Genomic DNA, 55,322 nt, shown 5'->3' with positions numbered 1-55,322 from the left:
GAGCCGACCAACGGCCTCGACCCTTCCGGCACCAGGGAGATCCGCCGGATCATCGCCGAACTGCACGCCGACGGCGTCACCGTGCTGGTGTCGTCGCATCTGCTGGCCGAGGTCGAGGCGACCTGCACGCACGTCGCGGTGCTCCAGTCGGGGAACGTGATCGCCCAGGGCGAGCTCACGGAACTGCTGGAGTCGGGGAACGCGGCGCTGCTGGTGCGGACGCCGGACGCCGAACTCGCGGTGGAAACGTTGCGGGAGAACAGGATCGGCAGCAGGCTCACACCGGACGGCGTCCGCGTGGACCTCACCGCCGCCGAAGCACCCGACGTGCTGCGTCATCTGGTGACGGCCGGGGTGGCCGTGCACGAGGCGGCACGGGCCCGGACCGGGCTGGAAGACCTGTTCGCCCGGCTGACCCAGCCGGAGTCCACTGTAGACGGTGAGGGGGAGTCGTGACCCACGCTCTGGCCGCGGCACCCGCGGCACGGACCGGCCGGGACAGCGTCGGCCTGCTCCGCTTGTATCGCGCCGAACTGCGCTGGATCTTCCGGCGGCCCCGCACGCTGGCCGTGCTGGGCCTGCTCGCGCTGATCCCGATCGTGATCGGGGTCGCGCTGACGCTGGTCGACCCGGCCGAGGCGAACGGCGGTGGCGGCGGCGGGGACGGCGCGCTGCTCGCGTCCGCGATGAACAACGGCTTCATCCTGCCGGTCGCTGCCCTGACCATGACGCTGGCGCTGCTCCTGCCGCTCGCTTCGGCGATGGCCGGGGCGGACGCGATCGCCGGCGAGGCGGCACACGGCACCTTGCGGGGCTGGCTGATCGCGCCGGTCGGGCGGGGCAGGCTGCTCGCGATCAAGGCGTTCGGCGTCGCGACGGTTTCGGTGCTCGCGGTACTGGCGATGACGTTCACCGGGTTCGTCACGGGGCTGATCATCAGCGGCACCGACTCCATGTTCACCCTGACCGGTTCGACCCTGAGCGTGTGGGACGCGCTGGGCAGGCTCCTGGTCGTGGCACTGTGGATCACGCTGCAGCTGTGGGCTGTCGGCGCCGTCGCGCTCGCGATCTCGTCGTTCACCGAGCATCCGATGCTGGTGGTCGCCTCGGTGCTGGCCGGGACGATCGTGTTCACCATCCTCGGTTTCCTGGACGCGGTCTCGTGGCTGCATCCCTTCCTGCTCAACAAGGACTGGGCACAGGCGCCGGCCGCGGTACTGATGGATCCGCTCGATACGACACTGCTCGGCGAAGGCGCGCTGCGGGCCGCCTGCTACATCGTCATCGGGCTTTCGATCGCCTACTCGCGCCTGACCACCCGGGACGGCTGACTCCGCGCGTTTCGTCCTCTGAATGCGGTAGTTGCGTGACGCAAGTACCGCATTCAGAGGACTAATCGCGGAGTCGGGCGACGCCGTCCGGATCGAGAGAGAGCCGGACGATGTCCCCCGGGCGCAGATCGGCCGTCACCGGCGCGACCGCGTCCACAGTGGACAGATCGCCGCCGGGCGCGACCACCAGCCGGACGTGTTCCCGCCGGTGCACCACGGCGGTCACCTCGCCCTCGACCCCTTCCGGCGAAACCCGCAGACCGTGCGGCCGCAGCCCCAGCCGCACCGCGCCGTCTTCGACGTCGGGCAGCGTGACCTCGCCGAGCGGTGTCCGCACCACTCCGCCGGACGCCTCGCCGTCGACGAACGTGGTCACGCCGAGGAACCGCGCCACGTCCTCGTCCACCGGCTGCCGCCAGACCCGGCGCACCGCGCCCTCCTGCCGGATCTCGCCATCGTCGAGCACGGCGACCCGGTCGGCGAGCGTGAACGCCTCTTCCTGATCGTGTGTGACCAGCAGCGCGGTGATCTTGCTGCGCCGCAACAACGCCGCGAGGTCGATCGCCAGCTGTTCCCGCAGTCCGGCGTCCAAACCGGACAGTGGTTCGTCCAGCAGCAGCAACCGCGGTTCCGGCGCCAGCGCGCGGGCCAGCGCCACCCGCTGCGCCTGACCGCCGGACAGCTCGGTCACCCGCCGCCTCTCGTAACCGCTCAGCCCGACCAGCTCCAGCAGCGCCCGGACCCGCTCGGCGTGCTCGGCGCGAGGGACGTCGTGCATCCGCAGGCCGAACGCGATGTTCGAGGCGACGTCCTTGTGCGGGAACAGCTGCCCGTCCTGGAAGACCAGGCCGAATCCCCGACGGTGCACCGGGACCCCGGAGAGGTCCTCGCCGTCCCACCGCACGGCACCCGAGGTCAGCGGCTCCAGCCCGGTGATCGCCCGCAGCAGCGTCGACTTCCCCGAACCGGACGGGCCCAGCAGCGCCAGCACCTCGCCGTCGGCGATGTCCAGCCTGGCGTCCTTCACGGCCGCGAAGGATCCATAGTGGACGGTCAGATCCCGTACCGACAGCGACACTAGAACTCCCCTACCGAATTCTGCCCGCGGACCGCGCCGAACCGGTCGATCAGCACGACCGCCACCACGGTCACGATCATGAGCAGCGCGCAGGCCGCGTAGGCCATCTGGTTGTTCAGCTCCCCCGGCCGCGAGATCAGCGTCGCGACGGCGACCGGCAGCGTCGGCGCGTCCGGCCTGGCCAGGAAGCTCGTCGCGCCGAACTCGCCGAGCGCGACCACGTAACCGAAACCGGCGGCCGCGACCAGTGAACGCGCCGTCAGCGGGAGATCGATCTCCCGCCACACCCGGCCGGGGCTCGCGCCGAGGGTCGACGCGGCCTGCCGCAGCCGGACGTCGACCGACCGCAGCACCGGCAGCACCATCCGCACGATCAGCGGGATGATCACCAGTGCCTGCGCGAGCGGCACCAGCAGCGGCGACGTCCGCAGGTCGCCCGGCAGCGCGTCGAGCGTGACGAGGTAACCGAAACCGACGGTCACCGCGGACACGCCCAGCGGGAGCATCAGCGCGGCGTCCATCGTCTCGCCCATGCCCCGCGCCAGCCTGCCCGGCGTGCGGCGCAACGCGACCAGCACGACCGAGGCCAGCACACCGATGATCATCGCGAGCATCGTCGCGTCGAACGCCGTCCGCAGCGACATCGACGCCGCGTCCCAGCCCGAGACCTGGAGCGCGCCACGGGATCCCCGGCCCGCGAGCGCTTCGTACCCGGCGAGGCTCCAACCGTCCGAAGTGGAGACCGACTCGAGAAGCAGTGCCACGATCGGCGTCATCAGGAGCGCGATCACCGCGAGTCCGGCGGAGACGGCCCACCACTCGCCGCCCCTGGGCCGCCGCGCGGTCTCGCTCCCCGAACGCAGCCGCACCGCGTTCTCCCGGCGCCGTCTCGCCAGCGCCCCGGCGACGAGCGCGGCGACGACGGCGGCGAACTGCACCAGGGACAGCGCGGCCGCGCCGGAGAGGTCGAGCAGTTCGACCGTGCGCAGATAGATCTCGGTCTCCAGGGTGCGGTACTGAGCTCCGCCGAGAATGAGCACGACCCCGAAACTGGTCGCGCAGAACAGGAACACCACCGCCGCGGACGACGCGATGGCGGGCGCCAGCGCGGGCAGTGTCACCGAACGGAAGGCACGCCACGGTGACGCGCCGAGCGCCCGCGCCGCGTCCACGGTGCGCGGGTCGAGATGGCTCCACAACCCGGAAACCGTGCGCGCGACGACGGCGACGTTGAAGAAGGCGTTGGCCAGTACCAAGGGCAGCAGTCCGCCGTCGGGCCAGAGCGCGCGGAACGCCAGGCCGACCACGACGGTCGGCAGCACGAACGGCACCAGCACGAGCGTCCGGACCAGCGAGACGCCCGGCAGCTTCACGCGGGCGAGGAGGAACGCGACAGGCAGGCCCGCGACGATCGCGACGATCGTCGAAACCCCGGCACTGGCCACGGTGAAGCCGGCGAGTTCCCAGGTCAGCGGGTCACCGATGGCCGCGCCGACGCCACCGGAACCGAAGCCCCGGCCGATGATCGCCGCGACCGGCCAGGCGAAGAACACCACGAGGAAACCGAGCGGCAGCACGGCGAGTGCGGCCAGCCCGGCCCCCCGAAGAGTCAGCCCGCCGGTGTTCAGCCGCCTTTCAAGGCGCGCTCTCGGATTTCCACAGCCGGGCCGTGGCATCGGCTGTTCACTCACCTGGCCGTGTCAGCGGCCCGTCTCCGCAAATCCGAGGCCTCCGGCCGAAGAACGACGCGCGCGCGTATCGTCGCCCGAACTGCCGCCTTCAGTTCGCGAAGCACGTCCTAACCTTCCACCAGCGTGCGCCACTGGGCGATCCACTGCTCGCGCCCGGCCTGGATCTTGGCCGGTTCGAGCGTCTTCGGCTGCTGCGGCAGCGGCGCGGCCTGCGCCCAGCCCTGCGGGAGCTCGACACCCTGGCGGGCCGGGTACACGTACATGTTGCTCGCCACGGTCACCTGGAACTGCTGGGAAAGCAGGAAGTCCACGACCTTGCGGGCCTTCTCGACCTGCTTTCCGCCCGCGAGCACGCCCGCGTACTCGACCTGGCGGTAACAGGTGTCCAGCAGCGCCTTCGTCCGCGGTTTGCCGTCGTCGCCGAGTTCGGCGGCGGGCGAGGACGCGTAGGACACGACGATCGGACGCGGTCCCTTGCCCGAGGAACCGGAGAATTCCTTGGTGTAGGCCTCTTCCCAGCCGCTGACCGTCTTGAGGCCGTTGGCCTTCAACTGCGTCCAGTACGCCTGCCAGCCCTGTTCGCCGAACTGGGCGACGGTACCGAGCAGGAACGCCAGGCCCGGCGACGACGTCGCGGGGCTTTCGGCGACCATCAGGTCCTTGTACTTGGCGTCGGCCAGGTCCGCGAACGACTTCGGCTCCGGGATCCCCTTGTCCACGAAGTACCGGCTGTCGATGTTGACGCACACGTCGCCGAGGTCGACCGCGGAGAGCCGGTGCCCGGGGTCGATGGAGTAGCGCTGCGGGCCACGATCGGCCTCAGGGCTGGTGTACTGCTCGAAAACGCCTTCGGTGAGCGCGCGGGAGGCGAAGGTCGAGTCGACGCCGTACGCGACGTCCCCGATCGGGTTCGCCTTGGTCAGCACCAGTTTGTTGGTCAGCGCGCCCGCGTCGCCCTGCTTGAGCACGGAGATCTTGATCCCGGACTGCCGCTCGAACGCGTCGAGGACCTCCTGCGGGGCGAGCCACGAGTCGTGGGTCACGAGGGTGACGGTCGCCGGCGCCTGCGGGTCGTTCCCCGTGTTCCCGGAGAGCGAGCAGCCCGCGACGAGGGCGGCCACCGTGCCAGCCGCAACGACCGTGCGGAGGGCGCGTTTCATCTAGCCTCCTGCTGTTTTCAAGGGGGACCCGTGGCAAACGTGCAGCGTAGCCGACGGCGTACCACCATGGAGTCATGGCGGAAATCTTGAACGACAAGCAGGCCGACGAGGCCGTGACCAAACTCTCCGGCTGGACGCGTGACGGCGTCACGATCGAGCGGACGGCGAAGCTGCCGAGTTTCCCGAAAGCCATCGAAGCGGTGGACAAGGTGGCCGAACTGGCGGAGGCGGCCGACCACCATCCCGACATCGACATCCGCTGGCGGACGGTGACATTCCGGCTCAGCACGCACTCCGCCGGAGGGCTGACGGAGAAGGACTTCGCGCTCGCGTCGCAGATCGACGGGGTACTCGGCGCTGTGTGACGTCCGCGACGACCGCGCCACGACACCGCTTCTCGGACGTCTCCCGGATACGACCGAAGAGAAAAGGACGAAGGATGACGCAGGCGATCGTGGTGGGCTTTTCCGCATTCGGCGCGATGGTGGCGGCCGCTGCCGGGGTGCTCTGGTACACGGCACGCGAACGGCATCATCAGCACGATCAGTGACCTTGATCACACTGACGTTTCAGAGGTAACGCGAAGCCTGATCAACGCGCTGTTCCCGGCGGACCTGTCGCTTCTCGCCCCCGGGGAACCGCCGTGAACAACGCCTCCATCACCGCCGCCCAGCGCGCCTGGGTGACCACCTTCGCCGCCGCCATCACGCTGCTGACGATCGTCGTGCTCGGCCTTCTCGGGTAGCGGCTACCCGAGCGGCTTAGCCCACGACTCCAGTTCGCCCGCGGCGTCTCGGTAGGTGCGTGAACCGATGGACATCGCGATCACCAGGTCGTACGCGTCGTCTTCCGGCGCGTCGAGGTCGTGACCGTTCAGCCCGTAGAAGACGAATGTCGCCATCCAGGACAGACGCTTGTTGCCATCGATGAGCGCGTGGTTACGCGCCAGCGACTCGAGCAGGACAGCCGCCTTCTCGTGCAGCGTCGGATACGCGTCCTGGCCCATCAACGAAGCCTGCGGGCGATGCGCGGCGGAATCGAGCAGCCCGAGATCACGGATCTTGGGCACACGGAGATCCTCCACGAGCGCCAGCAGGTCTTCGACGGTGAGGTACTCGATCACTGGGCGAGACGGTCGAGCAGGGCGGCGTAACGCTCCCGGCCGTCCCTGGACAGCACACGGACCCGGTCGTCACGGACACGGCGCGCGGCAGCCTCGGTGATGGCGCGAACGGTGGCTTCGTGCTTGCTCACGCCATCGGCCTCCGCGAGCAGGGCGAGGGCGCGCTCCTGCTCGTCGTTCAACCTCAGAGTCATCGCCATGGGATGAATGATACCACTCTGGTATCACTCAGGCGGCGCGTATTTTCCCCGCGTGAGCATCGAGACCCTGGGCAACGACGAGTACCGGCGCGTTTGGGACCGCTTCCGCACGGAGTTCGCCTTCCGGCCGGGCACGAGCCGATTCGAGTGGCCGGGCATCGACGAGCCCGCGGGATCGATGACCTGGAGCCTGACCGCCCTCGACGACGACCCGGGATACCTGCTGCTGGACCGGATGGCCGCGGTGATCCAGCGAGGCCTGGCCTCCTGCGCCGGCGAGCTGTACGCGCTCGACTGGCAGCACGTGTCGTACCGGTTCCCGACGTCCGCGAAGGACTGGCCGCTCAGCCCGTTCCCGGACGGCGACTACTACGCGTACCTGACGCCGGACTTCCGGCTGGGCACGTTCGGGCATCCGTGGGAGTACACGGTCTGCGCGTTCGGCGACGCGCTGGTGACGGCGATTTCAGCGGAGGTCACCGAGGTCCTCGGCGAACCCGTACGCAGGTCCGCGTAGACCCGATTGCCGCTTCCGGGCCGACGCCCTTCACGGCCGTGAGCGGGACTCTTCAGTGGTCGAATCCCAGTGAGGAGTCCCGTCATGAACCGTTCCGCCGCAGCCGTCGCCAACGCCTTCTTCCTCTTCGTCGGCGTCGCCGGCCTGATCATCCAGATCGCGTCGGGGGTACCCGGGTTCCCGGACATCCCGCCAGGCCCGTTCATTCTCGGCATCACCGGGATCCTCGTGCTGACGTTGTCGGCCCGGTTCCGTTGGGTCCTCTTCCTCGGCATCGTCGCGCCGGTGTTCATCCTGGTCGGCGCGCTGCTCGAAGGCTCGTTCCGGGCACGGCTCGCCGACGTCGGCGACTTCGGGCCGTTCGTGGGGACCGCGCTGCTGATCGGCGGGGTGATCGCGGCGGCGGTCAGCGGCGTCGTCGCCGTCTCGCGGGCCTATCGCCGGGTCGCCGCGCGCTGAACCGGAAAAAGGGGACGATCGGAGGTTGTTCCGGCGGCGCTGTGACTATTGGCTACTCGAACGAGTTTCTTCGAGAAGTGAGGGGTGTTCCATGGCAGGTCTGCGCAGACGTGAGGTGCTCGCGGGCGCGGTGGCACTGGCGGGCGCGGCGACGATCGGGCTGAACCCCGGCACCGCCGCCGCGGCGACGCAGCAACGTCCGGGCGCGCAGTTCCCGCCGTCGCTGGAATTCGGCGACTACCCCGTGATCGCCCGGGTCCGGTCGCGGCGGGCGCTGGAGCACCTGCGGGTGCTCAGCGACAAGATCGGCCCCCGGATCGCCGGCACCGAAGGCGAACTGCGGGCGAGGGACTACATCGCGAAGGTGCTGCGCGACCTGCGCTACCAGGTCACCTTGCAGCCGTTCCCGATCGCCGACAAGTTCCTGGGCGGGCTGTCGATCGGGCGCGACAGCTGGCAGACCGGCTCGTCGCCGCAGGGCGCGCAGGACGTCACGCGTGAGGCCGTCGTCGTCGACGCCGGTGACGGCAGCGCCCTGCCCGACGACCTGACCGGCAAGATCGTGCTGATCGCCGCCGTGACGAACAAGGCGGACGCGTACCTGACGGCCGCTCAGCGCGGAGCGGACGCCGTGCTGCTCGGCCGGATCGGCGCCGACCCGGCGCGGAAACTGTCCGCGTTCTCCCCGACGCTCGCCACCCCGGTCACCGTCCCGGTGCTCGGCCTGGCCCAGGTGCAGGTGGAGCGGCTGCGCGAACGGCTCGCCAAGGGCACGGTCAAGGTGAAGACGACGGCCACCCACCACAAGAACCTGACGTCCTACAACGTCATCGCCGAGCGGCCCGCCACCTTCCCCGGCAAGGACAACGGCGTGGTCATGGTGACCGCGCACTACGACAGCGTCCCCGGATCGCCGGGCGCCAACGACGACGGCAGCGGCACCGTGCTGTGCCTGGAGCTGGCACGCGTCCTTCGGTACCTGCCGACGAACAAGACACTGCGGTTCGCGCTGTGGGGCTCGGAGGAGTACGGGCTCATCGGCTCGCGGCATTACGTGTCGAACCTGTCCGACCCGGAGGCGAAGCGGATCGCGGGCTGCTTCCAGAACGACATGGTCGCCACCAGCTGGGACCCGGCGGTCACCTACTGGCTGCTTTCGGTCGACGGCGCCGACAACGCCACGACCGCGGCCGTCAACGCCGCTGCTAAACGTCTCGGCTACGACCCGCAGGTGAAGGGGCCGGTCGCGCGCGGTTCGAGCGACCACGTGCCGTTCTTCGAGCGCGGTATCGCTTCGGGCAACTTCAGCTGGCGCGGCGAGAGCGGCCCGGCGCTGCTGGAGCCGACGTACCACACGCCGGAAGACACCATCAAGGACAACGTTTCCCTTGAGCGGCTTCAGGTTTCGCTGGAGCTGATCGGATCCGCCGCTTACAGCCTGCTGCGGAAGTAGTGGCTCGCCGGGTGTCCTCGACGAGGACACCCGGCACCCCTCAACGTGTGTAGTCCACCGAACCCAAGGCGATCGGGACCGGGTTCTTCGCGACCCAGGCGACGGCGAGCTCGCTCAAGCGATCGAGGTGGCCGTCCGCGCCGCGGCCCGACCGGATCTGCTTGGTGATCTCCTTGGCCTCTCGAAGTTCCTGCTCGTCGAGAGGTTCGCCCTGCGCGAGGAAACCCGGGAACGCGTCTGCCATCGCCCGATAGTCACGGTCCCAGTTCGCTCCGCCGTTGCGGAACATCTCGTCGAAGATCCGGCCGGTGACGCGGACGGCCTCGCACTGCACCGTCGCGCCCGCGCCGCGCGATGGCACGAGAAGCTCCCACAGTGCTTTGTGCCGCTCCTGCCAGCTTCCATCGGGCACGACGATCGGTGACACCCCATCGTGCTTCGATCTCCGAGCGACCGGCTCGACTTCGAAGATCCGGTACAGCTCACCGAGTGCGGCGTCGGTCTCTTCGAGGAAATCGGGGTTGAAGTTCTCCCGATGGAACTCGAAACCACTACCGATCCGCTCGACCTTCTTGCGCATCTCGGCCGTGATGCCCGCACTGCGTTCGAGCAGCAGCTTCACGATCTCGACGCACTCGCCGATGGTGGCGTTTTGCGTGCTGATCAGGCCGCGCAACATCAACGTGTTGCCCCGCCTGTCGAGCACCTCGGTCGAGGCCCCGTGCTCGATCAGCACCCGCGCGGCCCCGGCCTTGAGTCCGTCCACCGCGGCCTGAAGCGGCGTTTGCCCGGACGTGTCGGTGGCCTCGATGTCCGCACCGAGTGAAAGCAGCAAGGGAATCTGCTTCGGAGCACCGCGGGAAGCCCGCGCATGAAGCGGTGTCCTGCCGTAGCTGTCCGGGGAGTCGACGGCGAGCCCCTGCCCGGTCAGCCAGACGATGAGCTCATCGGGGCAATCCGGGAAACCGATGGTGGTCCCCTTGGCGTAACCGCCCCGCGCGTCGATCTCGCATTTGCCGAAGACGGCTTTGAGTTCGTCCACCGATGCCGAGGTCAGCATCTCCTCGAAGTCCTTGGGAAGCGTCTTCCGCTTTCGCGCCATCGTGCTCACTCCTTCAGCCGAACTTCGGGCGCAGCTGTTCGCGCATCTCCCGGAAGTTCTTCGGCTTCACGGCCCAGCGGTCCTCGTCGGTGTCCTCGAACGTCACCTCGTACTTCCCAGCCGTCCGGTCGAACTGCACGAGAATCTTCACCGGCAGCCTGTCACCGGGCCGGTAGTGGCAACCCAGATAGGCGTTCACCGCCGCTTCGATACTCGACCACTTGCAGGCCACGGGGGTGACGACATCTCCGGGCGAGTACGCGTACCCGTGCGCGCTGCGGAACCCTTCCCCGAACTCCAGGATGATCGCCAGCGATTCCCAGCCGTCGACCGGCCCCATCGCGTCGACCAACGATCTGATGAGCCCTACGGTGGCGTCGTCCGACACGGTTCTCCTCTGCCTCGATGTCCTGCGGCGTCGTGATCGAATGGCCGCGTGAAGAAGACGAAACGGCAGCCCTTACGGTTCCTCGTGATCGCACGCACGGAGCCCGGCCCCCACCCGAACCCCATGGAGATGGCCGTGCACCCGGCGGGCGCCGCTTCCCGCTTCTCGATCTCGATGGGCCCGCATCCGGTGAACGCGGGCGCGCAGGTCGCCCTCTCCGCGGTGCTCGACGAGTCGCGGACCGGCCTCGATCCGCTGTGGGAGAAGGACTTCGACGCGGCGGACCTGCACTGGGTGGTTCCGTACCTCGTCCGTCTTCAGGCCGGCGAGGACGTGACGGACGAGATCGTGGCGGCCTACACGGCGCGGCACGGCGAGGCGCCCGCGAAGATGTTCCAGGACCGCTACGGCGTGTGATCAACCGAGCGCGCTCGATTGAAAGGGGTCCACGAGCACCTGCTCCACTTCGTTCGGTGTTCGGTAAATACCGAACACCGAAAATGCGAGCCTTGGCGGGTCCAGCCTGTCCGCGAGCGCCCTCACGTGCTCACGCGGCGAGCGAGGAGAATGTAGACATGACCAATGAGCAGTCCGACAACGCCGGAGATGCTGTCGCCGCGTCGTCACGACCGGCCCCTGACATGGCGATCGCGCGCGAGGCCGGTGAGATCATCACCCACATGCTCGGTGACGGCCGGTCGGTCATCGACCCGGCGATGGTGATCTGGACGGCTTCCGCGGCTGAGGAGCTTCGGGCCAGGATCGGAGACAACCTGCTCATCGGCACTGGACAGAGCCAGTGGGAGAAGCTCGATGAGCAGCTCCACGGTGCGTCTCGGGAGATCGTGCTCCTGGCGGCGGAACTCGTGTTCTTGCGTGAGCATCCCCTGCGGTCAGCTCTGCCTGAGACTCGCAAAGCTCATGTCGAACGAGTCTTGGCACACCTCGACTCCCCTGTGGTGCTCCCGGAGCCACTGGCAACCTGGCTGGCCAGACCTGCCGGGATCGCAGGGTTCGAGCCGGGGTCCTGGTACAACGGTGCGCTGTGGCGGCACCTCATCTGGGCCTCGACCTTCGTGCGCTACTGGAACGATCTCTCCGACGCCGAGAAGCAGCGCGCGCAGACCGACCCTTGGGAGCTGCAGCGAGCGATGCTCAGGTCCGGCGAGGACCGTTCCGACATCCGTAACGCGTTGCAGTTCCTCGCCCGTCCCGACGTCTTCGAACCGATCTCTTCTGCGGGGATGAAACAGAAGATCCGCGACGGCCTCAGTGATCGGATCAGAGGGGCGACGGGAAACGACGCCGTATCGATCGACCGCGATCTGCTGAAGATCCGAACCGTACTGGCCAGGGAAGTCGAGGAGCCGTTCCACTTCTGGGCCCCAGGCCTGAGAGAACTCTGGGACTCATCCCATGAGGCTACCGAGTCGGCAAGACTGGCCGAGCCTCGTCCACGCCACTTTTGGCTGTACTCCCCTGGCGCGCAAGCCTCGCAGTGGGAAGAGTTCTCGGCCGACGGCATCATGGCGATCGGTTGGGATGAGCTCGAGGACCTCTCGACATATCCAAGCCGGGAGGCGATCCGGCAGGCCCTCGACGTCGAGGGGACCGGTGGATCGATGAGGAACAGTGTTCTGGCGTTGTGGCAGTTCCAGAACGAGATCGCTGTTGGTGACATCATCTACGCAAAACGCGGCCGCCGGGAGATCGTCGGCCGCGGTGAGGTCACATCAGACGCACGATTCGCGCGAGAGCGCGCGTCGTTCCGCCACCTCCGCTCAGTGAAGTGGACCCATACAGGCTCCTGGGAACACCCCGGGGACGCGGCGACCAAGACGCTGACTGACATCACCAAATATCACGACGATGTCGAGAAAATCGAAGCTGCCGTCACCGGAGAAGTCGAGCCAGAGCCGCCCGTCCCACCGACGCCGCTCCTGTCGTACGACAAGACGGCGCTCCTCAGCGAGGTCTACCTGTCCGAAAAGCGGTATGACCGGTTGCGCGCCTTGCTGAAGCGCAAGAAAAACGTCATCCTCGCCGGTCCTCCAGGTGTCGGGAAGACGTTCACGGCCAAGCGCCTCGCCTACTCGATCATGGGCGCGAAAGACCCGAGCCGGATCCAGATGGTCCAGTTCCATCAGAGTTACTCGTACGAGGACTTCATGATGGGTTACCGGCCCACCGAGACCGGCGGGTTCACTCTCACCGAGGGGCCCTTCTACCGGTTTTGCGAAGAAGCGCGCGCTGACGACGACGACCGGCCGTACTTCTTCATCGTCGATGAGATCAACCGCGGCAACATCTCCAAGATCTTCGGGGAGCTACTGATGCTCATCGAGGCCGACAAACGAGGTCAGGACCTGCGACTGCTGTACAAGAACGAGACGTTCTCCGTTCCAGCGAATCTCCACATCATCGGCATGATGAACACCGCCGACCGCAGCCTCGCTGTCCTCGACTACGCGCTGCGCCGGCGTTTCGGGTTCTTCGAGATGCCGCCCGGCTTCGACTCAGCCGGATTCACACGTTGGCAGCAAGACGCCGACAGCCCGACCCTCGACCGCATTGTCGCCATTGTCGTCGACCTCAACCAGGCCATCGCCGAGGATCCGGCGCTCGGCCAAGGCTTCGCCATCGGCCACAGCTTTTTGTCCCGGCCTACGGACAGCGACGCCGACGACGCGTGGCTGCACTCCGTCGTCGAGGACGAGCTGGTCCCGCTTCTTGAGGAGTACTGGTTCGACGAACCGGCCAAGGCCGAGGAGTGGGCCGGCAAGCTCCGGGCAGCCGTCGCATGACCGATCGGTCGATCGCCATCCGCAACGTGTACGTGATGATGGCGTACGCGTTCCGGGCGATCCGCAGCGGCGGGATCGAGGGCGTCGCGAGCGAGCGATTCGACCACCTCCACGACCTGCTCGCCGAGATTCTCGTGCGAGGCGTCGGCTCGCAGGTCAAGCGAGGCCTTCACCGCGATTACCTGCACCGCAGCGATGAGCTCGCCACCGTTCGCGGACGGATCGACGTCGCCCGAACGGTCACGCGGCGCTCGACCAAACGAGGGCGGCTCGTGTGTGAGTTCGACGAGTACGAATCCGATACGCCGCATAACCAGGCGCTGAAATCGGTCATGGTGCTACTGCTCCGCCACGGCGAGGTCACCGCGTCGCGCAAGGACAAGCTGCGCAGACTTCTGCCGTACCTCGAAGGCGTCACCCTCGTCGCGCCGACATCGATCCGCTGGGGTGACCTCACCTATCATCGCGCCAACGCCGCCTACCGGCTGCTACTCGGTGTCTGCGAGCTGATCGTCCGCGGGCTCCTCCCTACCCAGGACTCCGGAAGCGTCAAGCTCACGTCATGGGTCTCCGACGACGCCATGAGCAGCCTGTACGAGCGATTCCTGCGCGAGTACTACGTTGTCCACCATCCCGAGCTGTCACCCGGCGCGCCCACCGTTGCCTGGGACCTCGATGAGCGTGACGGCAGCTTGCAACTGCCCTTGATGCGCACCGACGTCACACTCCGCCGCGGGGAGCGCACACTCATCATCGACGCGAAGTACTACAGCCAGTCGATGCAGACCGGAGCATGGGGCAAGGCGACAGTCCATTCCGCGAACCTGTACCAAGTGCTGGCATACGTGAAGAACGCGGACACCCGGCGCGACGGCTCCGTCAGCGGACTGCTCCTCTACGCGCGGACCGGTGCCGCAGAGCAGCCTGACCTGGACGTCGTGGTCCAAGGCAACCGGATCGGTGCGAAAACACTCGATCTCGGCAGACCGTGGGAGCACCTCAGCGCTCGACTCGAAGACGTACTCCGGCTGCTTGAGAACTGACGCGCCTGCCTCAGACGTTGAAGCGGAACTCCACCACGTCGCCGTCCGACATGATGTAGTCCTTGCCCTCCATCCGCACCTTCCCGGCGGACCGGGCGGCGGCCATGGAGCCGTTCTCGATCAGGTCGTCGTACGAGACGACCTCGGCCTTGATGAAGCCGCGCTCGAAGTCGGTGTGGATGACGCCGGCGGCCTGCGGGGCGGTCGCGCCCTGCGGGATCGTCCAGGCGCGCGACTCCTTGGGGCCCGCGGTCAGGTACGTCTGGAGGCCGAGGGTGTGGAAACCGGCGCGCGCCAGCGAGTACAGGCCCGGCTCCTGCTGGCCGACGGACTCCAGCAGTTCGCGCACGGACTCCTCGTCGTCCAGCTCCAGCAGCTCGAATTCGACCTTCGCGTCGAGGAACACCGCGTCCGCGGGGGCGACCATCTTGGCCAGCTCTTCGCGGCGGGACTCGTCGGTGAGGATGCCCTCGTCGGCGTTGAAGACGTAGAGGAACGGCTTCGTGGTGAGCAGGCTGAGCTCGCGCAGCGCCTCGAAGTCGACCTCCTTCTGCGCCTGGAACAGGGTCCGGCCCCCGTCGAGAATCTCCTTGGCCTTGACCGCGTTGTCGAGGGCGGGCTTGGCCTCCTTCTTGGTCCGCGCCTCCTTCTCGAGCCGGTGCAGCGCCTTGTCGAGCGTCTGCAGGTCGGCGAGGATCAGCTCGGTGTTGATCGTCTCGATGTCGCTCGCCGGGTCGATCCGGTCGTCGACGTGGATCACGTCCGGGTCGTCGAAGACGCGGACGACCTGGCAGATCGCGTTCGCCTCGCGGATGTTCGCGAGGAACTTGTTGCCGAGCCCGGCGCCCTCGGAGGCACCCTTCACGATGCCCGCGATGTCCACAAAGGACACGACGGCGGGCACGGTCCGCTCGGAGCCGAAGACCTTGGCGAGTTCGTCCAGCCGCGGGTCCGGCAGCGGGACGACGCCGACGTTGGGCTCGATCGTCGCGAACGGGTAGTTCGCCGCGAGCACGTCGTTGCGGGTCAGCGCGTTGAACAGGGTGGACTTGCCGACGTTGGGCAGGCCGACGATGCCGAGGGTGAGACTCACGGGCCAGAAGTCTACGTGCCGTCCGCCGCCGCATCCGCCGAGGCCTTGATCGCCGTGTCGGATTTCCGCCAGCCGGGCCCTCCACCTGGTGGCACGATCGATGTCATGACCGAGCAGACCTTGGCCGAACGGGCCGTGTGGCGCGACACCGAACGGTGTTACCGCGCCGTCGCCGCCCGTGATTCCCGGTTCGACGGCCAGTTCATCATGGCCGTCGCCACCACCGGGATCTACTGCCGCCCGTCCTGCCCCGCGTCGACCCCGAAGCAGCAGAACGTCCGCTTCTACCCGACGTCGGCGGCCGCGCAGGCCAACGGCTTCCGTGCCTGCCGTCGCTGCCTCCCCGACGCCGTCCCCGGCTCGCCCGACTGGGACATCCGGGCCGACCTCGCCGCGCGGGCGATGCGGCTCATCTCGGACGGGACCGTCGAACGCGACGGCGTCCCGGGGCTCGCGCGGCGGCTCGGCTATTCCGAACGCCAGCTCGGGCGCGTCCTCACCGCCGAACTCGGCGCCGGTCCGCTGGCGCTGGCCAGGGCGCACCGGGCACACTCCGCGCGGCTGCTGATCGAGATGTCCGGGCTCCCGCTGACCGACGTCGCGTTCGCGGCGGGCTTCTCCAGCGTCCGTCAGTTCAACGAGACGATCCGCGAGGTGTTCGCGACGACGCCGTCGCAGCTTCGCGAGGCGAGCCTGCGTCGCGGGCGTCGGAAGGCCGAGGAGACGCCGACCGGGACCCGGCTGAGCCTGCGGCTGCCGTTCCGCAAACCGTTCGACGCGGCCGGCGTGCTGGACTTCCTGGCCGACCGGGCCATCGCGGGCGTCGAGCACGTGACGCGCGACGATTCCGGGGTGACCGGCTACGGACGCACACTGCGGCTCGCGCACGGCTCGGGTGTGGTGTGGCTGACGGCGAAGGACGACCACGTCCGCTGCGACCTGCGGCTCACCGACCTGCGCGACCTGAGCAGCGCGGTGGCGAGGGTGCGGCGGCTGCTCGACCTCGACGCCGACCCCGAGGCGGTCACGCGGGTGCTCGGGGCCGACCCGGCGCTCGCACCGCTGGTCGAGGCGATCCCGGGCATCCGGGTGCCCGGCGCGGTCGACGGCGACGAACTCGTGCTGCGCGCGTTGCTGTCCCCCGAAGAGGCGGCGTCGCTCGCGGACACCCTCGGCGAGCGAATGCCCAGCTGCGACGAGTCGCTGGAAGGGCTGACGACGCTGTTCCCGACGGCGGACCGGGTCGCCGCACACGGCCCGGAGCGGGTGACCGCGGTGGCCCGCGCGCTGGCGGACGGGGTTTCGGTCCACGTCGGCCGCGACCCCGGGGAATTGCGGGTGGAGCTGCTGGAGCTCCCGGGAATCGAGCCCCGGACCGCGGATTACGTCCTGATGCGCGTCCTGGGCGCGCCGGACGTCCTGCTGACCGGTGATCCCGCGCTGCGCCGGGGAGCGGCCGCGCTGGGCATCGCCGACGACGAAACGACGCTGGCCGAACGCGGACGGGCCTGGCAGCCCTGGTCCTCATACGCCGGCATGTACCTGTGGCGCGCCTGAAAGGAAGAACATGAGCATCGCGTACTGGTCCACAATGGACACGAAGATCGGCCCGTTCACCGCCGTGGTCGCGGGTGATGGGGCCGTGCTCGCCTCGGGTTGGACGGGTGAGGTCGGCGAGCTGACGCCGCTGATCTCACCGTCGCTGGCCCCTGGCGAAGTGAAGGAGCGGCGGGACCTGGGGCCGGTGAGCACCGCGATCCGCCGGTACCACGAAGGCGACCTGGACGCCGTCGCCGACGTCGAGGTGCGGCAGCGGTCCGGCGCTTTCCGGGAGCACGCTTGGGAAATCCTGCGGAAGGTGCCCGCGGGCGAGCCGGTGAGCTACGCGGAGTACGCGGCGCTGGCGGGGAATCCGTCGGCGGTGCGAGCGGCCGCTTCGGCGTGCGCGAAGAACGCGGCGGCCTTGTTCGTGCCGTGCCACCGGGTGGTGCGGACCGGCGGTGGCGTGGGGAACTTCCGGTGGGGCGTTCCGGCGAAGCAGTGGCTGCTGACCCACGAAGCCGCCTGACTCCCTCCCGGATGTCATGAGGGGTCCCCATGGGACGAAAAATGTCCTATGGGGACCCCTCATGACACTTCGGGGCAGGGAGTCAGGCGGCGTGGATTTCGACCGAAGAGCCCGTCCGCGCCTTCCGGATCCGCAGCCGGGTCGGGATCCGCTGCCGCAGCTCCTCCACGTGCGAGACCAGCCCGACCACCCGCCCACCGGCGCGAAGCTCGTCGAGGATGTTCATGACGATGTCGAGCGTCTCGGCGTCCAGTGTGCCGAAGCCTTCGTCGATGAACAGCGTGTCCAGCAGCGCCCCACCGGTCTCGGCGGCGACGACGTCGGCGAGCCCCAGCGCCAGCGAGAGCGACGCGAGGAACGACTCACCGCCCGAAAGCGTCTTCGCGGGCCGGACGGTGCCGGAGTAGTCGTCGAGCACGTCGAGACCGAGCCCGCCGCGAGTCCCCCGGGCCCCTGCCGCGTCCGAATGCACGAAGGAGTAGCGGCCCTGGCTCATCGTCCGCAGGCGGGCGGTGGCCGCGACCGCGACCTCTTCCAGCCTCGCGGCCAGGACGTACGACCGCAGCGACATCTTCCGCGCGTTCTGCCCGCGTCCGTTGACCACCTCGGCCAGCGCCTTCAGTTCGTTGTACCGCTCCTCGACCGGCGCCAGCCCCGCCAGCAACGACGTCATCCGCTCGGCCACCTTCGCCAGGTCGGCGTGCCGCGAAGTGGCCGTCCGCAGCGCGACGAGCGCCTGCTCGGCCTCGCCCCGGGTGTCCCGCGCCGCTTCCTCGGAGGCCGCGACGTCGATCTCGTCCTCCGGCGAGATGCCGAAGAGTTCCGGCTCGGCCAGGGCCTGCCGCTCGGCCTTCTCCATCGCCTTCGCGTCGGCGAGGCCCGCCTCCAGCTTCATGATCTGCTCGTCCGGCCGCGACGCGGCCCGCATCGCGTCGAGATCCGCGAAACCCTTGGCCCGCAACGCTTCTTCGACCAGTTTCGCCTGCTCGTCGCGGCGCTCGCGAGCACCCACGACACCGAGCCGCGCTTCGGCGAGCGCGTCGAGACGGGTCGCGAAACCGAGCAGGTGCTTCCTCCGGGCGGCGACGTCGGCGAACTCGCCGCGCGCGCTTTCCAGCCGCCGTTCCCGTTCCGCCAGCCGTTCCGTGAGGCTTCGGACCTCGGCGGCGGCCTCGGCGGCCCGGTGCTCCGTCACGCGACGGCGTTCGGTCAGCTGCTCGGTCTTCCGTTCCAGTTCGAGGAGCTGCTTCTCCAGGACAGGCTTGCGACGAGCCGTTTCCGACAGCGACGCGCCCAGCTCCCGCGCCTCCCCGAGTTCGGCCCGCAGCGCCTCGGCGGTGCGCTCACGCAAACGCTCGGCCAGCGTCTTCAGCCGTCCTTCGGCTTCCAGCAGCGAGGCCTGTGCCTTCTCACGCCGCTTGTCGGCCTGCTGTTCGGCGGCTTCGGCGCGGCGTTCGTCCTCGGGATCGACGAGACCGCCGGTGTGCGTGGCGCGCGCCGGATGCTCGGTCGACCCGCACACCGGGCAGTCCTCACCCGCGGTCAGTCCGGCGGCGAGTTCGGCCGCCATCCCGTCGAGACGGCGCTCACGCAGGTCCAGGCGATGCTGGCGGGCTTGCTGATGGAGGTCGACGGCGTCGCGGACCAGTCCACGCGCCTGCTCGACGGCCTGCTCCACCCGGGGCACCTCGTCGGCGTCCCGGACCAGCGCCGTCAGCTCTTCGAACCGGGTGCGGACACCTTCGAGTTTCGCCTCGGCTTCGACGGCCGCGAGCGCTTCGGCACGCACCGCCGTGATCTTCTCCGGCGCGGATTCGAGTTCCGCCGCGAAGTCTTCCGCCTGCTTCTTCGCCTGCGAAGCCGTGGCGTTCAACTGCTCGCGGCGCACCTGATCCCGTTGCTGCTGCTCGCTTTCCGCCACGAGCTCGGCGAGCGCGCCCGCCTCTTCACGCAACGCGCCGGCGCGAGCGCGAAGCTCGGCGGCGGAACTTTCCGCGGCGTCAGGCACTTCCTGAGCCCGAAGCGCCTCCGCGGCTTCGGCCTCCGCGAGCTGATCCAACCTGCGTTCGAGAAGGTCGGCCTCCGCGACCACACCAGCGGCCCGGTGCGCCGCCTCGACCTCCTCAGCCCACTCCGCGCGCTGGTCCGCCTGCTCGGCGATCGCCGAAAGCCGCGTGTACGCGGTGCGCACGCGGCGGATCCGCTCCGCGGTGGACCGGTTCTCCTGCCAGACGACCTCGGCCTTCTCGGCCGCCGCGCGCGCCTTCGCGTCCCGTTCCCGCGCCTGGCCGACGCGTTCGGCCGACTCGTCGAGCACCGCCTCGACCCATTCGCTCTGCCCCTCTTCGGGCGCTTCCTGGCGGGCGACCTGCGCGAACCGCGCGACCCACTCGCGCAGCGACTGCTGCCGTTCCTGCAACTCGCGACCGCGTTCGGCACGCAGATTCGCGAACCAGTTCTCGACGTCGGAAAACCGCTCCGTGCCGAACAGCCGCTCCAGCAGTTCCTCACGCTCGGCCGTGTTCGCCCGCAGGAATCGCGCGAATTCACCCTGCGGCAGCAAGACCACCTGGAAGAACTGCTCGTGCGTCATGCCGATGAGCCGCTCGACCGTGCGCGCGACCTCGTCGATCCGGGTGATTCCTTCGGCCACGTGCCCGGCGGGCACCGTGCCGACCCAGTTCAGCACCGCCTTCGCCTGCTGGAGGGTCATTCCCTCGCCCCGGCGCTTGGGCCGCTGGTACTCGGGGTTGCGCGCGATGCGCATCCGCTGGCCCTGCACGGTCAGCTCCAGGACGACCTCGGTGACCTGATCGGGCTCGGCGAGATCGCAGCGCAGCCGTTTGACCTCGCCGCGAGCGCCGGGGACCGTGCCGAACAGCGCGAACGCGATGGCGTCGAGCAGTGTCGTCTTCCCCGCTCCGGTGTCGCCGTGCAGCAGGAACAAACCGTCGGCGCCGAGCACGTCGAAGTCCACCACCTCGCGGCCCGCGTACGGACCGAAAGCGGCGACCTCCAACCGGTGCAGTCTCATACTTCGCGCTCCCTGCCCGCCGCGCCCAGTGCCGCCAGCACCAGCCGCTCCTCGCTTTCGGACGGCTCGGAACCGCGGCAGTCCTCCAGGAAACTGCGAGTGATCTCGACGTCGGATCGCCCTCGGACGGCTTCGGCGTACTTCAACGCGGCACCGTCGTGCCCGCCTTCCGGCTGCCAGTCCATGTGCACGGCGTACGGGAACCGTTCGCGCAGTTTGCGCATGGCGTCGGTCGGGCGGACCCGGTCGGTGACCGTGAAGGAGAGGAAGTGTTCGGTGAGCTCGTCGTGCTCCGGGTCCGCGAGGAGTTCGGCCAGCTCGCCGCGCAGCATCGCGAGGTGCCGGGGAACGGGCAGCTCATGACGCCGGACCTCGCCCAGCCCGTCGGCGCCGAGCTCCACCAGCCATACCGACTTCCGTTGGCGCGTCTCGGAAAACGAGTACGCCAGCGGACTGCCCGAATAGCGCAGGTGCTCGGCCAGGGTCTGCGGTCCGTGCAGGTGGCCGAGCGCGACGTAGTCGACGCCCTCGAACACCGAACCCGGCACCTGTTCGACGCCGCCGACAGCGATGGTCCGCTCGGAGTCGGTCGGCTCGCCGCCGGTGACGAAGGCGTGCGCGAGCACCACCGACCGCGTTCCCGCGGGCCGCTCGGCGAGATCGGCGCGGATCCGCCGCATCGCCTCGGTGAGGACGCCGGTGTGACCGCGGGCCTCGGGTACGCCGAGGGCGTGGCGCGCGGGCTCCGGTTCGAGGTACGGGATGCCGTAGAGGGCGACGTCGCCGTGTTCGTCGGGCAGCAGCACGGGTTCGGCGAGACCGTCGATCGTGGCGCGCAGGTGCAGCCCGCCCGCCGCGGCGAATTCGGCGAACGCGCCCAGCCGCGGCGCGGAGTCGTGGTTGCCCGGCGTCATCACCAGCTTCGCGCCGGCCTGACGGATCCTGCCCAGCGCGGTGGTGGCCACGCGGACGGCCTCCGCCGAAGGCACCGCGCGGTCGTAGATGTCCCCCGCCACGACCACGACGTCGACCGATTCGGCGGCCACGAGGTCGGCGACGTGGCCGAGCACGGCTTCCTGTTCGGCGAGCAGATCGGCGCCGTGGAAGGTGCGGCCGATGTGCCAGTCGGAGGTGTGCAGGAGCTTCACGCAGAACAAGGTAGGGCCGCGCACCGGCCGGGAAGGGGAGGCGCGCCCTTGGAGCCGCCGCGCTTTCCGACACGCCGGAGACCGCGCAGGTCAGATACGGAGCGCGACCACGTCGTCCCGTTTTTGTCGGTGGGTTCCGCCATGATGTTCCCCGACTCGGATCCGGAGGGGAGGTACCGGTGGCGACGGTGATCACCACCGCGGCCGTCGTGCTCGCGCTCCTGCTGCTCGTCGCCGTCGCGCTGCTGTGGCGGCTGTACAACGACGGCATGCGGCGGGCGGACGCGGCGGCGAAACAGGTCGCCGCCGAACGCGCGAAGGCGGATCAGCAGCAACTCGCGCTCCGCCGGTACGAGGTCGCCTTCGCCTCGATCAGCGGCCGAGGCGAACTAGGTGAACAGGTGCTCCTGGAGACGGCGCGCGCGCTCGGGCTCCGCGAAGAGCTGCACTTCACGCTGCAAACGGACCTGGCGGGCGGCGGCGCGGCGAAACCGGACATGGTGCTGCGGGTCGGCGGCGGGCGGACGGTGCCCGTCGACGCGAAGGCGAGCATGGCCTGCTGGGCCGAAGCGGTCGAGACCGACGACCCCGAAGAACGGCTGGACGCGCTGCGCGTCCACGTGCGCCAGATCCGGTCGCGGGCGGCCGAACTGGCGGGCAAGGGCTACCAACGCTGGGCCGACGCGATCTACGGGACGATCATGTTCGTCCCGTCCGACGCGGCCGTGGTGGCCGCGCTGGACACCGACCCGGAACTGCTGCGCTGGATGCTGGACAGGCGGGTCTTCCTCTGCGGGCCGACCGGATTCGCCGTGCTGGCCTCCGCCGCGCTGTTCGCCGCGACCGAGCGGGCACTGGTCGAGGACGTCGAGCAGGTCCGGGCGGGCGCCGCGGCCGCGCACCGGGCCGCGGGCAACGCGGTCGACGCGCTGAACCTGTCGAGCACCCATCTCCAGCGCTTCATCTCGGCCCGGCGGCGGGAGCTGGAAGCGCTGGAGAGTTTCCGGAGCACGGTCTCCCCGCTGACCGACGCTTCGGGCAGTCCGGCACCGGTGCCCTTGATCAGGAAGGCGGACGAACTACCGGCCTCATGAATGGTTGGAACAGTCCCAACCACCCAACGCGGGACGTTCCCTACCTGCGATTTCCGGAATCACGGGCTCCGTTTCGGCCCGTCTGACAACCTTGTCGCACCCCTACGCGTAGTACCTCTGGAAAGCACCCGGACAGTCCGTCCGGGTGGTCCGGAATGACCACTACCAGGCGATAGACATACCGCCTGTTGGCGGTATGTCCGCAGCTTGGATATACGGTGGGGCCTGTGACCGCGATTCGCGATCGCCAGAGCGATCCTGATGCCGACGACGTTCCCGTAGCCTGGGACGAGCGTCCGCTCGTCGGCGCCAGGCGCGGGCTGCCCTGGTGGGCCGCCGTCCTGGTGGGCTTCGGGCTCGCCATCCTTGGCGCCTTCATCGACGTGATGACGCAGAAGGACCTGGGCCTGCTGTTCAAGATCTGTTACGCGCTCGGCGCGGTGGCCGCCGTGGTGGCCGTCCAGCGTCGCGGGCTGTTCGGCCCGATGGTGCAGCCGCCCCTGGTCCTCGCCGTGACCGTGCCGGGAGTCATCCTCCTGACCTCGGACAACAGCAAGGACTCCAGCCTGCTCGAGAGAGCCTTCGACATCGGGAACCCGCTGATCAACGGGTTCCCGACGATGGCCATCACCACCGGTGTCACCTTGGCGATCGGCGTCTTCCGGATCTACCGCGAACGCGATCCCGACGCCCCGGTGAAGGTCAAAGCGGGCGCCAAGCCGGAACGCCGCGACGACGCCAAGCCGGCGGCCCGTTCCGCGGCCGCCGCCGCCCCGGGCCGTGGCCGCCCGGCGTCGCGGACCGGCCAGACCCCGCCCCCGCCTTCGCGCCGTGGCGCTCCGAGGGCCGCCGCGCCCCGGGACGGTGCGCCGCCGCGTCGCCGTCCGCCCGTCGCCGACGAGCGACGTCCTCGCCGCGACGCCGAGCCCGGTGCCCGCAAGCCGCCGCCCCCGGGACGTCAGCCGCGCCGCCCGCGGCCGGAAGACGGCGAACCCCGTCGCCGCGACCCGCGTGGCGAAAGCGCTCCCGGTGCCCCGCGCCGCCGTCCGCCGCGTTCGGACGACCCGCGCCGCGGAGGGCAGCCGCCGCGCCGCCGCCCGTGGGACGACGAGCGATAGCAAGGGACCTTTGCTGTCGCCTCTCAAGGGGAGGCAAGGCGGAGCCCCTGTCGAATCCAAGGGCAGGGATCTTCGTGGGCGAGCCGGAGGACTGGGCCCTGGCCCCAGACAGATCGTTCTAACCGTCCTTGCCACTCACGACCAGCTGGACCGAGCCGGCGGTGTCACGTGACCGGGTGGACGACACGCGTGATCAGATGGACGGCACGCGTGACGGGCGGGACGACACACGTGCGGGCAGGCCCTCGCCGCGAGTCGTCCGTCTGGTCACGCGTGTCGTCCGCCGGATCACGCGTGTCGTCCATCCAGACACACGAAACCGTCCGGCGGCAGGCACTTAAGGCGCTGACCAGCAGAAAGGGCCGCCAGAGGAGTTCCTCGGGCGGCCCTTTCTCGTCGGACCGTCAGGCCTTCGCGGCCTTCCGCAGCTCGTGCGGCAGCGCGAAAGCGATCTTCTCGTTCGCCGTGGTGACCTCGTCGACGTCGCCCCAGCCACGCTCGGCCAGCCACGCCAGCAGGTCCATGACCAGTACCTCCGGCACCGAAGCGCCGCTGGTGACACCGACCGTCTCGACGCCTTCGAGCCACGCTTCGTCGACCTCGTGCGCGAAGTCGACCAGGTGCGACGCGCGCGCACCCGCCTTCAGCGCGACCTCGACCAGCCGCTTCGAGTTGGACGAGTTCGTCGAGCCGACCACCAGCACCAGATCGCATTCGGCGGCCATGGCCTTGACCGCGACCTGGCGGTTCGTGGTGGCGTAGCAGATGTCGTCGCTGGGCGGGTCGGCCAAGCCCGGGAACTTGTCCCGCAGCTGATCGACGCGCTCCATGGTCTCGTCCACCGAAAGGGTGGTCTGGGAGAGCCAGATGACCTTCGACGGGTCGCGGATCTCGACCTTGTCGACGTCTTCGGCGGTGTCGACGAGCTGCACCTTGTCGGGAGCCTCGCCAGCCGTGCCTTCGACCTCCTCGTGGCCTTCGTGGCCGATCAGCAGGATGTCGTAATCGTCTTTCGCGAACCGGTTGACTTCCTTGTGCACCTTCGTCACGAGCGGGCAGGTCGCGTCGATGGTCCGCAGATTGCGCTCGGCCGCCTCGGCGTGCACCGCGGGCGAGACGCCGTGCGCGGAGAACACCACCAATTCGCCTTCCGGCACCTCGGAGGTCTCGTCGACGAAGATCACCCCGCGTTCGCGCAGGGTCTCCACGACGTGCCGGTTGTGCACGATCTCCTTGCGCACGTACACCGGTGCGCCGTAGAGCTCGAGTGCCTTTTCGACGGCGATGACCGCGCGGTCGACGCCCGCGCAGTAGCCGCGAGGCTTGGCGAGCAGGACACGTTTGCCACCTGCCGGCACACCGGACTCGGTGATCGTCGGACTGCCGGCGGGCGTGATTCCGGGACTCGCAGAACTCATGCCCCCAGGGTACGGGCTGCCCCGGGGGCTCCTCGCACTCACGTTCAGGTGACCAGCGATCCCCTCTAAAGTATGTGCGTGGAGTCACGTCCTGTGAGCCGACACACCCGTTCGGTTGGGCAGGATGGACCAGATACGGCAGGCTAGACGTATGAAGCCTCTCCCGCTCCCCCTCCGGGTCGCCGCGGGCCTCGCCGTCACCACCGCCGAGCGGGTTCGCGAACTTCCCAAGCAGCTCACCGGGCTCCCCGTCACGGTGGTCAGCCAGGTGCTCCAGTTCTCCATGCGCGTCCAGCAGCACGTCACCGAGCTCGCGATCAAGGGCGACGACGCGCTGTCGGGCCTCCGCCCGGTCGAGGACACCCCCAGCTGGGCCACCTTCGACGAAGACCTCCCGCCGGACCTCGGCGAACGCCGGTACGAACGCGACTCGTGCGTGATCCCGCTGCGGGAGGACGCCGAAGTCCCGGAGCCGCGTGCCGAGGTGAACGGTCACCTCCACGACCTCGAAGCGCTCGCCGAAGACCCGTGGGCCGAGGAGGAGCGCGCGCTCGCCGAGGACCACGCCGACGGCGAGTTCGACAGTTCCGCGGCACCCGTCGACGCGAATCCCGCCGGGCTGGAGGACTACGACACGCTCACCCTGCCGCAACTTCGTGCCCGGCTGCGCCGGTTCGACCTCGCGCAGCTGGAAGAACTGCTGACCTACGAGCGGGCGAACGCCGACAGGCCGTCCTTCGTCGGCATGCTCGCGCGGCGCATCGGGAACGTGAAGAAGGCCGACGGCGACGGCGCGGAAGGCCAGTGAGCGCCGAACCCACCTCCACGGCGGGTCCGTCCACGTCGGCCGAGAACCCGTGGCCGGTCCGCACGGTCGCGCGCAAGGTCGGCGAGTGGATCAACCGGCTCGGCGTGGTCTGGGTCGAAGGTCAGGTCACGCAGATCTCGGCCCGCCCCGGAACCAATACCGCGTTCCTGACCCTGCGTGACCCGTCGGCGGACGTCTCGATGTCGGTGACCTGCCCGATGGGTCTCCTGCGCACGATCGAACCGCCGCTGCGTGAGGGCGCGAGCGTCGTGGTGCACGCCAAACCGACGTTCTTCATGAACCGCGGTTCGTTCAGCCTGCGTGCCAACGAGATCCGCGCGGTCGGCATCGGCGAGCTGCTCGCTCGGATCGAGCGGCTGCGGCGGCTGCTGGCAGCGGAAGGCCTGTTCGCGCCCGAGCGCAAACGCAAGATCCCGTTCCTGCCCAAGGGGATCGGGCTGATCACCGGCCGCGCGTCCGCCGCCGAACGCGACGTACTGGTGAACGCGCAGGCCCGCTGGCCGCATGTCGCGTTCAAGGTGATCAACACCGCCGTGCAGGGTTCGCTCGCGGTCCCGCAGATCCTCCAGGCACTGTCCAAACTGGACCGTGATCCGGACGTCGACGTCATCGTGATCGCGCGCGGCGGCGGCAGTGTGGAAGACCTCCTGCCGTTCTCCGACGAGGCGCTGTGCCGCGCCGTGTCCGCGGCCGGGACCCCGGTGGTCAGCGCGATCGGGCACGAGCCCGACACCCCGCTGCTCGACCACGTCGCCGATCTCCGCTGCTCGACGCCGACCGACGCCAGCAAGCGGATCGTGCCGGACGTGCGCGAGGAGACCCAGCGGGTCCGCCAGATGCGCGACCGCGGCCGCCGTGCCCTGCACGGCTGGGTGGACACCCAGGTCAGACTGCTGAACCAGACGCGCAGCCGTCCCGTGCTCGCCGATCCGCTCGGCCCGATCCAGCGGCGCTCCGACGACGTCGGGATCCACCGCGAACGCGGTCGCCGCGCGATGCTCACCCTGCTCGCCAAGGACCAGGCGGAGATCGCCAGCGCCCGCGCGCGGCTGACCGCGCTCGGCCCGGCGGCGACGCTCGAACGCGGCTACGCGGTGGTGCAGTACACCGACGACGAAGGCAACCTTCAGGTACTCCGGTCCGTCTCCGAGGTCGTGGACGGCGCGAAATTGCGCGTCCGCGTAGTCGATGGCGCGCTCGGCGCCGTCGTCTCGGGCGTACCGGAGGAGGAGCGTTGACGGCGAGTTTCCTGCCTTTGACCGTCGACGCCGCGAGACGTGCCGACGCGCCCGAAGTGCTGCGCAACGCGCTGCTGACCGAGCGTGCCGCCGCGGAATGCTGGACGGTGCTGCTGGCGGGCTGCGAACTCGTCGGCAGACGCGGCCTCGACGCCCAGCTGCGCAAACTCTCCGAAGCGACGGCCGAGCACGTCGGCACCCGATGGTGGTTCACGGACGGCACCCTGCACCGCAAACGGGTGGCGAGGGCCCAGGAGAACCTCGTCGCGGCGATCGCGGAGGGTGACGGACAGGAGTTCGCTCTCGCCTTCGTGGGTTACGACAACGCCATGGCCGGCGCGGTAGTGTGCGCGGGGATCGGCAAGCATCGACGTCCGGTAGAAGGAAGCACAGCGTGAGCAAACCCGGTGGCGAGACCGCCGAACTCGGCTACGAGCAGGCCCGCGACAGGCTGGTGGAAGTCGTCCGCGAACTCGAAGCGGGCGGGCTGTCCCTGGAGCAGTCACTGGCCCTTTGGGAGAAGGGCGAGCAGCTGGCGAGGGTCTGCGAGCACCACCTCGAAGGCGCGCGTGAGCGCATCGAGGCCGCGCTTTCGTCGGTCGAAGACGAGCCCGGCAACGGTCAGTGACGTTCACCATGCTCCTGAGCCACCGAACCACCGTGGGTATCTGAGAGACTGGGACCCCGCCGAGTTCCCTGATCCGGGAGGCAGCATGCCCACCCCCACCTCGTCCGCCAGCTCTTCCCGACGCCCTGAGGCCCCTGATCGCAACCTCGCGATGGAACTGGTCCGCGTGACCGAAGCCGCCGCGATGGCCGCGGGCCGCTGGGTGGGGCGCGGGGACAAGATCGGCGGTGACGGTGCCGCCGTGGACGCGATGCGCCAGCTGGTCTCGACCGTCTCGATGCGCGGCGTCGTCGTCATCGGCGAAGGCGAGAAGGACGAAGCCCCGATGCTGTTCAACGGGGAAGAGGTCGGCAACGGCGACGGGCCGGACTGCGACGTCGCGGTCGACCCGGTCGACGGGACGACCCTGATGGCCAAGGGCATGCCGAACGCCCTCGCGGTGCTCGCGGTCGCCGAACGCGGCGCGATGTTCGACCCGTCCGCCGTCTTCTACATGGAGAAGCTCGCCGTCGGCCCCGACGCCGCGGGCAAGGTCGACCTGGCCGCCCCGGTCGCGGAGAACATCCGCCGGGTCGCGAAGGCCAAGAACTCCAGCGTCTCCGACGTCACCGTCTGCATCCTCGACAGGCCTCGCCACGAACAGCTGATCAAGGAGGTCCGCGAGGCGGGCGCCCGGATCCGGTTCATCTCCGACGGCGACGTCGCCGGAGCGATCGCCGCGGCCCGGCCGAGCACCGGCGTCGACATGCTGCTCGGCATCGGCGGCACCCCCGAAGGCATCATCGCGGCCTGCGCGATGAAGTGCCTCGGCGGCGAACTGCAAGGCCGCCTGTGGCCCAAGGACGACGAGGAGCGCGAGAAGGCGCTGGCCGCGGGCCACGACCTCGACCGCGTCCTCGGCAACGACGACCTCGTCCGCGGCGACAACGTGTTCTTCTGCGCCACCGGCGTCACCGACGGCGACCTGCTGCGCGGCGTGCACTACCGCGCCGGCGGCGCGACCACCCAGTCGATCGTGATGCGGTCGAAGTCCGGCACGGTCCGGATGATCGACGGCTACCACCGGCTGACCAAGCTCCGCTCGTACTCGTCCGTCAACTTCGACGGCCACCTCGACGATTCGCTGGAAGCGGACGTCGTTCCCCCGCTCCCCTAAGGAGAATCCGTGCTCAAGCGCGTGCTCGTGGTCCTGCTCACGGCGATGGTCTTCACGCCGGTCGGGCAGGCCACGGGCGCGGGCGACCTCGTCGGCGGCAGAGAGGCCGACGAGCCGTATACCTTCGTGGTGTCGCTGCATTCGGCCTCCGGCAAGGCTTTCTGCGCCGGGGCGCTGATCGCGGCGGACTGGCTCGTGACGGCGGGGCACTGCGTCGAGGGCAAGAATCCGGCGAACCTGAGCGCGCGCGTCGGCAGTAACGACAACACCCAGGGCGGTGAGATCGCGAAACCCGCCGAGGTCGTCGTGAACCCGTCCTACAACCCCGATCCCGAGCACGCGGGCGGTGATCTCGCCCTGGTGCGGCTGGCCGCGCCGGTGAAGGCGGCGCCGGTCACGCTCGGGGCCGTCGTGGCGCCGGGCACGCCGACGCGGCTGCTCGGCTGGGGTCAGACGTGCCCGACTTCGGGCTGCGGCAAGGGTCCGGCGAAGTTGCAGCAACTGGACACGAAGATCGTCGAAGGCGTGCGCTGCACCGCGAAGTTCGACGGGGCCGTCGAGTTGTGCACCGACAACCCCGGCGGGAAGTCGGGCTCTTGCTACGGCGATTCCGGTGGGCCGGAGATCGCCAAGGTGGACGAGAAGTGGGTGCTGCTGGGCACCATCAGCCGCCCGGGCAACGCCGACCCGGTGTGCGCGACTTCGCCGTCTATCGCGACTTCCGTGGTGGCCTACGCGCAGTGGATCGCGGAAAAGATCGCTCCGCCGACGCCCGCTCCCCCTGCTTCGCCTTCCTGATGTGTCATGAGGGGTCCCCATAGGACGTTTTATGTCCTATGGGGACCCCTCATGACACGCGCGCTCCTACTCCGCGTTACTGGAGTGCCCGGGGAACAAGTGCGCGTCCGGGTTCAAAGCGACCGCGATGTTGTTGACCGCCGTCGCCGCTTCCCCGAACCCGGTCGCGATCAGCTTCACCTTCCCCGGATACGCCGCGACGTCGCCCGCCGCGTAGACCCGCTCCCGCGGTGTCGCCATGGTCGAGTCGACGGAGATCGCGCGATGGTCGATCTGGAGTCCCCAGCTTTCGATCGGCCCGAGATCCGCGGTGAACCCGAGCGCGGCGACCACCGTGTCGGCGCGCAGCACTTCGGGTTCGGAGCCCTTGATCCGGATCTCGACCTCCGCCAGCGCGCCGTCGCGGTCGAAGAAGCGGGTGACCTCGGCGTCGGTGACGATCCGCACGCCGAGTTCCCGCGCCTGCCGCACGATCGACTCGGCCGCGCGGAACTTCGCGCGGCGGTGCACGAGGGTGACGCTCGCGGCGACCGGATGCAGCGCGAGCACCCAGTCGAACGCCGAGTCCCCGCCGCCGACGACGACCACGTGCTGACCGGCGTGCGCCCGCAACGCGGGCACGAAGTGGACCATGCCGCGGCCGAGCCAGCCGTCGCCGGCGGGCAGCGGTCGCGGGGTGAACTCGCCGATCCCGGCGGTGATCAGCACCGCCCCGGCGCGCACGACCTGACCGCCGTCGAGCGTGATGGCGATGCCGTCTTCGACACTTTCGAGTTTCTCGGCCTTGCGCCCGAGCAGATACGCGGGTTTCCACGGGGCGGCCTGGTCGAGCAGGCCCTGCACCAGATCGCGGCCGCGGACCTCGGCGAACCCGCCGACGTCGTAGATCATCTTTTCGGGGTACATCGCGGTGACCTGTCCGCCTGCCTCCGGCAGTGAATCCACGACGGCCATCGAAAGACCGCGGAATCCCGCGTAGTAGGCGGCGAAAAGACCCGTCGGACCGGCCCCGATGATGACGAGGTCGTACGACGTCTCCCCAGCGGACTCGCTCATTCTGCACTCTCCCGGAGGGTGGTGGGGGGCGTGATCGAGAACACATTCGATCCTAGCCCTCGCGTGCCGAAAGACACGGAGCGCGCAGGGAGCCGCTGCGCGAGACTTGGGGTATGGCTGAACAGGAATACCGGATCGAACACGACACCATGGGTGAGGTGCGCGTCCCCGTCGACGCCCTCTACCGCGCGCAGACGCAGCGCGCCGTCGAGAACTTCCCGATCTCCGGCCGTGGCCTGGAGCGCGCCCAGATCCGCGCGCTCGGCCTGCTGAAGGCTGCCGCCGCGCGGGTCAACGCGAAACTCGGCGTGCTGGACGCCGACGTCGCCGAAGCCATCGCGAAGGCCGCCGACGAGGTCGCCGAAGGCAAGCACGACGCGCATTTCCCGATCGACGTGTTCCAGACCGGTTCCGGGACCTCGTCGAACATGAACGCCAACGAGGTCATCGCGACGCTCGCGTCGAGGGCGCTGGGCCGCGACGTGCACCCGAACGACCACGTCAACGCTTCGCAGTCGTCGAACGACACCTTCCCGACGACGATCCACGTCGCCGCGACGGAAGCCGTGCTGTCCGACGTCGTCCCGGCCCTGGAGTACCTGGCCGCCGCCATCGAGACCCGGGCGGCCGAATGGGCGGGCATCGTGAAGTCCGGCCGCACGCACCTGATGGACGCCGTGCCGATCACCTTCGGCCAGGAGGCGGGCGCGTGGGCGTCACAGGTCCGGTTCGGTGTCGAGCGGTTGAAGTCGGGCCTGCCGCGGCTCGGCGAACTGCCGATCGGCGGGACCGCGGTCGGTTCCGGGCTGAACGCGCCCGAGGGCTTCGGCGCGGCAGTTTCGCAGGAGCTGGCTTCGGTGACCGGTCTTCCGCTGACCGAGGCGCGTGACCACTTCGAGGCGCAGGCGACGCAGGACAGCGTCGTCGAGACGTCCGGGCATCTGCGCACGGTCGCGGTGTCGCTGAACAAGATCGCGAACGACCTGCGCTGGCTGGGCTCCGGCCCGCGCACCGGGCTCGCCGAACTGGCGCTGCCGGATCTGCAGCCGGGGTCGTCGATCATGCCGGGCAAGGTGAACCCGGTGATCCCGGAGGCGACGCTGCAGGTGGTCGCCCAGGTGATCGGGAACGACGCGGCGGTGGCCTTCGCGGGTGCGGCGGGCAACTTCCAGCTCAACGTGAACCTGCCGGTGATCGCGCGCAACGTGCTCGAATCGGCGCGGCTGCTCGCGGCGGTGTCGCGGCTGCTGGCGGACAAGGTGTTCGCGGGCGTGACCGTGAACACCGACCGCGCGCGCGAGTACGCCGAGGGTTCGCCTTCGATCGTGACGCCGCTCAACTCCTACATCGGCTACGAAGAGGCCGCGGCCATCGCGAAGCAGGCTCTCAAGGAGCTGAAGACGATCCGCGAGGTCGTGATCGAACGCGGTCACGTCGCGAACGGCAAGCTCACCGAAGCCCAGCTGGACGAAGCCCTCGACGTACTCCGCATGGCGCGCGGAGGCCGCTAAGCGCCGAGAGCGACCACGGCCGCGTGGAGCGGTGAGGCGAGCGAAGCCGCCAGCCCTCCCGAAGGCGGCTTCTCGGTGAACAGGTGCAGCCACGTCAGCACCGGGCCGAGCAGGATCGAGTGCACGAGAGCCGGATCGGGCCGTCGCGAGAGTTCCCCTCTCACGACGGCCCTTTCCAGCATCAGGACCAGATATCCACGTTCACGCCCGAGGAAGGCCTCGCCGAAGCGCGCTTCCAGCGCCGGATCCGCGCGGACGTCGGCGAGCAGCGACGGCAGCGCGCTCTTGACCTCCGGACCGTCCAAAGAGGACTGTATCACGCCGAGAACCGCAGCCACGTCACCCCGCAGCGAGCCGGTGTCCTCCGGCGGTTCGAGTTCGACGGGGTGGATCACCGCGGCGAACACGAGTTCCGCCTTCGAACGCCAGCGCCGGTACACCGCGGCCTTGCCGACGCCCGCCCGCGCCGCGACCGCGTCGATCGTGCAGCGCTGGTAACCGCTTTCGGTCAGCAACGCCCGCACAGCCTCGCGGACCGCGTCGTCGATTCCTTCTTCCCTCGGCCTGCCTCTCGCCATGCACCCAGTTTACGAGACTGATAGTTCCGTATATCGTCCGGGTATGACCTGGACCAGGATCTCCCGTCGAATCCTTCCCTGCCCGCCTTCGGCGCTCTGGCCGTCGCTGGCCGACTTCACCCGCTGGCCGGACTGGGATCCCGACCTCACCGGCGCCGAACTGCACGGCCCGGCCGAGGTGGGGACGACCGGCTTCCTCGTACCGAGCGGATTCCGTGGCCGCGTGCACTCACGGGTCGCCGAGCCGTTCACGATCACGTCTTGGGTCCAGGACCGCGAGATCGCCATTCGCCAGCCGATTCCGTTCGGCGCCATGGATCTCGCGCTGCGGCTGAGCGCGGTCGACGGCGGGACGGAGTTCGTCCAGGAGATCACCCTCGCCGGGCCGATGCGCGCGGTCATGGTCGCTGTCATCGGCGGCGACGTCGTCAAGCACTTCGACGTCAAGTGCGCCAAGCTCGTCTCGCTCGCGGCGCAGGCCGAGCACGACGCCTGAAGACACCAGCGCGACCCCGATCAGCTGGGAGAAGCGGAAGTCCTGCATGTCCAGCAGGAGTGAGACGGCCAGTCCGGAGACCGGCATCAGCCCGACCAGCACCCCGGCCCGATCAGCGCCCAGCATCGAAACCGCCGAGTACCAAAGGAGAAACGCGATCGCGGTGACGACGACCGTCAGGTAGCCGAGAGCGATCAGCTCACGTCCGTCCGGCCACACCCAGGCGGCGGACGGGTCCGCGACCGTGCCGACCACCGCGCCGCCGACGCCCGCGGCGCAACAACTCCAGGTCGCGGTCGCCAACGCGCCGAGGCGTTCGAGCACGCCGACGGCGAGCAGGGTGAACAGCGCTTCGCACACCATCGCCAGCGCCGCGAGCACCAGTCCCTGCCAGCGCGCGGCGCCGCCGCCGGACAGCACCGCGATCCCGAGTCCGGCGAGCACGGCCCCGGCAACCGGCGCCCATGACGGCCGTTTTCCCTTGGCCAGCGGGGCGGCGAGGGCGAGCACGAGCGGCGTACCGCCGAGGAAGGCCGCGACCAGTCCGGGTTCGGCGTAGCGCTGCGCGAACAGCAGGCACGCCTGGAACCCGATCATCCCGGTCGCCGCGAGCGCGATCAGCGCGGGCCAGTCGCGCCGGCCCGGCAGCGGCATCGGCTGTCCGCGCAGCCGCGCCCACGCCAGCAGGAGGGCTCCCGCCAGCGCGTAGCGCAGCGCCTGTCCGGTGATCACCGGGTAGCCGTCGAGCATCCCCGTGACCGGCACGGACGCGCCGACGATCAGCACCCCCAGTACGCCGAGCGTCACGCCTCTTCGTTCGCTGTCCATACGTCCACGATGTCGGCGATTTGGCCCTGAGCACAGAGCCAGAACACGGTCACCGGACTGGACCATAAGTCCACCGGAGGTCCGTGAAGGCCTCCTTCCCTACCCTGAAAGTAGGGAAGGAGGCCTTCACGGACCTCGATATCACCACTTGCGCACCAGGTGCACCAAAAGTCACAGCGGCGGCGCGTGAAGGCCCCCTTCCCTCGGCTCAGCCGAGGAAACTCGACCTTCACACCCTGCCCAAGTACATGAAGGCCCCCTTCCTTGCGCCTGGCGCAAGGAAGGGGACCTTCATGTACCGCAGGTGGGCAAGTACCGGCCCGGCCCGCCTGGGTCGTGAGTGGCGATTCGGGTTAGGGCCAACCGTGTCTCAGGTACCTACGGTCGGGCGATTTCGCGTGACCGGTGGGACGGCACGCGTGATTGAGCGGACGGCACGTGTGTCCAGACGGACGGCACGCGAGGGACTCGGCCGTCGCCGAGTGTCGTCCGCCTGGACACACGTGTCGTCCGTCTGATCACGCGTGCCGTCCACTCGGTCACGCGAAAGTACCGGCTCGGCCCGCCTGGGTCTGTCAGGGCCAGGCACGGCCAAGCGGCCTCCGGGATACTTGTCGACATGACCGAGACGGCCGAACTGGGCGACTTCCTCAAGGCACGCAGGGCCGCGCTGGACCCGGCCGACCTCGGCCTCCCGACGGGGTTCAACCAGCGCCGGGTCGCCGGGCTGCGGCGTGAGGAGCTCGCGCAGCTGGCCGGGATCAGCGTCGACTACTACACGCGGCTGGAGCAGGGCCGAGCGCGCAACGTGTCCGACTCCGTCCTCGAATCGCTGAGCCGGGCGCTGCGCCTGCACCGCGACGAGGAGACCTACCTGCGCAATCTGGCCGCGCCGAAACGCAAACGCGTCGCGCGGCCGCGGGTGCAGCGGATCCGCCCGGAACTCCAGCTGATGCTGAACGCGATCCAGTCCCCGGCGTTCGTCTTCGGCCGCTACCTGGACGTGCTGGCCTGGAACCCGCTCGGCGGCGCGCTGTCCTTCGACTTCGGCGCCACGCCGCCCGGCGAGCGCAACATCCCGAAGCTGTTCTTCCTCGACGAGTACGCCCGCGAGATGCACCCGGAGTGGGCGACAGTGGCGAAGGAGGTCGTGGCGAACCTCCGCTCCGAGAGCGGGAAGTATCCGGACGACCCGTATCTCGCCCAGCTCGTCGGCGAGCTCTCCCTCGGCAGCGAGGAGTTCCGGAAGCTGTGGGCGAAGCACACCGTGCGCGAGAAGGCGCACTCGTGGAAGGTGATGATCAACCCGATCGTGGGCGAGCTCCGGCTGCGCTACGAGACGTTGCGGCTGCCCGACGATCCGGACCTGGCCCTGGTGATCTACACCGCCGAACCCGGCTCCGACAGCGAGCGGGCGCTCGGCCTGCTCGCCAGCTGGGTCGCCGATCCCGCGCACGCCTGAACCCGCTCGGCGGGAAACTGTCGGTCCCCGGGTTCATGATGGACCCATGTTGTTCACCGCGGTGGTGACCGCGTCGGCCGAACTGGCCGCCACGAGGTCCAGGAAGGCGAAGATCGCCACCCTGGCCGCACTGCTGCGCGCCGCGGGCGAACCGGAGCTCCCCGCGGTCATCGCGTTCCTCACCGGGCAGCCGACACAGGGCCGCATCGGCACCGGCTGGCGGACGCTGGCCGAACTGGACGCGGCTCCGGCCGCCGAGCCGTCGTCGACAGTGGCCGAGGTCGACACGGCGCTCGGCACGGTGGGGGCGGCGTCCGGTTCGGGGTCGGTGAAGCTGCGCGCGGACACGTTGCGGGCGCTGTTCAGCAGGTTGACGAAGGACGAGCAGGAGTTCCTGTTCCGGCTGCTCACCGGCGAGCTGCGGCAGGGCGCGCTCGAAGGGATCATGGTGGACGCCATCGCGGCGGCGTCCGAGATCCCGGGCGAGGAGGTCCGGCGGGCGTTCATGTTGTCCGGGCAGCTGCCGGTGACGGGTCTCGCGGCGATGACCGGCGGCCGGGAGCGGCTGGCCGAGTTCAGGCTGGCACTGGGCAGGCCGATCCGGCCGATGCTGGCGTCCCCGGCGGAGTCGCTGGAAGAGGCGGTCACCGAGCACGCCGAGGCGCTGGTCGAGTACAAAATGGACGGTGCGCGGATCCAGGTCCACCGCGACGGTGACGAGGTGCACGTCTACACGCGGACACTGCGGGAGATCACCGGCAGCGTCGGCGAGCTGGTGGAGCTCGTGCGCGCGCTGCCGTGCACGTCGGTGGTGCTCGACGGCGAGACGCTGGCGCTGACCGACGACGGCAGGCCGAGGCCGTTCCAGGAAACGATGAGCCGGTTCGGCAGCACGCGCGAGGAGCAGGTCAAGGCGTTGCTGCTGCGGCCGTACTTCTTCGATTGCCTGCATCTCGACGGCGCGGATCTGCTGGACGCGCCGTTGTCCGAGCGGAACGCCGCGCTGCGGAAGGTCGCCGGAGAGCACGTCATCCCCGGCGAGGTCGCGCCGGCGTCCGCCGCCGAAGTGCTGGAAGCGGCGATGTCCGCCGGGCACGAGGGCGTGATGGTCAAAGACCTCGCGTCACCGTACGCGGCGGGCCGTCGCGGGCGCGCGTGGCTCAAGGTGAAACCGGTGCACACGATCGATCTGATCGTGCTCGCCGCGGAATGGGGGCACGGCAGGCGCACCGGCACGCTGTCGAACCTGCATCTCGGCGCGCGGGACCCCGAAGGCGGGCCACCGATCATGGTCGGCAAGACGTTCAAGGGCATGACGGACGAGTTGCTGTCCTGGCAGACGAAGACGTTCCAGGAGATCGAGACGCACCGCACGGACTGGGCGGTGCACGTACGCCCGGAGATCGTCGTCGAGATCGAACTCGACGGGGCCCAGGTGAGCACCCGGTATCCGGGCGGGCTGGCGCTGCGCTTCGCGCGGGTCGTGCGGTACCGGCCGGACAAGGAAGCCGCGGACGCCGACACCATCGACACCGTCCGCGGCCTCCTCAAGCCCTGACGCAATTCGTCCTCTGGATGCGGTCCTTGCGCGTGCAACGACCGCATCCAGAGGACGAAACGCGTCAGTAGCAGCGGTCCGAAGAGATCTTGTACGTGTAGTTGTTCGAGAGGTTGGAGGTCACCTCGAAGCGGATCTTGTGACCCACCGGCGGCTCCCCGAGCACGCCGTGTTTCACCGTGTGCTCCTTGCCGGGCGCGATGCCCCCGCTCCAGAGACCTTTGTCGAAGGTGTCGTCGATGATCTGGACGAGCATTCCCCGGTAGTCGTGGTTGTGCACGGTGATGTCGATGCTCTGCCCCGCGCTCACCTCGACGACCTTGGTCGACGCGCCCATCAGCGGTCCGCCCTCGCAGACCTTCGACGCCGCCGAAGCGGACGGTGCCATCAGCAGGGTGCCGGCCAGCGCGACCGGGACGACGGCGAGCAGCTTCTTGTTCATCGGTTCCCCACAACGGTCTTGACGACATTGGACTGGACGGCCAGGTCGAGGCCGATCTTCATGTTTCCCCCGCAATAGGCCTTCTCGCCGTTCTTGAAATGCACCGTCAGATCCCCGGCGCATTCGAAGACCTTGACGTCCCAGGTGCGGGTGCCCGGCTTCAGGCAGATCGCGTCCTTCCCGGCCCGGCGCATCCAGCCGTGATAGCCGGATTCGCAGGTGATGATCGGATCACTGCCCGAAGCGGGCGCCGGAGCCGCCTGCGCGGCGGTGACCGGCAGGAGTGCCACGGTGAGCGTGGCCCCGGCCAGTGCGGCGACCTTGACGTACGGACGCATGGATTCCCTTTCCGAGATCAATGTGAGAGTGTTTCGGAAAATCCCCATCCGGAATTCCCGGACGCCGATGACGCTAAAGGCGACGGCGACCACTCGGAAAGCGATTCACGGCCACGCAATGGCCATGGCCGGGGAAACAATGTCCACGCAGGTCAGCGCTTTGGCCACCGGCCCCGAAGGTCAAATTACGCGGACCGAGAAGAACACCGCGCGGGTGTTCGGCAGCAGGATATGGCCCTGTTCGTCGGCCATCTTCCAGTACACCTGGCAATGCCCGGGGCGGTCCGGCGCGTGGACCTCGACCGAGACGCGCACATGTTCACCGGGCGCGGTCTGCGGAACGGGAACGCGTTCCGGAGTGCCGCATTCGCCCGGATTCCCGAACGAGCCGGCGCGCACCAGATAGCGGCCGACCCATCCGACCGATCCCGCGTTCCGGAACTCCCACGTCTTCACGAAGGTCGATCCGGCCGCGACCTCGCTGCCGTCGGGCACGGTCACGTCGGAGACGAATTCCGACGCGTCGCCCGCCGGAGCGGCGGGCTCGGAGCCGAACGGAGCGGTGAACACGAACACCAGCGCCGCGACGAGCACGAGGGCGACGGCCCCGGCAAGGACGAACGCCGTCCGCCGCGAGCGTTCCGGAACCGGTTCGGGCGGCGCGTCGGCGGTCAACGCGTCCCGCGCGCGCTCCCATTCACCACGCCATTCGTGGCGGACCTCGTCCTCGTCACCGCCGAGCACCCCGGTGGCCAGCACACGGACGAACTCCCAGGCCGTATCCCAGCTGGGCAGGCGCTCTCCGCGGGCGGCGGCCGAAAGCGCCGATTTGGAGGCGAGCGCGCCGTATTCGTCGCGCATCCGGTCGTAGGACGGGTCACCGGCGGCGCGTTTCAGCTCCCACAGCCGTCGCGCGAACCCGGCGACGGGCCCGCTGTCCTCCACCGGCCCCCGCGCGACCCGCCCGCGGCGTCCGGGCCTCCGCTCGACGTCCATCGCTTCCCACGATATGACCCGCCTGCCGGGAAGGCCCGGCGGCGTCCCGCCCCCGATCGAGTGGCGGCGCACGGTGGTGACGGGACGTCGCGGCGTGATCACCCATAAAGTAGGCGGAATGCAGGCTTCCAAGATCGCGCGCGCCTGGTTCGGCGCGACCGCGCTGGTGGTGATCGCCGGTCTGGCCGCCCAGATCCCGGTTTCGGCGGGCACCGAAGGCGGCACCTTCCACACCCCGGCCGGGCGGGTGGCCAACCTGCTGGCCTTCTTCACCATCGACTCGAACATCCTGGTCGGCATCGGCGGCCTGCTGCTCGCGCTCGGGGTCGCCGGCCGGTCGACCGTCTTCGGCGTGCTGCGGCTCACCGGCCTCGTCGGCATCATCGTGACCGGCGTCGTCTTCCAGGTCGCCCTCGCCGACCTCTACGAGCTGCACGGCTGGGCCCTGTTCGCCGACACGATGCTGCACAAGGTCTCACCGCTGATGTGCGTCGCGGGCTGGCTGCTGTTCGGGCCGCGCGGGCAGCTGTCGTGGCGGGTCCTGTGGTGGTCGCTGCTGTACCCGCTGGCCTGGCTCGCGGTCACGCTGGTGCGCGGCGCGATCATCGGGTTCTACCCGTACCCGTTCGTCGACCCTGGCGTCAACGGCTACGGCGGCGTCGCGTTCAACTGCGTGCTGATCGGCTTGCTGTTCATCGGCCTCGCCGCGGCCGCGGTCGGCTTCGACCGCACCTTCGGCCGCCGCGATGACACCGACGACTACTTAGCCCCGGACCCGGCGGAAAGCGTTGAGCGGATCCGCGACACCGGCGCGTACTAACGTCCGCACCGCGCCGAGCCTCGGGTCCACCGGTTTCCCGGCGGCCACGCGGTGCATCTGCTGGGTGTGCCACTGGATTTCGAGCAGGCTGTCGGCCAGCCGGATCCCCGTCTTCGGGGCCGTGCGCCGCGCGCGGACGTCCTCGCCGTCCAGCAGACGGCCGGGCAAGCCCGGGTCGACGACCAGCGGCCTGCCGAGCCCGATGACGTCCAGCGCGCCGGAGCGCAGCGCGTCCGCCATTCCTTCCGGGCTGGTGAAGCCACCCGTGACCATCAGCGCGACGTCGGTGACCTGTCGCGCCTTCGCGGCGTAGTCGAGAAAGTAGGCCTCGCGGCTGGCAGTGCTGGTCTTGCTCGCCTTGCCGGAGCCCATCATCGCGGCCTTCTCGTAGGTGCCGCCGGAGACTTCCAGCAGGTCGATGCCCGCTTCGCCCAGCTCGCGGACGACTTCGAGCGATTCCTCCTCACTGAACCCGCCGCGCTGGAAGTCCGCGCTGTTGAGCTTGACCGCGATCGGCACGCTGTCGCCGACCTCCGCACGCACCCGGGCGACGACTTCGAGCAAGAAGCGGCGCCGCCGGAGAGCGTCGCCGCCCCAGCCGTCGGTGCGCTGGTTGGTCAGCGGCGAAAGGAACTGCGAGACGAGGTAGCCGTGCGCGCCGTGGATCTGGACACCGGCGAACCCGGCGTCGACGACGGTCCGCGCGGCCACGCCGAAGCGGTCGACGATCGTTTCGATCTCGTCGACGGTCAGCGCCCGGGGCGTCGCGAACACCGAGCGGATGCCGCGGTCGCCGAACGGCACCGCCGACGGCGCGACCGGCTGACGGGACAGGAAGCGCGGGCTCTGGCGGCCGGGGTGATTGAGCTGGACCCACAGCCGGGTCTCGGTCCCGTCCGCCGAACGGGCCCACGGCTTGAACTCGGTCGCGTCCGGTTCGCGGGGTACCGCCACGTTGCGCGGTTCGCCGAGCGCCGTCGGGTCGACCATGACGTTTCCGGTGATCAGCGTCCCGGCACCGCCCCGGGACCACGTCCGGTACAGCTCGGTCAGTTCGGCGGTCGGCCGGTTGCGCCGGTCCCCGAGCTGCTCGCTCAGCGCGGCCTTGGCCAGCCGGTTCGGCAGGGTCGCGCCGCACCGCAGTTTCAGCGGTTCAGCCAGCAGTTCCTTGGGCTCGCTCATCCGCGCTTCCTCCGCCGTTACCTACTGATCAGTATCCCTACTCGAAGTAACATACTCGCGGTATGTCGAGTACTCAAGGTGTGGCGATGCCGAAGGGGTTGTCGATCACGTAGCGCCAGAGCCCGTCCTCGCCGCGTCGCGCGACGTCGGTGGCCGTCGCCGCGAGATGGCCCTCGATGACCCAATCGACGACCAGCAACACCAGGTCACCGGCCACCCGCACCTGGCGCGGCGTGACCTGGATGGGTTTCCCGAGCCCGAGGATCCTGCCGTTCGCGGACCGGCGTTCCGCACCGCTCACCTGCACGCCGTCCCGGCGGACGAACACGGCGTCCGGTTCGTAGACGGTGTCGAGGATTTCGGCGGATCCGGTGTTGAAGGCGGCTTGGAAGACGAAGGGATGCTCGGCGGGGTCCGCCGTCAAAGGCACACTGGAGTGATGCGTCATGCGGACAGCGAAACCGACCGCGAAGCAGGTCACCAAACGGAAACCTTCGACGGCGAACTCGTCCCGGACGCCCGCGGCCGCACCCGGCGGCCGGAGCCGGGCTGCCCCGTCGAGGTCGCGCTCGCCGCGATCTCGGGCCGCTGGACGACGCTGGTGCTCCGCGAACTGATGGGCGGGGCCCGCTCCTTCAGCGACCTTCGCACGGCGTTGCCCGACGTGTCGGCGAAGGTGCTGACAGAACGCCTCGGCGACCTGACCTCGCGACGTCTCGCCGTCCGCGAGGAACTACCGGGCTTCCCGAGCCGGACCAGCTACCGGCTCACCGCGGCGGGCCACGAACTGCGGCCGCTGCTGATCGAGCTGTACCGCTCGGGCTCGGCCCTATTGGCCCTTTAGGCGGGGCGCGACCGGCTCGACCCGCACCCGCACCTTCACCTCGTCGGCCATCTCCCGCGCCCAGGCCTGCAATCCCGGGATGTCGATCCCGTGCGGCCGGGCCTCGCGGAACGGCTCGATGTTGCCCGCGCCGCGCTCCAGCAGGGACACCGCGCCGTTCCCGTTCCCCCTGGCCGCGTGGGTCAGGCCCACGGCGAGCTGCGCGAGACCGCGCCACAGCTCGCGCTCGGCCCCGTCGGCCGCCTTCCACGCGTCCTCGAACACCTCGTGCGCGTGGAACGGGCGCCCCGCGTCGAGCAGGCGCTGCGCCTCGGCGATGGTGGCCTCGGGGCTGCGTTCGATGCCCTCGGGCTGCCGCTCGACCCCGTCGGCGCCGTACGGGAGCGGCCTGCCGAGACCGTCCCGTGGGCGGGCGTTGCGGGCTCGTCCGGCTTCGTCACGGTCCCGGTCGGTCATGCCGACATTGTCCCACGCGGGTATCCTGGGGACTCGTGCGCTTTCTCGACGGGCACCGGCCCGCTCACGACCTGACCTACGACGACGTGTTCCTGTTGCCGAACCGTTCGGACGTGGAGTCCCGCTTCGACGTCGACCTGTCCACTGTGGACGGCACCGGCGCGACCATCCCGATCGTGGTGGCCAACATGACGGCCGTCGCGGGTCGCCGGATGGCCGAGACGGTCGCCCGGCGCGGCGGCCTCGTCGTCCTGCCGCAGGACGTCGACACGGCCGCGGTCGCCGAAATCGTCACCTGGGTCAAGAGCCGTCACACCGTGTGGGACACCCCGCTCGTGCTGACCGGCGGGGACGCGGTCGCCGACGCGCTGAACCTGGTCGGCAAACGCGCCCACGGCGCCGTCGTCGTGGTGGACGAGGACGGCAAGCCGGTCGGCGTCGTCGACGAAGCGGCCTGCGCCGGCGTAGACCGCTTCGCGAGGCTCGGCGACGTCGCGGAGCCCGCCGTCGTCACGGTTCCCCTGAACACCCCGCCGCGTGAGGTTTTCGAGCGTCTGCACGACCACGGTGGCCGTCTCGCGCTCGGCATCGACGAGAACGGCAGGCTCGCGGGCGTCCTGACCGAGATCTCGGCGCTGCGCGCGGAGATCTACACCCCGGCCGTCGACGACGGCGGGAAGCTGCGTGTCGCCGCCGCGATCGGCGTGAACGGCGACGTCGCGGCGAAGGCCGAGGCCGTGCTCGCGGCGGGCGTCGACGTGCTGGTCGTCGACACCGCACACGGTCACCAGGAGAAGATGATCTCCGCGCTCAAGGCCGTCCGGTCGGTCAGCCCGCGCGTTCCGGTGGTCGCCGGGAACGTGGTGACCGCGGAGGGCACGCGCGACCTGATCCACGCGGGCGCGGACGTCGTCAAGGTCGGCGTCGGCCCCGGCGCCATGTGCACGACGCGGATGATGACCGGCGTCGGCCGCCCGCAGTTCTCCGCCGTCGCCGAATGCGCCGCCGCGGCCCGTGAGCTGGGCAAGCACGTCTGGGCGGACGGCGGCGTGCGGCATCCGCGCGACGTCGCGCTCGCGCTGGCCGCCGGCGCGTCCGCGGCGATGGTCGGCTCGTGGTTCGCCGGCACCCACGAATCCCCCGGCGACCTGCGATACGACGAGCAGGGCAGGCCGTACAAGGAGTCGTTCGGCATGGCGTCGAAGCGCGCCGTCGGCGCCCGCACGCGCACGGACAACGTGTTCGAAAGGGCCAAGAAGGGCCTGTTCGAAGAGGGCATCTCGGCGTCGCGGATGGCGCTGGACCCGGCTCGCCCCGGCGTCGAAGACCTGCTCGACTCCATCGGTTCCGGCGTCCGGTCCGCCTGCACGTACGCGGGCGCGCGGACACTGGAGGAGTTCCACGAGCGCGCGCTGCTCGGCATCCAGTCCGCCGCGGGCTTCGCGGAAGGGCGCCCGCTGCCGTCGGGCTGGTGAGCCGAAGCACCTGAAGCACTAAGGTGCACCGGGTGAGACGCCTCAGACGGATCGTGGCGGCGGCGACGGACCGCCGCCACGCGGAAAACGGGGAAATCGCCGAGCTGCGCTCCGCGCTCGCGGACCAGGCCGCGGAAATCGAGCGCCTGCGCGCGGTGTTGGAGCACCACACCGCCTGGCTCGAAGATCACGGCGGGGCACTGCGGGACGGCGACGCGCGCACCACCACCGTCGAGGCCAAGCAGGAAGCCCTCGGCTCGCGGCAGGAAGCGCTCGACGGCTGGCTGGAAAGCCATGACACCGCCTTCGAAGGCCTTCACCTCCGGACGGGTCAGCTCGAAGCCGCCCGCGCCGTCCAGACCTTCACCCAGTGGCTCGAACCGCTGGAACTCGCCGCCGCACCGAAGATCTCGGTGGTACTGCCGACCCACGACCGCGCCGCGCTGCTGCCCCGCGCGATCGCGTCGGTCCGGGCGCAGCGATACGGGAACTGGGAACTGATCGTCGTCGACGACGCCAGCTCGGACTCCACGCCCAAGATTCTCGCGGCCCCCGACGATCCGCGGATCCGCACGATCCGCGTGGCGCACAACAGGGTCAGCGCCGCGCGCAACGCGGCCCTCGCCGAAGCGACCGGCGACGTCGTCGCCTACCTCGACGACGACAACACCATGCATCCCTTGTGGCTCAAGGCTTTGGCATGGGCGTTCGGCGAGCACCCGGAGATCACCGCCGCGTACGGCGGATACGTCATCGACGACGTCGAAGGACTGCCGCGCCTGTTGCTCAAGCCGTACAGCCGCGAAGCCCTGCTCAAGGAGAACCTCGCCGACACCGGCGCCGTCGCGCACCGCGCCGGACTCGAAGAAGCCCGCTTCGACGAGTCACTGGTCGAAATGGACGACTGGGATCTCCTGCTGAGCCTCACCGCCGAACGCGACCCGCTCGTCGTCCCGGCGATCTCCTGTTTCTACTCCACGGCGGCGCCGAACCGCCTTTCCCACGGTCCTACCTACGACGCCGATTTCGCCGCGGTGCGAAGGAAGCACGGGGAGTCCTCTTAGGACTGTCCCAAGAGGACTCCCCGACCGGCTATCCGTGGTCCTCCAGCATCTCGGTGACGAGCGCCGCGATCGGCGAGCGCTCGGACCGGGTCAGCGTGACATGCGCGAACAGCGGGTGACCCTTGAGCTTCTCGATCACCGCCGAAACACCGTCGTGCCGCCCGACCCGCAGGTTGTCGCGCTGCGCGACGTCATGCGTGAGCACGACCCGCGAGGCCGTGCCGAGCCGCGAGAGCACGGTCAGGAGCACGTTGCGCTCCAAGGACTGCGCCTCGTCGACGATGACGAACGTGTCGTGCAGCGACCGGCCGCGGATGTGGGTCAGCGGCAGCACCTCGAGCATGCCGCGGTCGAAGACCTCGTCGAGGACGTCCTGGCTGACCAGACCGCCGAGGGTGTCGAACACCGCCTGGGCCCACGGCTGCATCTTCTCGCTCTCGGAACCGGGCAGGTAACCCAGTTCCTGGCCGCCGACCGCGTACACCGGCCGGAAGACCACGACCTTGCGGTGCTGGCGGCGTTCCATCACCGATTCCAGCCCCGCGCAGAGCGCGAGCGCCGATTTGCCGGTTCCGGCGCGGCCGCCCAGCGAGACGATGCCGACGTCGGAGTCCAGCAGGAGATCCAGCGCCACCCGCTGCTCGGCCGACCGGCCGTGCAGGCCGAACGCCTCCTTGTCACCCCGCACGAGGCGGATCCGCTTGTCCGCGGTGACCCGGCCCAACGCGCTGGAGCTGCCCGCGAGCAGCCTCAGCCCGGTGTGACAGGGCAGTTCACCCACCTCGGGCATCCCGAACTCGGCGGGATCCACCGAAGACCCGCTGAACAGCGCGTCGATCAGCGTCTGCGGGACGTCCACGTCCGCCATCCCCGTCCAGCCCGAAGGCGTCACCTCCTGCGCGCGGTACTCGTCGGCTTCCAAGCCGACGGCACCCGCTTTGACCCGCAGGGGGATGTCCTTCGTCACCAGCGTGACCGACGCGCGTTCCGCCGCCAGGTTGAGCGCACAGGCGAGGATGCGGTGGTCGTTGGAGTCGGTGCGGAAGCCGACCGGGAGCACCGTGGGATCGGAGTGGTTCAACTCCACCTGCAGGGTGCCGCCGTGCTCACCGATCGGGATCGGCGCGTCGAGCCTGCCGTGCTGACGACGCAGGTCGTCGAGCATGCGAAGCGCTTCGCGCGCGAACCACCCCAGCTCGGGGTGGTGACGTTTCGCCTCCAGTTCACTGATGACGACCAGCGGGAGCACGACCGCGTGTTCGGCGAAACGAGTCACCGACCAGGGGTCAGAGAGCAGGACCGACGTGTCGAGCACGTAAGTGGACCGCTGGGATTCGGGCGAGATCGAGGCTTTCTCCGGGCCAGGGGCACCGGTCGAAGAACGGCCAGAGGCCTTGCGGGGTGAACGCTGCGCAGTCACGACGGCATCTCCCTCGTGGGCGTGGCACCACGCCCGCACTCGCTGGGCCGGGCACCTCCCTGGCTAACCGCTCCTTCTGACGCTCACCACGTCAGTCGGCACGGCCGCGAGGGCCGGGTGCCGGCCCCCTCGTGCATCCACTGGGCGGCTGTGCCGCCCTGTCGACAACCGCCACGACCAGGGCCTCCCGCGAGAGTCCGCATGGGACGCGACCTCTCACTTTCGGAAGGTACCTGCGTCCGGCCGATCGCGCAGGCAGCCACCACGGTGATTCGCCAAACCGTCATCTCACTGTCGGTCGCGTGACATCGACACCTGGTCACCGTCACCCCATGTAGTGGTGATCACCATTCAGGGACGCTCGTCGACGTGACCCGGATGGATTAACGCGACAGAGGGCGTTCACCTGATGGAAGCGAAGGTTCTACCACGCTTGGTAGCGGGTCGCATTTTGTGCCCGAGACAGAGAACCGGACCGAGTGAAATGAACCTTTTTCGGCTCACACAATGGGCTTACCAGACGGTCACAGAGCTTGAATAGCGAGTAATTTTCTCACTGCGGGACACCCCCACCGGAATCGGTGCCCCCGACCCCCTGAATATCTCTACCTAGGAGTGCGAAGTGCTGAAGAAGGCTGGTTTCGTTTCCGCCGTCGCCGCGGGCATCATGATGGTCGGCGGGACCGCGTTCGCCGCCACCGGCGACACCACCGGCACCCCGGACCCGACGTTCGGCGACGCCTACAACACGTTCATCGAGGGCGGTGGCGCGCTGGGTTACGGCGCTGCCTCGCTGGTCGCCGGTGCCTACACGGGTGTCGTCCTGACCCCGTCGCTGCTGGCCCACTCGCTGGAGCACCACCACCACTGATCTTCGGTGTGGACGTCGAAGGCCCCGGAGTGCACGCCGGGGCCTTCGTCATGTCACCGGTCAGGAACCGAAGCGCCGGTGCCGCCAAGCGTAATCGCGCATCGCCCGGAGAAAATCGACCCGGCGGAATGCGGGCCAATAAGCTTCGGTGAACCAGAATTCCGAATGCGCCGATTGCCAGAGCAGAAATCCGGAAAGCCGCTGCTCACCCGAGGTGCGGATAATCAGATCCGGATCCGGCTGACCCGAGGTGTACATGTGTTCGGAGATGTGGTCGACGTCCAGGATCTTCGCGAGCTCGCGGATCGAGGTGCCCTCGTCGGCGTGCTGGAGCAGGAGCTTGCGGACCGCGTCGGCGATCTCCTGACGCCCTCCGTAACCGACCGCGACGTTGACCTCCATCCCGGAGCGCCCCTCAGTGCGCTCCGCGGCCGCGCTGAGGGCCTTCGCGACCTCCGGCGGCAGCAGGTCAAGGGCTCCCACGATGCGGAGCCGCCAGGGCGTGTGCGGCGCGGCGAGCTCGTCCGTCACGTCGGTGATGATCTTCAGCAGCGGGCTCAGCTCCTCGGCCGCGCGGCCGAGGTTGTCGGTCGAGAGCAGCCACATGGTGACGACCTCGACGTCTGCCTCGTTGCACCAGCTCAGGAAGTCCGCGATCTTCTTGGCGCCGGCGCGATGGCCGTCGGCGACGTCGGTGAAGCCCGCTTCGCGCGCCCAGCGGCGGTTCCCGTCCAGCATGATGGCGATATGGCGCGGATGGCGCCCTTTGGCCTGCTGGATCAGGCGCCTGCCGTAGGCGCTGTACACGACGTCTGACAAGAAGGACCGAAGACTCACGCCAGTGGAGACTAGTCACCCCGCGAGCCCCAGTGGGACGCGCCACGGACACTGGTAAAAAACCTACGGTGCCGTAACCTGGCTGAGTGAGCGTAGAGACCGAACCCCAGCCGTCCGGCCCCACGCCCTTGGTGGACACGCGTCCTCGCCTTCGGGGCCACCTCCACTTCTGGTCCTTCTTCGGCGCCGTCGCCGGAGCCGCGGCCCTCATCAGTCTCGCGGCGTCCACTGTGTCGCCTATAGCCGCTTTGTCCACTTCGGTCTACGGCCTGACCGTGCTCGGCGTCTTCGGCGTCAGCGCGCTCTATCACCGTCGCTTGTGGAGCCCACGAGCATACGAATGGATGAAGCGCGCCGACCATTCGATGATCTTCCTGTTCATCGCCGGCACTTACACGCCGTTCACCCTTCTGGCGATGTCCCAGCCGACCGGGTACATCGTGCTGGCCATCGTCTGGGGCGGCGCGATCGGCGGCGTCACCCTGAAGATGCTGTGGCCGAACGCGCCACGCTGGCTGGGCGTGCCGATCTACATCGCACTGGGCTGGGTCGCCGTGTTCGTCCTGCCCGAACTGGGCGCGCACGCCGGCATCGCGGCGCTCGTCCTGCTCTGCGTCGGCGGGCTGTTCTACACGCTGGGCGCGGTGTTCTACGCCGTCAAATGGCCGAACCACTTCCCGGAGACCTTCGGGTACCACGAGTACTTCCACGCCTGCACGGTGCTGGCCGCGGTCTCGCACTACATCGCGATCTGGCTGGCTATGTACGCCTAGCTGGGCTTTTACCCTTCTGGATCTCTTCCAGGCCGTCGCCAGGCCGTCACGCTGCCTGGTCACGGCCTGGTCCTTTTCTCAGGCTCCCGAAGAAGCCGTCGACCGCCTTGACCAGATCCACACCGCCGGAGCGGCAGCCCGTCAGGCGACCATGAACGAGTCATCCGCGACCAGGCCGCCCGGGCACACTCACATCAGTGAGAAGGAGATGGCGGCGCCGCCTCCTTGTAGTCGTCGAGACAACAAGGTGGGGCGAGCCAGATAGGCACTTCCCTCGCTTCGTCGACGCGAAGTCAACCGGCAGTCGACGATCCGGACCCATCGCTCGACTCGGACGGAATTGTATCGAACAACAGAACCTTCCTCCGTCGCCTCAAGCGCGATTCCTTGTTTCGATCAATCCTGTACAAGGCCACATTGTAGGCCCAAGCATGGGTTGAGACCTTCTTATCGACACCGAAGTGCCTTCCGGTCGCAGCATCCAACACTCGATGATACTCCTCGTGCAACTCCCACGAAAAATTCGAGAAGTCGACATCCTCCCACCCATAAAGGTGCCTCAGTTCAAACTTGATGGCGCTGACAAAGTCCAGCTCGGATCTATCGATCTTCCCTATCCTTGAACCGAGCGCCAAGGCGTGCTCCCTGACCTTGTCGGAAGCACCTTCCCACTTGCTTCCGGAGTCTCGCATCTCCGCGTAGTCAACCCAGGCCCAAAACCCTTCGGCATCTGCGATATCGGGAGCCTCTCGATGATGACCACTGCACAGAAGGGCGAAGTTTCGAACATTCATGGAGCCACCCAGTGACACCGGAACAACATGTGCACGTTCGACCGGCCTACTCCAACAGATAAGACAGCATGGATCATCCCTGATGCCCAGATAGTCGGCGATCATCTCCTTAGAGGGGGGCGACTTTCGTTCAACGCCGACAACCTCTCTCGGCTTGACCGGCAAAAGGTCGACGTCGCACCAAAAGCTGTCATCGTCTTCCGGGTAAACGATGTCAAGTTGATCCGGAATATCGTTGCACTGCTTTTTGCCGTTTTTCATTTCAGCGATAGGCGTGGTGATCCCGGTCAAGTAGGATCCGAGGTGACCGAGGACAAAATTGTTGATTATCTCCCATGCATCATGGTCAAACGCGCCCTTGCTGTTCTTATGCCCCTGCACCCTGAGATAGAGATATCTCGGCGCATCCGGATTTACGCGCTGCGCCGACTTCACAATACTGAAGAGCCGAAGGGCGCACCGTTCAAAGTTTTCATAAACGGCCATGTCATGATAGAGAATGACACCCTTTTGCTCCTTTCTCTTGCCCTTTGAATTGTCGCGATTTCGCCGCTTCTTCGCCATAGCGTTCCATGCCTTCAACCGGGTAGACCACTTGCGTCGACTGCATGATCGGGCGATGACTTCAGTTTGTTACCGAAATTTTCTATTTTCGGCACGCCAAGAGAAAAATCCGACCCGGCCAACGGCAAACGGACACTGGTTCATCGCGCTCGGGGCAACCTCGTACACCTAGTCGCGGATCAGGAGTTCTCGGTCCAGAATTGCTGAAGCCTCGCGATGGCTTCGGTCTTGGTCATCGCGGCGACCTCGGATTCACTGAGGCCGACCCTCGAGAGCAGCATGTGCACCAGGTCAGCCGGAAGAGCTTCGGTCTGCGGAACAGGTACTCCGCGATCTGGTTTGACACCGTCCTGCACGCACGACCAGAAGCACGGCTCATCGACGTCGAGCTGGTCGCGAAGGATATGCTTCCAGATGCTCTTCCCGTACCCGGTCCGATCCACCGGATGCGAGATCCGGGTCCGCAGAACGCGGCCGTCCACGAGACCGAGTTCGTAGGTGACGTGGTGCGTGCCCGCCCGGCCGCGGGCATCGCGAACCCTGCGCCACTCCTCGATCTGACAGAACGATTCGTGGTCCTTGCGGGTGGGTTGTGGCCAGTTCACCGCGCGGAACCCGCCAGCCAATCACGCAATTGATCGTCATCGCTCAGGCTGATCAGTTGCACCAGACCCCAGTTGTCACGGTGATTCGGCGCGTCCAGCAACCGCAGCTGCCAGTCTTCCGCGTACTCCCGCAGCGCATCGACCATCTCGGTCAGCGCCTCGTCGAAAGTGGCTCCGTCCGCCGCCACCGGCAAGCCTGGGATGAACACAGACCAGCCCCCGCCTTCCGCGACGACCTGGGCGGACGCAGGCAGGAGCGACGCGAGGAAGTACCGCAGCCGCTCGACATCCACGACGGCGGCCTGAACCGAATCACGCCGGACCGTGGCGACGCGGCCCTTTTCCGCCGCATCCAGCAGATCCTTCAGATGCGCGCGAGCCTCGGTGTAGCTGTCGTAGTGGAGAGCGGACACAGAGACCTCCCGGTCGAGTCATGACCAGTCTGCCCCAGTACGTCGCGTACGTCAAGTACGTCGCGTACGTATTCCGCTCACGACCACGGTGAGCTGGACGGACACACGCGTGTTCCCTCTGGCACAAGAAAGTGCCTTCTTCCGCGCCCCCACCGCGAGAGCCATGATCACCACCATGGCCAAGAACGTTCCGCCCCGCCCCCTCGACGACGCAGCACTCAGCGCCTTCATCGCCGAGCACACCTTCGGCGCCCTCGCGACCCTCAAGCGCGACGGCCGCCCGCATCTCTCCACGGTCGTCTACACCTGGGACCCCGAAGCCCGTGAGATCCGGATCAGCACGACCGAAGAGCGCCTCAAAGTCAAGCAGCTCCGCAACAACCCCACCGCTTCGCTCTACGTCTCCAGCGCCGACCACTGGAAGTTCGCGGTCGTGGAAGGAAAAACGGAACTCTCCGAAGTCACGCGAACACCCGAAGGCGAGCGAAGGCTCTTCATGACCCTCAAAGCCGAGAAACTCTATGGCACAGCGCTCGACATCGCTTAACGTACGCACCTGGAAAAGGCCAGGTGAGGAGACGTCCGATGTGGGAAAAGCGGATGGAGTGGCCGCTCAACGCGGCCGCCGTACTGTTCCTGGTCGCCTACGCCTGGCCGATCCTCCAGCCCTCGCTCGGGCACACCGGCCGGGTCTGGTGCGAGGTCGTCACCTGGCTCTCCTGGGCGGTCTTCGCCCTCGACTACGGTGTCCGCCTCAGGCACGCCGAGGACAAACGGGCGTTCCTGAAGAGCAACATCTTCGACCTGGCGATCATCGTGCTTCCGCTGATCCGGCAGTTGCGGCTGCTCCGGCTGGTCACGGTGCTCAACGTCCTCAACCGCAACGCCGGCCTGTCGCTGCGCGGCCGCGTCGTGGTCTACACGGTGGGCGCGACGGCGCTGATCGTGTTCTGTTCGGCGCTCGCCGTGCTCGACGCCGAACGCGCTCAGCCGGACGCGCCGATCACCGACTTCCCGGACGCGGTGTGGTGGTCCATCACGACGATCACCACGGTCGGCTACGGCGATCGCTACCCCGTCAGCGGCACCGGCCGCGTGGTCGCGGTCGGGCTGATGGTGGCCGGGATCGCGCTGCTCGGTGTGGTCACCGCGACTCTGGCGTCGTGGCTTATCCGGCGAGTGACCGAGGCCGACGAGAACGCGCAGGCCGTCACCCGCGAGCATCTCGACGAGCTGACCCGCGAGGTCAAGGCGTTGCGGGCCGAGCTCGCCGAGCAGCGCGCCGGGGTCAGTCCTGAAGCATCGGAGCCGCTAGGTACTGCTCGGGGATAGCGAAGGCGTCGACGAGGGTCCGCGCGTGCGGGCGCAGCTCGGCGCACAACGCGTTCACCGCGGCGGTGACGGCCTTCGAGCGACCTGAGGTCAGGCGTCCGTGTTCGAGGAACCAGCCCCGGTCCGCCTCGATGTTCGCGAGCGCGTAGAGGTCGCAGACCCGCTCCAGCAGCTCTCGTGCCTCTGCGTCGGCGCAGCGCTCGATGGCACCGACGAACGCTTCGAGCACCACCCGGTCGACGTGTGCTCGCCCGGCGCGCAGCACATGGTCCTGCGCGTCGTTGAAGACGCCGAAGGGGTCCGAAGCGGCCTTACGCAGACGCTGCGCGACGCCGCCGAGTACGTGCTCTTCGCGGTCTTCGAACAGCTTCAGGTGCCACTCGCGCGAGTACAGCACGTCGCTGTCGTCCGCGTCGGTGAGCCGCTCGACGACCTTGCGCGCGGACGTCCGTTCGATCACGGCCTCGACGAACTGCTCCGCCACGAACCGCGCGGTCGCGAGCGGGCTCAAGTCCTCGAAATGGTCCTTGTAGCTGGTCAGCAGGCCCTTCGCGACCAGCTGCAGCAGCACGGTGTTGTCACCCTCGAAGGTGGTGAAGACGTCCGTGTCGGCCTTCAGCCCGGCGAGCAGGTTCTCCGACAGGTACCCGGAACCGCCGCACGCCTCGCGGGCGGCCTGGATGGTCGCCGTCGCGTGCCAGGTCGACACGGCCTTGATCCCGGCCGCCCGCGATTCCAGCTCTCGCTGCTCTTCTTCCGGCGCGTCCTCGGCGATGTCGTTCAGCGTCGAGACGAGGGCTTCCTGCGCGAAGTGCAGCGCGTAGGACGTGGCCAGCGCGGGCAGCAGTTTCCGCTGGTGCGCGCGGTAGTCGAGGATCACGACCTCGTCGCCGTCGGGCCGCGCGAACTGACGGCGACGCTCGCCGTACCGGACGGCCAGCGCCAGCGCGCGTTTCGTCGCGCTGCCGGCACTGCCCGCGACGCTGACCCGGCCGCGGATGAGCGTGCCGAGCATCGTGAAGAACCGGCGGCCGTCGCTCTCGATCGGGCTCGTGTACGTCCCGTCTTCGGCGACGTCGCCGAAGCGGTTGAGCAGCGCCTCGCGCGGAACCCTCACCTGGGTGAACGTGAGCCGCCCGTTGTCGACGCCGTTGAGACCCGCCTTGCGGCCGCAATCCTCGATCTCGACGCCGCTCACGTCCTCGCCGCGGATCGGCACCACGAACGCGTGCACGCCGCGCGATTCGCCGCCGGTGATCAGCTGCGCGAACACCACCGCGAGTTCACCGTCGCGGGCGGCGTTGCCGATGTACTCCTTCGTCGCGCCCCGGTCCGGCGTGTGCACGACGAACTCGCGCGTGGCCGGATCATAGGTCGCGGTGGTGCGCAGATGCTGGACGTCCGAGCCGTGACCGTGCTCGGTCATCGCGAAACAGCCGAGCAGCTCCAGATCCTTGATCTTGCGCAGGTAGCGCTCGTGATGGCGTTCGGTGCCGAGCAACTGCACCGCACCGCCGAACAGGCCCCATTGGACCCCGGCCTTGACCATCAGCGAGAGGTCGCCGAAGCCCAGCATCTCGAACGACATCACCGAGCCGCCGACGTCGCCGCCACCGCCGTGCGCCGGGTCGAACCCCAGCCCCGGACGGTCGGTTTCGGCGAGTTTGCGAAGCCATTCGAGTACTTGGGCCCGGTGCGCTTCGATGTCGAGGGCAGGGTCGCTGGCAGGGTCCTTGAAGTCCTCCGCCGCCATCTGCTCCCGCACCGCGCGGCGGAGTCCGGCCCACCGTCCATCGAGGACGGTGGTCAGCGCGTCCGGGTCGATCTTCGCGGGAAGTCCTGGTGCGTCCACGATTCCTCCGATGCGGTGCGGTCTGGATTCAGACTGCCGCACCGCATCGGAAGCCGCAGGACGGACCCTTGTGAGCTCGCCGACGTTTCAGGAAAGGTCCGGTCCCTGCGAGCGCAGATCGTCGACCTTGGTCATCGCCTCCCGGAGTTCGGCGAGCCAGCTGTCCGCGTGCTCGCCGACCAGCCGGACCGCCCAGGCCAGCGCCTCCGACCGCGACCGCGCGACACCGGCGTCGACGAGGGTGTCGAGGACCAGGCGTTCGGGCTGCCGCAGCCGGGTCATGACCGGCGCCGAATGGGTGGTGAACAGATGCCGCGTGCCGCCGAGGCTCGCGCCCCACGCGACCTTGCGCTGATAGCGGTGCTCGGCCTGGCGCGCGATCTCGATCCGCTCGTCGCGGGTCTCCTCGCGGAACCGGCTGATCCGGCCGTCCTCGGCCGCCGCGCGGGCGGCGTCGTCGGCGTATTCGCCGCTGAGCGGCTGGAGCTCGCCGACGATGACGATCTCTTCGCGGTCCACCGTGACCTCGGGGTCCCCGGTGAACCAGCCTTCCGGCAGCCGCCCGCCGAACCACGCCGCCGCATCGTCCGCCGACGGGATGTCCGCCTGCTGCCAGCCGCCCCGGCCCTTCCAGCCACCGCGTCCCATATGTCTCGCCGTCCTGAAGTAGGTGTGCATGCTCGCCTCCGCGATTACATGATTACAACGCTACTGACGCTACGCGCGCTACTGCCGGCTTTCACTCGTGTTCTCCCCCGGCGAAACCGCAATGAAGGGGCCTTTC

57 protein-coding genes and 1 pseudogene (1 of these 58 running past the window's edge) are annotated in these 55,322 nt (G+C 68.8%); 31 read left to right on the top strand and 27 right to left on the bottom strand.

Annotated elements, in window-relative coordinates:
- Together CFP71_RS26365 and CFP71_RS26360 are read left to right on the top strand one after the other, a co-directional pair.
- A protein-coding gene (locus CFP71_RS26365; protein WP_093936632.1) for an ABC transporter ATP-binding protein crosses the window boundary here: on the top strand, nucleotides 1-456 show its 3' end. 540 nt of this gene lie to the left of the window's left edge; 456 of the gene's 996 nt are visible here — the last part of the coding sequence; its start codon lies off the left edge, out of view; the stop codon is at nucleotides 454-456.
- Nucleotides 453-1,331, top strand: a complete 879-nt coding sequence (locus CFP71_RS26360) for an ABC transporter permease (RefSeq protein ID WP_093936631.1) — start codon at nucleotides 453-455, stop codon at nucleotides 1,329-1,331. The genes CFP71_RS26365 and CFP71_RS26360 overlap by 4 nt, the downstream gene beginning before the upstream one ends.
- A gap of 61 nt (nucleotides 1,332-1,392) precedes the next feature.
- Here the strand turns inward: CFP71_RS26360 and CFP71_RS26355 are convergent, their stop codons facing one another.
- The 3 genes from CFP71_RS26355 to CFP71_RS26345 all read right to left on the bottom strand — a co-directional run bounded on the left by CFP71_RS26355 (nucleotide 1,393) and on the right by CFP71_RS26345 (nucleotide 5,260).
- Nucleotides 1,393-2,409, bottom strand: coding sequence for an ABC transporter ATP-binding protein (locus CFP71_RS26355; RefSeq protein ID WP_093936630.1), 1,017 nt, complete (start codon nucleotides 2,407-2,409; stop codon nucleotides 1,393-1,395).
- A complete protein-coding gene (locus CFP71_RS26350; protein ID WP_093936676.1) occupies nucleotides 2,409-3,986 on the bottom strand; it encodes an ABC transporter permease in 1,578 nt (525 codons plus the stop codon). The genes CFP71_RS26355 and CFP71_RS26350 overlap by 1 nt, the downstream gene beginning before the upstream one ends.
- 221 nt (nucleotides 3,987-4,207) lie before the next feature.
- On the bottom strand, nucleotides 4,208-5,260 hold the full coding sequence (locus CFP71_RS26345) for a thiamine ABC transporter substrate-binding protein (RefSeq protein WP_093936629.1): 1,053 nt from the start codon (nucleotides 5,258-5,260) through the stop codon (nucleotides 4,208-4,210).
- A gap of 74 nt (nucleotides 5,261-5,334) precedes the next feature.
- Here CFP71_RS26345 and CFP71_RS26340 point away from each other — a divergent pair, with 74 nt between their 5' ends.
- Complete coding sequence (locus tag CFP71_RS26340; protein WP_093936628.1) at nucleotides 5,335-5,625, top strand: 4a-hydroxytetrahydrobiopterin dehydratase; 291 nt, start codon at nucleotides 5,335-5,337, stop codon at nucleotides 5,623-5,625.
- Between the two features lie 383 nt (nucleotides 5,626-6,008).
- Here the strand turns inward: CFP71_RS26340 and CFP71_RS26335 are convergent, their stop codons facing one another.
- Both CFP71_RS26335 and CFP71_RS26330 read right to left on the bottom strand, forming a co-directional pair.
- Nucleotides 6,009-6,383 carry a type II toxin-antitoxin system death-on-curing family toxin gene (locus CFP71_RS26335; protein WP_093936627.1) on the bottom strand — a complete coding sequence of 125 codons (375 nt, stop codon included), beginning with the start codon at nucleotides 6,381-6,383 and terminating at the stop codon, nucleotides 6,009-6,011.
- Nucleotides 6,380-6,583, bottom strand: coding sequence for a CopG family transcriptional regulator (locus tag CFP71_RS26330; RefSeq protein WP_093936626.1), 204 nt, complete (start codon nucleotides 6,581-6,583; stop codon nucleotides 6,380-6,382). Before CFP71_RS26330 ends, CFP71_RS26335 begins: the two co-directional genes overlap by 4 nt.
- A gap of 52 nt (nucleotides 6,584-6,635) precedes the next feature.
- Here CFP71_RS26330 and CFP71_RS26325 point away from each other — a divergent pair, with 52 nt between their 5' ends.
- From CFP71_RS26325 to CFP71_RS26315, 3 genes are all read left to right on the top strand, one after another.
- Nucleotides 6,636-7,100: a DUF2716 domain-containing protein gene (locus CFP71_RS26325; protein WP_093936625.1), complete on the top strand. Its 465-nt coding sequence runs from the start codon at nucleotides 6,636-6,638 to the stop codon at nucleotides 7,098-7,100.
- Between the two features lie 84 nt (nucleotides 7,101-7,184).
- Complete coding sequence (locus CFP71_RS26320; protein WP_093936624.1) at nucleotides 7,185-7,559, top strand: hypothetical protein; 375 nt, start codon at nucleotides 7,185-7,187, stop codon at nucleotides 7,557-7,559.
- A gap of 91 nt (nucleotides 7,560-7,650) precedes the next feature.
- A complete protein-coding gene (locus CFP71_RS26315) occupies nucleotides 7,651-9,012 on the top strand; it encodes a M20/M25/M40 family metallo-hydrolase (RefSeq protein WP_093936623.1) in 1,362 nt (453 codons plus the stop codon).
- Between the two features lie 40 nt (nucleotides 9,013-9,052).
- On the opposite strand, the gene CFP71_RS26310 is transcribed toward CFP71_RS26315, so the two are convergent.
- Complete coding sequence (locus CFP71_RS26310; RefSeq protein WP_093936675.1) at nucleotides 9,053-10,114, bottom strand: ankyrin repeat domain-containing protein; 1,062 nt, start codon at nucleotides 10,112-10,114, stop codon at nucleotides 9,053-9,055.
- Between the two features lie 13 nt (nucleotides 10,115-10,127).
- Nucleotides 10,128-10,502: a hypothetical protein gene (locus CFP71_RS26305; protein WP_093936622.1), complete on the bottom strand. Its 375-nt coding sequence runs from the start codon at nucleotides 10,500-10,502 to the stop codon at nucleotides 10,128-10,130.
- 48 nt (nucleotides 10,503-10,550) lie between these two features.
- On the opposite strand from CFP71_RS26305, the gene CFP71_RS26300 reads away from it, so the two are divergent.
- The 3 genes from CFP71_RS26300 to mcrC all read left to right on the top strand — a co-directional run bounded on the left by CFP71_RS26300 (nucleotide 10,551) and on the right by mcrC (nucleotide 14,349).
- A complete protein-coding gene (locus CFP71_RS26300; RefSeq protein ID WP_093936621.1) occupies nucleotides 10,551-10,919 on the top strand; it encodes a hypothetical protein in 369 nt (122 codons plus the stop codon).
- Between the two features lie 158 nt (nucleotides 10,920-11,077).
- On the top strand, nucleotides 11,078-13,306 hold the full coding sequence (locus tag CFP71_RS26295) for an AAA family ATPase (protein WP_093936620.1): 2,229 nt from the start codon (nucleotides 11,078-11,080) through the stop codon (nucleotides 13,304-13,306).
- Nucleotides 13,303-14,349 carry a 5-methylcytosine-specific restriction endonuclease system specificity protein McrC gene (gene mcrC, locus CFP71_RS26290; RefSeq protein WP_093936619.1) on the top strand — a complete coding sequence of 349 codons (1,047 nt, stop codon included), beginning with the start codon at nucleotides 13,303-13,305 and terminating at the stop codon, nucleotides 14,347-14,349. Before CFP71_RS26295 ends, mcrC begins: the two co-directional genes overlap by 4 nt.
- A 10-nt stretch (nucleotides 14,350-14,359) precedes the next feature.
- Here the strand turns inward: mcrC and ychF are convergent, their stop codons facing one another.
- On the bottom strand, nucleotides 14,360-15,442 hold the full coding sequence (gene ychF, locus CFP71_RS26285; protein WP_093936618.1) for a redox-regulated ATPase YchF: 1,083 nt from the start codon (nucleotides 15,440-15,442) through the stop codon (nucleotides 14,360-14,362).
- 105 nt (nucleotides 15,443-15,547) lie between these two features.
- Between ychF and CFP71_RS26280 the strand changes: the two genes are divergently transcribed.
- Nucleotides 15,548-16,999 carry a DNA-3-methyladenine glycosylase 2 family protein gene (locus CFP71_RS26280; RefSeq protein ID WP_093936674.1) on the top strand — a complete coding sequence of 484 codons (1,452 nt, stop codon included), beginning with the start codon at nucleotides 15,548-15,550 and terminating at the stop codon, nucleotides 16,997-16,999.
- Nucleotides 17,000-17,009: 10 nt separating this feature from the next.
- Nucleotides 17,010-17,510: a methylated-DNA--[protein]-cysteine S-methyltransferase gene (locus CFP71_RS26275; protein ID WP_093936617.1), complete on the top strand. Its 501-nt coding sequence runs from the start codon at nucleotides 17,010-17,012 to the stop codon at nucleotides 17,508-17,510.
- 82 nt (nucleotides 17,511-17,592) lie between these two features.
- Here CFP71_RS26275 and CFP71_RS26270 read toward each other — a convergent pair whose 3' ends face one another.
- Complete coding sequence (locus CFP71_RS26270) at nucleotides 17,593-20,544, bottom strand: AAA family ATPase (protein WP_093936616.1); 2,952 nt, start codon at nucleotides 20,542-20,544, stop codon at nucleotides 17,593-17,595.
- The gene (locus tag CFP71_RS26265; protein WP_167406278.1) at nucleotides 20,541-21,692 is read right to left on the bottom strand and encodes an exonuclease SbcCD subunit D; all 1,152 of its coding nucleotides are present in this window, start codon (nucleotides 21,690-21,692) and stop codon (nucleotides 20,541-20,543) included. Before CFP71_RS26265 ends, CFP71_RS26270 begins: the two co-directional genes overlap by 4 nt.
- Nucleotides 21,693-21,871: 179 nt before the next feature.
- Between CFP71_RS26265 and rmuC the strand changes: the two genes are divergently transcribed.
- Together rmuC and CFP71_RS26255 are read left to right on the top strand one after the other, a co-directional pair.
- On the top strand, nucleotides 21,872-22,786 hold the full coding sequence (rmuC, locus tag CFP71_RS26260) for a DNA recombination protein RmuC (protein WP_093936614.1): 915 nt from the start codon (nucleotides 21,872-21,874) through the stop codon (nucleotides 22,784-22,786).
- Nucleotides 22,787-23,013: 227 nt separating this feature from the next.
- The gene (locus CFP71_RS26255) at nucleotides 23,014-23,904 is read left to right on the top strand and encodes a DUF6542 domain-containing protein (protein WP_093936613.1); all 891 of its coding nucleotides are present in this window, start codon (nucleotides 23,014-23,016) and stop codon (nucleotides 23,902-23,904) included.
- A 404-nt stretch (nucleotides 23,905-24,308) separates the two neighbouring features.
- On the opposite strand, the gene CFP71_RS26250 is transcribed toward CFP71_RS26255, so the two are convergent.
- Nucleotides 24,309-25,322: a 4-hydroxy-3-methylbut-2-enyl diphosphate reductase gene (locus CFP71_RS26250; RefSeq protein ID WP_167406277.1), complete on the bottom strand. Its 1,014-nt coding sequence runs from the start codon at nucleotides 25,320-25,322 to the stop codon at nucleotides 24,309-24,311.
- Between the two features lie 151 nt (nucleotides 25,323-25,473).
- On the opposite strand from CFP71_RS26250, the gene CFP71_RS26245 reads away from it, so the two are divergent.
- From CFP71_RS26245 to CFP71_RS26220, 6 genes are all read left to right on the top strand, one after another.
- Nucleotides 25,474-26,130 carry a lipid droplet-associated protein gene (locus tag CFP71_RS26245; protein WP_093936612.1) on the top strand — a complete coding sequence of 219 codons (657 nt, stop codon included), beginning with the start codon at nucleotides 25,474-25,476 and terminating at the stop codon, nucleotides 26,128-26,130.
- The gene (gene xseA, locus CFP71_RS26240) at nucleotides 26,127-27,389 is read left to right on the top strand and encodes an exodeoxyribonuclease VII large subunit (protein ID WP_093936611.1); all 1,263 of its coding nucleotides are present in this window, start codon (nucleotides 26,127-26,129) and stop codon (nucleotides 27,387-27,389) included. The genes CFP71_RS26245 and xseA overlap by 4 nt, the downstream gene beginning before the upstream one ends.
- Entirely contained in the window at nucleotides 27,386-27,787 is a 402-nt protein-coding gene (locus CFP71_RS26235) for a hypothetical protein (protein WP_093936610.1), read from the top strand. Before xseA ends, CFP71_RS26235 begins: the two co-directional genes overlap by 4 nt.
- Entirely contained in the window at nucleotides 27,784-28,017 is a 234-nt protein-coding gene (locus tag CFP71_RS26230) for an exodeoxyribonuclease VII small subunit (protein WP_093936609.1), read from the top strand. The genes CFP71_RS26235 and CFP71_RS26230 overlap by 4 nt, the downstream gene beginning before the upstream one ends.
- A gap of 85 nt (nucleotides 28,018-28,102) precedes the next feature.
- Entirely contained in the window at nucleotides 28,103-29,173 is a 1,071-nt protein-coding gene (glpX, locus tag CFP71_RS26225) for a class II fructose-bisphosphatase (protein WP_005168143.1), read from the top strand.
- A gap of 9 nt (nucleotides 29,174-29,182) precedes the next feature.
- On the top strand, nucleotides 29,183-29,971 hold the full coding sequence (locus tag CFP71_RS26220; RefSeq protein ID WP_093936608.1) for a S1 family peptidase: 789 nt from the start codon (nucleotides 29,183-29,185) through the stop codon (nucleotides 29,969-29,971).
- A 66-nt stretch (nucleotides 29,972-30,037) separates the two neighbouring features.
- On the opposite strand, the gene CFP71_RS26215 is transcribed toward CFP71_RS26220, so the two are convergent.
- The gene (locus CFP71_RS26215; protein ID WP_093936607.1) at nucleotides 30,038-31,027 is read right to left on the bottom strand and encodes an NAD(P)/FAD-dependent oxidoreductase; all 990 of its coding nucleotides are present in this window, start codon (nucleotides 31,025-31,027) and stop codon (nucleotides 30,038-30,040) included.
- A 113-nt stretch (nucleotides 31,028-31,140) separates the two neighbouring features.
- Between CFP71_RS26215 and CFP71_RS26210 the strand changes: the two genes are divergently transcribed.
- The gene (locus CFP71_RS26210; protein ID WP_093936606.1) at nucleotides 31,141-32,538 is read left to right on the top strand and encodes a class II fumarate hydratase; all 1,398 of its coding nucleotides are present in this window, start codon (nucleotides 31,141-31,143) and stop codon (nucleotides 32,536-32,538) included.
- Here the strand turns inward: CFP71_RS26210 and CFP71_RS26205 are convergent.
- A complete protein-coding gene (locus CFP71_RS26205) occupies nucleotides 32,535-33,116 on the bottom strand; it encodes a TetR/AcrR family transcriptional regulator (protein ID WP_093936605.1) in 582 nt (193 codons plus the stop codon). The genes CFP71_RS26210 and CFP71_RS26205 overlap by 4 nt on opposite strands.
- Here CFP71_RS26205 and CFP71_RS45640 point away from each other — a divergent pair.
- On the top strand, nucleotides 33,115-33,612 hold the full coding sequence (locus tag CFP71_RS45640) for an SRPBCC family protein (RefSeq protein WP_425266636.1): 498 nt from the start codon (nucleotides 33,115-33,117) through the stop codon (nucleotides 33,610-33,612). The two genes, CFP71_RS26205 and CFP71_RS45640, sit on opposite strands and share 2 nt — an antisense overlap.
- Here CFP71_RS45640 and CFP71_RS26200 read toward each other — a convergent pair.
- Nucleotides 33,610-34,440 (bottom strand): annotated as a pseudogene (locus tag CFP71_RS26200) (DMT family transporter); the annotation flags it as partial. The gene CFP71_RS45640 and the pseudogene CFP71_RS26200 overlap by 3 nt on opposite strands.
- A 619-nt stretch (nucleotides 34,441-35,059) precedes the next feature.
- On the opposite strand from CFP71_RS26200, the gene CFP71_RS26195 reads away from it, so the two are divergent.
- Nucleotides 35,060-35,902, top strand: coding sequence for a helix-turn-helix transcriptional regulator (locus tag CFP71_RS26195; RefSeq protein ID WP_093936603.1), 843 nt, complete (start codon nucleotides 35,060-35,062; stop codon nucleotides 35,900-35,902).
- A gap of 46 nt (nucleotides 35,903-35,948) precedes the next feature.
- Complete coding sequence (locus tag CFP71_RS26190; protein ID WP_093936602.1) at nucleotides 35,949-37,460, top strand: ATP-dependent DNA ligase; 1,512 nt, start codon at nucleotides 35,949-35,951, stop codon at nucleotides 37,458-37,460.
- A 64-nt stretch (nucleotides 37,461-37,524) separates the two neighbouring features.
- Here the strand turns inward: CFP71_RS26190 and CFP71_RS26185 are convergent, their stop codons facing one another.
- From CFP71_RS26185 to CFP71_RS26175, 3 genes are all read right to left on the bottom strand, one after another.
- Nucleotides 37,525-37,902: a hypothetical protein gene (locus tag CFP71_RS26185; protein WP_093936601.1), complete on the bottom strand. Its 378-nt coding sequence runs from the start codon at nucleotides 37,900-37,902 to the stop codon at nucleotides 37,525-37,527.
- Nucleotides 37,899-38,240, bottom strand: coding sequence for a hypothetical protein (locus CFP71_RS26180; RefSeq protein WP_093936600.1), 342 nt, complete (start codon nucleotides 38,238-38,240; stop codon nucleotides 37,899-37,901). The genes CFP71_RS26185 and CFP71_RS26180 overlap by 4 nt, the downstream gene beginning before the upstream one ends.
- 180 nt (nucleotides 38,241-38,420) lie before the next feature.
- A complete protein-coding gene (locus CFP71_RS26175; RefSeq protein ID WP_093936599.1) occupies nucleotides 38,421-39,236 on the bottom strand; it encodes an NBR1-Ig-like domain-containing protein in 816 nt (271 codons plus the stop codon).
- A gap of 118 nt (nucleotides 39,237-39,354) precedes the next feature.
- Here CFP71_RS26175 and CFP71_RS26170 point away from each other — a divergent pair, with 118 nt between their 5' ends.
- Complete coding sequence (locus CFP71_RS26170; RefSeq protein WP_093936598.1) at nucleotides 39,355-40,056, top strand: Pr6Pr family membrane protein; 702 nt, start codon at nucleotides 39,355-39,357, stop codon at nucleotides 40,054-40,056.
- Here CFP71_RS26170 and CFP71_RS26165 read toward each other — a convergent pair.
- Entirely contained in the window at nucleotides 40,000-41,238 is a 1,239-nt protein-coding gene (locus CFP71_RS26165; RefSeq protein WP_093936597.1) for an NADH:flavin oxidoreductase/NADH oxidase family protein, read from the bottom strand. The two genes, CFP71_RS26170 and CFP71_RS26165, sit on opposite strands and share 57 nt — an antisense overlap.
- Before the next feature lie 73 nt (nucleotides 41,239-41,311).
- The gene (locus CFP71_RS26160) at nucleotides 41,312-41,668 is read right to left on the bottom strand and encodes a YybH family protein (protein ID WP_244199839.1); all 357 of its coding nucleotides are present in this window, start codon (nucleotides 41,666-41,668) and stop codon (nucleotides 41,312-41,314) included.
- A 9-nt stretch (nucleotides 41,669-41,677) separates the two neighbouring features.
- Here CFP71_RS26160 and CFP71_RS26155 point away from each other — a divergent pair, with 9 nt between their 5' ends.
- On the top strand, nucleotides 41,678-42,082 hold the full coding sequence (locus CFP71_RS26155; RefSeq protein ID WP_093936671.1) for a winged helix-turn-helix transcriptional regulator: 405 nt from the start codon (nucleotides 41,678-41,680) through the stop codon (nucleotides 42,080-42,082).
- On the opposite strand, the gene CFP71_RS26150 is transcribed toward CFP71_RS26155, so the two are convergent.
- Nucleotides 42,068-42,538 (bottom strand): DUF309 domain-containing protein, encoded by a 471-nt coding sequence (locus tag CFP71_RS26150; RefSeq protein WP_093936596.1) that lies wholly within the window; start codon nucleotides 42,536-42,538, stop codon nucleotides 42,068-42,070. The genes CFP71_RS26155 and CFP71_RS26150 overlap by 15 nt on opposite strands.
- 35 nt (nucleotides 42,539-42,573) lie before the next feature.
- Here CFP71_RS26150 and guaB1 point away from each other — a divergent pair, with 35 nt between their 5' ends.
- Entirely contained in the window at nucleotides 42,574-44,013 is a 1,440-nt protein-coding gene (gene guaB1, locus CFP71_RS26145) for a GMP reductase (RefSeq protein ID WP_093936595.1), read from the top strand.
- A 32-nt stretch (nucleotides 44,014-44,045) separates the two neighbouring features.
- Complete coding sequence (locus CFP71_RS26140) at nucleotides 44,046-45,077, top strand: glycosyltransferase family 2 protein (protein WP_244199836.1); 1,032 nt, start codon at nucleotides 44,046-44,048, stop codon at nucleotides 45,075-45,077.
- 28 nt (nucleotides 45,078-45,105) lie between these two features.
- Here the strand turns inward: CFP71_RS26140 and phoH2 are convergent, their stop codons facing one another.
- Complete coding sequence (phoH2, locus tag CFP71_RS26135; RefSeq protein WP_093936593.1) at nucleotides 45,106-46,392, bottom strand: RNA 5'-3' helicase PhoH2; 1,287 nt, start codon at nucleotides 46,390-46,392, stop codon at nucleotides 45,106-45,108.
- Nucleotides 46,393-47,119: 727 nt separating this feature from the next.
- Here phoH2 and CFP71_RS26130 point away from each other — a divergent pair.
- Nucleotides 47,120-47,368, top strand: coding sequence for a hypothetical protein (locus CFP71_RS26130; RefSeq protein WP_005168170.1), 249 nt, complete (start codon nucleotides 47,120-47,122; stop codon nucleotides 47,366-47,368).
- A gap of 60 nt (nucleotides 47,369-47,428) precedes the next feature.
- On the opposite strand, the gene CFP71_RS26125 is transcribed toward CFP71_RS26130, so the two are convergent.
- The gene (locus CFP71_RS26125; protein ID WP_037306485.1) at nucleotides 47,429-48,205 is read right to left on the bottom strand and encodes an isoprenyl transferase; all 777 of its coding nucleotides are present in this window, start codon (nucleotides 48,203-48,205) and stop codon (nucleotides 47,429-47,431) included.
- Nucleotides 48,206-48,336: 131 nt separating this feature from the next.
- Between CFP71_RS26125 and trhA the strand changes: the two genes are divergently transcribed.
- Complete coding sequence (gene trhA, locus CFP71_RS26120; protein WP_093936591.1) at nucleotides 48,337-48,978, top strand: PAQR family membrane homeostasis protein TrhA; 642 nt, start codon at nucleotides 48,337-48,339, stop codon at nucleotides 48,976-48,978.
- A gap of 293 nt (nucleotides 48,979-49,271) precedes the next feature.
- Here trhA and CFP71_RS44670 read toward each other — a convergent pair whose 3' ends face one another.
- The 3 genes from CFP71_RS44670 to CFP71_RS26105 all read right to left on the bottom strand — a co-directional run bounded on the left by CFP71_RS44670 (nucleotide 49,272) and on the right by CFP71_RS26105 (nucleotide 51,354).
- Complete coding sequence (locus tag CFP71_RS44670; protein ID WP_208636038.1) at nucleotides 49,272-50,336, bottom strand: HNH endonuclease; 1,065 nt, start codon at nucleotides 50,334-50,336, stop codon at nucleotides 49,272-49,274.
- A 179-nt stretch (nucleotides 50,337-50,515) separates the two neighbouring features.
- Nucleotides 50,516-50,941, bottom strand: a complete 426-nt coding sequence (locus tag CFP71_RS26110) for a cytotoxic translational repressor of toxin-antitoxin stability system (protein WP_093936590.1) — start codon at nucleotides 50,939-50,941, stop codon at nucleotides 50,516-50,518.
- Nucleotides 50,938-51,354, bottom strand: a complete 417-nt coding sequence (locus CFP71_RS26105) for a prevent-host-death protein (protein WP_093936589.1) — start codon at nucleotides 51,352-51,354, stop codon at nucleotides 50,938-50,940. Before CFP71_RS26105 ends, CFP71_RS26110 begins: the two co-directional genes overlap by 4 nt.
- 163 nt (nucleotides 51,355-51,517) lie before the next feature.
- Here CFP71_RS26105 and CFP71_RS26100 point away from each other — a divergent pair, with 163 nt between their 5' ends.
- Together CFP71_RS26100 and CFP71_RS26095 are read left to right on the top strand one after the other, a co-directional pair.
- Nucleotides 51,518-51,901, top strand: a complete 384-nt coding sequence (locus CFP71_RS26100; protein WP_244199835.1) for a pyridoxamine 5'-phosphate oxidase family protein — start codon at nucleotides 51,518-51,520, stop codon at nucleotides 51,899-51,901.
- A gap of 38 nt (nucleotides 51,902-51,939) precedes the next feature.
- Nucleotides 51,940-52,686, top strand: coding sequence for a potassium channel family protein (locus CFP71_RS26095; RefSeq protein ID WP_093936588.1), 747 nt, complete (start codon nucleotides 51,940-51,942; stop codon nucleotides 52,684-52,686).
- Here CFP71_RS26095 and CFP71_RS26090 read toward each other — a convergent pair.
- Entirely contained in the window at nucleotides 52,643-54,538 is a 1,896-nt protein-coding gene (locus CFP71_RS26090) for an acyl-CoA dehydrogenase family protein (protein ID WP_093936587.1), read from the bottom strand. The genes CFP71_RS26095 and CFP71_RS26090 overlap by 44 nt on opposite strands.
- An 87-nt stretch (nucleotides 54,539-54,625) precedes the next feature.
- Complete coding sequence (locus tag CFP71_RS26085) at nucleotides 54,626-55,186, bottom strand: hypothetical protein (protein ID WP_093936586.1); 561 nt, start codon at nucleotides 55,184-55,186, stop codon at nucleotides 54,626-54,628.
- Nucleotides 55,187-55,322: the final 136 nt, after the last annotated feature.

The sequence above is a fragment of the Amycolatopsis thailandensis genome, assembly GCF_002234405.1.
Lineage (GTDB): Bacteria > Actinomycetota > Actinomycetes > Mycobacteriales > Pseudonocardiaceae > Amycolatopsis > Amycolatopsis thailandensis.
This window is presented reverse-complemented; position numbering and strand designations above follow the sequence as displayed.

What these genes read in the sequence shown, in the direction of transcription:
- CFP71_RS26345 (WP_093936629.1), bottom strand. Translation starts at nt 5,260, where the DNA reads ATGAAACGCGCCCTCCGCACGGTCGTTGCGGCTGGCACGGTGGCCGCC.
- CFP71_RS26340 (WP_093936628.1), top strand. Translation starts at nt 5,335, where the DNA reads ATGGCGGAAATCTTGAACGACAAGCAGGCCGACGAGGCCGTGACCAAA.
- CFP71_RS26330 (WP_093936626.1), bottom strand. Translation starts at nt 6,583, where the DNA reads ATGGCGATGACTCTGAGGTTGAACGACGAGCAGGAGCGCGCCCTCGCC.
- CFP71_RS26320 (WP_093936624.1), top strand. Translation starts at nt 7,185, where the DNA reads ATGAACCGTTCCGCCGCAGCCGTCGCCAACGCCTTCTTCCTCTTCGTC.
- CFP71_RS26315 (WP_093936623.1), top strand. Translation starts at nt 7,651, where the DNA reads ATGGCAGGTCTGCGCAGACGTGAGGTGCTCGCGGGCGCGGTGGCACTG.
- CFP71_RS26310 (WP_093936675.1), bottom strand. Translation starts at nt 10,114, where the DNA reads ATGGCGCGAAAGCGGAAGACGCTTCCCAAGGACTTCGAGGAGATGCTG.
- CFP71_RS26295 (WP_093936620.1), top strand. Translation starts at nt 11,078, where the DNA reads ATGACCAATGAGCAGTCCGACAACGCCGGAGATGCTGTCGCCGCGTCG.
- mcrC (WP_093936619.1), top strand. Translation starts at nt 13,303, where the DNA reads ATGACCGATCGGTCGATCGCCATCCGCAACGTGTACGTGATGATGGCG.
- CFP71_RS26280 (WP_093936674.1), top strand. Translation starts at nt 15,548, where the DNA reads ATGACCGAGCAGACCTTGGCCGAACGGGCCGTGTGGCGCGACACCGAA.
- CFP71_RS26275 (WP_093936617.1), top strand. Translation starts at nt 17,010, where the DNA reads ATGAGCATCGCGTACTGGTCCACAATGGACACGAAGATCGGCCCGTTC.
- CFP71_RS26270 (WP_093936616.1), bottom strand. Translation starts at nt 20,544, where the DNA reads ATGAGACTGCACCGGTTGGAGGTCGCCGCTTTCGGTCCGTACGCGGGC.
- CFP71_RS26250 (WP_167406277.1), bottom strand. Translation starts at nt 25,322, where the DNA reads ATGAGTTCTGCGAGTCCCGGAATCACGCCCGCCGGCAGTCCGACGATC.
- CFP71_RS26245 (WP_093936612.1), top strand. Translation starts at nt 25,474, where the DNA reads ATGAAGCCTCTCCCGCTCCCCCTCCGGGTCGCCGCGGGCCTCGCCGTC.
- glpX (WP_005168143.1), top strand. Translation starts at nt 28,103, where the DNA reads ATGCCCACCCCCACCTCGTCCGCCAGCTCTTCCCGACGCCCTGAGGCC.
- CFP71_RS26215 (WP_093936607.1), bottom strand. Translation starts at nt 31,027, where the DNA reads ATGAGCGAGTCCGCTGGGGAGACGTCGTACGACCTCGTCATCATCGGG.
- CFP71_RS26210 (WP_093936606.1), top strand. Translation starts at nt 31,141, where the DNA reads ATGGCTGAACAGGAATACCGGATCGAACACGACACCATGGGTGAGGTG.
- CFP71_RS45640 (WP_425266636.1), top strand. Translation starts at nt 33,115, where the DNA reads ATGCACCCAGTTTACGAGACTGATAGTTCCGTATATCGTCCGGGTATG.
- CFP71_RS26205 (WP_093936605.1), bottom strand. Translation starts at nt 33,116, where the DNA reads ATGGCGAGAGGCAGGCCGAGGGAAGAAGGAATCGACGACGCGGTCCGC.
- CFP71_RS26195 (WP_093936603.1), top strand. Translation starts at nt 35,060, where the DNA reads ATGACCGAGACGGCCGAACTGGGCGACTTCCTCAAGGCACGCAGGGCC.
- CFP71_RS26190 (WP_093936602.1), top strand. Translation starts at nt 35,949, where the DNA reads ATGTTGTTCACCGCGGTGGTGACCGCGTCGGCCGAACTGGCCGCCACG.
- CFP71_RS26185 (WP_093936601.1), bottom strand. Translation starts at nt 37,902, where the DNA reads ATGAACAAGAAGCTGCTCGCCGTCGTCCCGGTCGCGCTGGCCGGCACC.
- CFP71_RS26180 (WP_093936600.1), bottom strand. Translation starts at nt 38,240, where the DNA reads ATGCGTCCGTACGTCAAGGTCGCCGCACTGGCCGGGGCCACGCTCACC.
- CFP71_RS26175 (WP_093936599.1), bottom strand. Translation starts at nt 39,236, where the DNA reads ATGGACGTCGAGCGGAGGCCCGGACGCCGCGGGCGGGTCGCGCGGGGG.
- CFP71_RS26170 (WP_093936598.1), top strand. Translation starts at nt 39,355, where the DNA reads ATGCAGGCTTCCAAGATCGCGCGCGCCTGGTTCGGCGCGACCGCGCTG.
- CFP71_RS26165 (WP_093936597.1), bottom strand. Translation starts at nt 41,238, where the DNA reads ATGAGCGAGCCCAAGGAACTGCTGGCTGAACCGCTGAAACTGCGGTGC.
- CFP71_RS26155 (WP_093936671.1), top strand. Translation starts at nt 41,678, where the DNA reads ATGCGTCATGCGGACAGCGAAACCGACCGCGAAGCAGGTCACCAAACG.
- CFP71_RS26150 (WP_093936596.1), bottom strand. Translation starts at nt 42,538, where the DNA reads ATGACCGACCGGGACCGTGACGAAGCCGGACGAGCCCGCAACGCCCGC.
- CFP71_RS44670 (WP_208636038.1), bottom strand. Translation starts at nt 50,336, where the DNA reads ATGGCGAAGAAGCGGCGAAATCGCGACAATTCAAAGGGCAAGAGAAAG.
- CFP71_RS26100 (WP_244199835.1), top strand. Translation starts at nt 51,518, where the DNA reads ATGATCACCACCATGGCCAAGAACGTTCCGCCCCGCCCCCTCGACGAC.
- CFP71_RS26095 (WP_093936588.1), top strand. Translation starts at nt 51,940, where the DNA reads ATGTGGGAAAAGCGGATGGAGTGGCCGCTCAACGCGGCCGCCGTACTG.
- CFP71_RS26085 (WP_093936586.1), bottom strand. Translation starts at nt 55,186, where the DNA reads ATGGGACGCGGTGGCTGGAAGGGCCGGGGCGGCTGGCAGCAGGCGGAC.